Origin of the sequence: Mycetohabitans rhizoxinica HKI 454 (assembly GCF_000198775.1) — a bacterium.
Classification (GTDB): domain Bacteria; phylum Pseudomonadota; class Gammaproteobacteria; order Burkholderiales; family Burkholderiaceae; genus Mycetohabitans; species Mycetohabitans rhizoxinica.
Genome location: NC_014718.1, coordinates 403,366 through 461,036 on the forward strand (window position 1 = coordinate 403,366; position 57,671 = coordinate 461,036).

The following is a 57,671-nucleotide window of genomic DNA, read 5'->3' on the forward strand; positions in this document are numbered from 1 at the left end:
GACGCTCTCCGAAAGTGCCGTGCTGCAGGCCGTGGTCGCGGTCGGCGTGGCCGGCGGCGCGATGCTCGCGGCCACGCGCGTGCCGCTCAAGCGCTCGCTGACGGTGCTGCCCGTCGGCATCGTGATGGGCCTGTTGGTCATGACGATGTCACTCTATACCCGGGAGCTATTTCCATCCGACTGGGCATGGCACATTGGCCACATCCGGGTGCCCGCCTACCTAATATGCGCGTATGCTTTCCTCATAGTGGTCGGCGGCCTGTCGGGCTTTTTCGTCGTTCCGATGAATGCGCTGCTGCAGCACCGTGGGCATGTGCTACTGTCCGCCGGCCATTCAATCGCGGTGCAGAACTTCAATGAGAATCTGTCGGTGCTCGTAATGCTGTGCCTGTACGCTGTGCTTGTCTGGTTCAACGTGCCGATCCAGCTGGTCATCGTGCTGTTCGGCACCTTTGTGTGCCTGACCATGTGGTGCGTGATGCGCCGGCACGCAGCGAATCAGCGCGCATTCGATTCAGTCGCGTTGATCGGCGAGCAACGGCATTGACGCGTGCGGCGATGGCCGCGGCGCGACTTAAATGACTGTTTGAGTGGTTTTTCGTGCGCTTTTTGCCATGGAGCATAAGATTCCGAACGTGCTGACGATTGCCGGGTCCGATCCAAGCGGCGGCGCCGGCATCCAAGCTGACCTCAAGACTTTTTCCGCGCTAGGCGCATACGGCGCCGCGGCGATTACCGCATTGACCGTGCAAAACACGCGGGGCGTCACCGCGGTTCATCCGGTGTCGGCCGACGTCGTCGCTGCGCAACTGGACGCGGTATTGAGCGATCTGCGCATCGACGCGGTCAAGATCGGCATGCTGGCGAACGCGGCGATCGTTCGCGCGGTGGCCACCGCACTAGAGCGGTACCGACCCGCGCACGTGGTGCTCGATACCGTGATGCTGTCGTCCAGCGGCTGTCCGTTGCTCGAGCCCGATGCACTTGGCGCGCTGCGCGAGCGATTGCTGCCACTGGCCAGCATCATCACGCCGAACCTGCATGAAGCGGCGGCGCTGCTCGACCAACCCGTCGCCACCGACGAAGCGCAGATGGCGCGCCAAGGCGATGCGCTACACGCGCTGGGCGCCCGCGCGGTGCTGATCAAGGGCGGTCACTTGCCAGGCGAATTCAGTCCAGACTGGTTGATCGAGGCAAACCACCATACCCGCCTGGCGGGCGCTCGCGTGAACGTGACCGGCACGCACGGCACCGGCTGCACCTTGTCCGCTGCGATTGCCGCGCTACGCCCGCAGCGACTGGACTTGGCCAACGCCGTCAGCGATGCAAAGACCTATCTGACCCAGGCATTGATCCAAAGCACGCGGCTTTCGGTCGGGCAGGGCACCGGACCACTGCATCACTGTCACGCATGGTGGTAACCGTTTTCAGGCAGCATCAGGCGTAGCGACCCGCGCGCGGCACGCTTTGCGCCGCGGGCGATACCGGCGCGTCCGGAACGCCATACGGGGGCGTCGTAGAAGGACATCGCACAGGGACGTCGCGCAGGGCTGCCGCGTGGAGACAGTCGCGATGTCACGAAATCGTCGTGTATGCGGCCGCGCGTTTGGGCCAATCATCCGGCACGATGAATCCGCGCGCCAATTCACACAATTCGTCAGCCGGGTTGCCGACGCCCTGGCTCACGCGCACGTTGTCCAGCGCTGCCACCATTAATGGCTGATCAGGCCGATCGCGCCAGTAGTCGATGCAGCGCACCAGCACAGCGGTCGAGTCACGATACACGCGCGGGTCGTCGGCGGACAGCCGCAGCGGCGCCATCCAGCCCAAGCGGGGCACGATCGTCCAGGCAGGCGCATCGAATACGGGCCACTGCGCGGCGCATGCCCACCAGCCCCGTAAGTGATCCGGCGCGATGGGTCCCGGCGCGACATTGCCGCGCGGCGTGTGGTTCACGCTGACATGGTCCGAATCGCTGACGTCGCTCAGATCCCAGCGACGGAACAGCCAGCCACGCACGATCATGGCCGCCTGCCAATGGCCATCGGCGGCCAACGCCGCGATTTGTGGATGCTGGCTCAGCGTCAGCTGGTGGGTCAGCAGCCGGGTCAGCTTACGATCAAAGCGATCGGCCAAATTCGGCCCCACATAGCGTGCCAGCGAACCGGGCGGACCACCCGCGTCGAGATAGCACTTGACCGTCAGCTCCCAATGCCATGCCCTTGCGCCGTCATCCTCGAACAGAAAGTCGCATTCCCCCAGTGTGTGGCCATCGACCCGCACGGGCCGGTTCGCGGCGATCAACCGCGTGGCAGGGCCATGTTGCAGGAAGAAGCCGAGCAACTGCTCCGCATATAAGCCGAGACGCGACTGCGGCCGGGCATCCAAAGCCACATGCAACGCACGCGGATCGGCGTCGAGCCGCGTCAACCATGCGAGCGTTTGCTGGCGCTGCTGCGACTGCGCCAGCATGTGTGCTAACCGCGGGCCGAAATATCGTGCGTCAAGCAACGAGGGCGACAGCAGCAGCCACGCCAGATCACGCACCGCAACGTCACGATACGCATGTAGCAGATCAACGCAGGGCCTGCTGGCATGCGCAGGCATCCGGTGATCCGCGTGCGCTCGCGCGGCAGCCGCAAATGCAGCCGAGCCCTCCGGCTGCCGCGTGCCGCCGCCCTCGTCGGCAGCCGCGCCGGCGTCGCGATCATGGCGGCTCAATGCGCAACGGTGCGCTTGCGATGAATCGCGCGAGCCAGACATAGGTCGCTCCAAGCCTTGTGCTTGTCGTGCAGGCTGCGTAACAGATACGCCGGGTGATACGTGACGATCACTGGCACGCCTTCATACTCGTGCACACGTCCCCGCAACGAAGCAATGCTCGCATCAGTCTTCAGCAAGCTCTGCGCGGCGAACCGTCCGAGCGCAACGATCACGTTCGGCTTGACCAGCGCCACTTGCCGTTTCAGATAGGGTTCGCAGCGCATCACTTCGTCCGGCTGCGGATTGCGATTGCCCGGCGGCCGGCATTTCAGCACGTTCGCGATATAGACGTTATCGCCGCGCCGCATCTGCAATGCACGCAACATGTTGTCCAACAGCTTGCCGGCCTGGCCGACGAACGGCTCGCCTTGCTTGTCCTCGTTCTCGCCTGGTGCCTCGCCGACCAGCATCCAGTCGGCCGTCTCGTCGCCGACGCCGAACACCGTGTTCGTGCGTCGTTCGCACAGCCGGCACAGCGTACAGCCCGCGACGCGCGCCTTCAATGCTTCCCAGTCCAACATCGGCACCGGTTGCGCGTCTGCCGCGACCCCGAGCGCCGGTGCGGCAGCTTCACCCTGTCCACCCATTGGCTCGGCCTGCAACGAGCGAGCATCGCCCAGTCCAGTCGGTACGGTCTCGGCCGGACTGACCGGCGCGGCCAACGCCCGCCGCGCATTCGGCACTTCTACCACCGCCCCGTCTCCCTCAGGCGCCTCGACTCGTTCAGCCGCCTTAACCCCTTCGACCACCTTGACTCCTTCGAGCGCCTTGACTCCCTCAGCCGCCTTGACTCCGTCACCCGCTGGCCCGGTTGCGGCGCCCTGCGCCTCGGTCGCTTCAACTCGTGACCGCGCGGCCTCAACCGGCGTGTGGCTTGCTTGAGCGGACGCATGCGCTGCCCTCTCTTGCGCGTCGCAAGCTTGCACAGTCACCTGCGTTGCTTGGAGCGCCTGCGACGGCAGCACGATGCCGGCCTCGCGCATGACGTCCCGAGCCGGGGACAGCCCATCGCCCTCGGCGTCACCAAGACGATGAGCATGACCCGCGCCGCGGCGGACCCACAACGGCGCAATGCCAAGTTCTTCCAGAATCGCGTCAAGCTGCGTCATCGGCCTGCTCCCGTTCCGCTTCCAGCGGGGCGCCCACGCGCCGCGCGCCGGGCATCGGCTGTTCGTGTGATGATGGCGCGCCCTGTGGCGAGGCGGCCTGCTGCGGGGCATGCCGCCCCTGTGCGTCGGCGTGTCTCGCAGCAGCGGCTGGTGCGACCGACACCTCGGCGTGCAAGCCGTAACGCATCACGATTGCATCCTCGCGCGTACGGTGCCGCGCGGGGTAGTAATTATTGCGCCGGCCGATCACGATGAAACCAAAGCGCTCGTACAGCCGCATGGCACGCTGATTGGACGGACGCACCTCGAGCAGCACGCTGCCGAGCTGGCGCGCACGCGTGATGCGCACCGCTTCGCGTAGCAACGCCAAGCCAGCGCCGTGGCCTTGCGCGGCGGGCGCCACGCACAAGTTCAATAAGTGCATCTCGTCCACAACCGGCATCAGTATGCAATAGCCGACCAACACGCCGGTGACGTGCCTCAGGCAGACGCCGAAATAACCATTGCGCAACGAGTCCTCGAAATTGCCTCGCGTCCAGGGAAACTCGTACGCGTCGCGCTCGACCGCTGCGACCTCATCGAGATCGCTTTCGGTCATTGGCGTCAGATAGCGCTCGGTCATCAATACGCCGCTCATCGGGCCTCCTTCGCCGGATCTTTCAACGCACGGGCCGCCGCGCGCTCGTCGGTAGTTTGCGCGACCTTGTCGCGCACGTACTCGGGCATGGCCAGGTGCGCAGGCAACGCGCGGCCCGCCATGAACGCACGCCAGCCGGCCAGCGCCAGCGCGTGGGCATGCGGCATCGCGCCCGGGTCAATCACGCGCGCCTGCGTCGCGGCACACAGCGCATCGCCGAACACGGAGGATGCATTGCCAGCTAGCGTAAACGGCTCGTCCGGCACCGGCACGCGGGCGGGCACAGCGAGCGCGGCGGGATGGCACACCCGCCAGTCGGCGAGCGTGTCGTCCCACGCAAAGTCCGCCCAATAGACCTCGCCCATCCGCGCGTCGAGCGCCACGAGCACGCGTCGTGCATCCGGATCCGATGCGCGCGCGCGTTCCGCGCAGGCGAGCAACGTGCCGACCGGCACCACCGGCACACCGAGCCCAAACGCCAGACCCTGCGCCACGCCGGCCGCCGTGCGCAAGCCGGTGAACGAACCGGGTCCCGCGCCAAACGCCACCGCGGCACAATCGGCCAGCGTGAGTGTCGCTTCCTCCAGCACTTCGCGTACCGCGGGCAGCACGCGTGCGCTGGAAGCTGGGCCAGTGTGCTCATGGCGACTGACCACGCGCGGCGAGCCGGCGGCATGTGGCAAGTGGAACACTGCGACCGAGCAGAATTCGGTCGACGTATCGAGGGCAAGCAAGGCATGAGGCGTCATGACCGCTATTGTAATGCCCGCCCACATCAACTCTGCTGTTTGGAGGACTTGCTCCAACGCATAGCGACACGTTCCGACTACACTTAGCAGTTCAGGATGGATGGACAGGATCGAGGAGGTCACGATGCGTGAGATCGATGCGCGGTTCGCACAAGCGCAGGGCGAAGTTAAGCAATTGTCGGAGCGCCCCAGCAACCTAACGTTACTGCGCTTGTACGCGCTATTCAAGCAAGCCACCAAAGGCGACGTGCACGGTGACAAGCCTGGCTTAGCCGATATCGTCGGCAAGTACAAGTACGATGCCTGGGCCGCGCTGAAAGGCACGTCGCAGGACACCGCCAAGCACCAATACGCCGAGTTGGTCGAATCGTTAAAGAACGGCACCGCGTCGTGATGCCGCGCGCCCGCGCCGGCGGGCACAGCGAGATCTTACTCGCAGCAGGTGGCACAGCGCAGCAAATTCAGATAGAATCAATACTTCGCGCGCCGGTGAACTGTATTATTTGGCCTGGTCGCGCGTTTTTACAGCGTTGTGCTCCAATCCCCGTTTAGAAACTGTCCCCTCCCACCTTTGCCCACTTTTGGGTGCGGTTGTAGACCGAGCAAGGTTCGCGTTTCCGCGTTGGGCGGTTCGCACCGTTACAGGTTCTAACATCGGCTCGCATTTCACGAGCCATGCCCGTTTTTCGATCTGATGAACAAATATCGTTCATCGCATCCGACGATCGTGGCTGCCGATTGGCGCCTCTCGCATTTTTCCGGACCGGTTCGCGCCGCAGGCGCGAAACTCATAGGATCGTCATGACCTCGAATTCCCCCTCGTCACTCGGCGCGCTGGCGCGTGAACTTTTCGGCAACGATGCCCCCGTGTCGCACGGCGACGCACCGGCGGTGCCCACGCCGGCTGCTGAAGCCGCCCCTGCCACGACGGTGCACGCAGTAGCCGCCACGCCTGCACCCGATGCGATGGCCACGTCGATAGCCGCACAGCCCGGCTCCACAGCAAGCGCGGCCGTTGACGCTGCACAGCCCGCCGACACGGCGAACAGCGACACCCCTCACGGCGACGGCTTTATCGCGCTCGGCCTATCGCCAGAGATCGTCTCCGCGCTGACTGCTGCCGGCTATCAGGCGCCGACGCCGGTCCAGCAGCGCGCGATACCGGCTGCACTCGCCGGCCGCGATCTGCTGGTCTCGAGCCCGACTGGCTCGGGCAAGACCGCGGCATTCATGCTGCCCGCGATCGAGCGCTTCGCACAGATGCAAAAAGCCGGCACGCTTGGCCAGCGCGCGAACCAGCCCGTGCATCAGGCACAGCGCGGTGACCGGGGCGAGCGCCGTCATCGCCGCGAGCAGCCTGTCGCCAGACCGGCGTTGCTGGTACTGACGCCGACACGCGAACTCGCGATGCAGGTGACCACCGCGGCGACCACCTATGGCAAGCATCTGCGGCGGCTGCGCACAGTCAGCATTCTAGGCGGGGTCGCCTATGGCCAGCAATTGATGCTGCTGGCGAAGAACCCCGAAATCCTGGTGGCCACCCCCGGCCGGCTGATCGATCATCTCGAGCGCGGCCGCATCGACCTGTCTCAGTTGCAGATGCTGGTGCTCGACGAAGCCGACCGGATGCTCGACATGGGGTTCATCGAAGACATCGAAGCCATCATCGACCGCACCCCGGCCACACGGCAAACGCTGCTGTTCTCGGCAACGCTCGACGGCAAAGTGGGATCGCTGGCCCAACGCTTTCTCAGCGACGCCGAACGGATCGAAATTCGTCGTGAGCCAGAATCGCGCGCGAACATTGCGCAGTCCGTCCACTACGTCGACGACCGCGCCCATAAGGATCGGCTGCTGACGCATCTACTGGCTGACGGCGCGCTTGATCAGGCGATTGTGTTCACTGCGACAAAGAACGACGCGGACGTGATCGCCGCCAGGCTGGCCGAAGACGGCTTCGCCTCCGCCGCGTTGCATGGCGATCTGCCGCAAGGCGCGCGCAACCGGACAATCCGCGCCTTGCGTGAACGGCGCGTGCGCGTGTTGGTCGCGACCGATGTCGCCGCGCGTGGCATCGACATACCCGGCATCACGCATGTGTTCAACTACGATTTGCCCAAATTCGCGGAAGACTACGTGCACCGGATCGGCCGGACCGGACGTGCGGGGCGCAGCGGCATCGCCGTCAGCCTCGTACACCATGCTGAAGTCGGCACCCTAAAGCGAATCGAGCGATTCGTGCGCACACCGCTGCCTGTTAACGTGATTGCCGGATTCGAGCCCAAGCGGGCACCGTCCACGCGTGCACCGGCACGTCGCGGCGCGCCGCCGCGTGGCAACGGGCGGGGTGCCGGCGGTTATCAAGGACGAGGAACGGGCAACGGCTACGGCAACGCGCGGCACGGCGCTGGCAGTAGCCGCGAAGGCGGCGGCCGCGATGCCGGCTATCGCGGCGGATTCAGTGATGCCCGCGCCAGCAATGACCGTGGCCGGGGCGGTTTTGCGGATTCACGCGGGCCGGCGCGCCGGCGGGATGACGATCGCCGTACGTCACGCTACGACGACTAACCGTTCTGGCGCGAGCGGGCCAGCGATGGCCCGACGTTCCGAGACGATGGCGCCCTCTGCGGCGCCATTTTTTTGCGTCGTACTTATTGCGTCGTACGGCTGGCATTCGAATCAGCAATATTTCGCAATATGAAATTATTTTTTGTGCCATAAAAATATGTAGTGCATGGCACAAAAATTCTATTGCAGTATAGAAAACGTGTTCTCACACGATGAAATAATATTTCTAACTATTTGATTTTTATGGTTTAAATATATTCAACCAAACCTTTTTCGCTCCTGTCTCGGCCGACGTGGTTGGCCTAATCTCTTATATAAGAATTCACGACGCAACGCTAAACGCGGCGTTAGAAAACTGGAGTCGCCCAGGCTAACCGATACGTCATTCGAGTCAGGAGAACGCTATGTCTCGCCAACAGGAAGCTCAGAAACTGCAGGTCCAGTGGGAAACCAATCCACGCTGGAAGGGCATCAAGCGCGGCTACACCGCAGAAGATGTCATTCGCTTGCGTGGCTCGGTACCGGTCGAGCACACGCTTGCCCGACGCGGCGCCGAGAAGCTGTGGATGCTGATCAACGAAGAGCCGTTCGTCAACGCGCTTGGCGCATTGACTGGCAACCAGGCGATGCAGCAGGTCAAGGCCGGGTTGAAGGCAATCTACTTGTCAGGCTGGCAAGTCGCGGGCGATGCCAACGTCGCCGGCGAAATGTATCCGGACCAATCGCTGTACCCGGCCAACTCGGTACCGCTGGTCGTCAAGCGCATCAACAACACGCTGGCCCGTGCTGACCAGATCCAATGGTCCGAAGGCAAGAATCCGGGTGACGAAAGCTACATCGACTTCTTCGCACCAATTGTTGCGGATGCCGAAGCTGGCTTTGGCGGCGTGCTGAACGCATTCGAGCTAATGAAGGCAATGATCGAAGCGGGTGCGGCCGGGGTACACTTCGAGGATCAACTCGCCTCCGTCAAAAAGTGCGGCCACATGGGCGGCAAGGTGCTGGTGTCGACCCGCGAAGCGGTAGCCAAACTCATTTCGGCGCGGCTCGCGGCCGACGTCAGCGGCACGCCGACGGTATTGGTGGCCCGCACCGACGCGGAAGCCGCTGACCTGATTACCTCCGATATCGACGACAACGACAAGCTGTTCCTTACTGGCGAGCGCACAGTCGAAGGCTTCTTCCGCACCCGCCCGGGCTTGGAGCAAGCGATCTCGCGCGGCCTGGCGTACGCGCCGTATGCCGACCTGATTTGGTGCGAAACCGGCAAGCCGGACCTGGAATACGCGAAAAAGTTTGCTGAGGCAATCCACAAGGCATTCCCAGGCAAGCTGCTGTCGTACAACTGCTCACCGTCGTTCAACTGGAAAAAGAACCTGGACGATGCAACGATCGCAAAGTTCCAAAAGGAGCTTGGCGCGATGGGCTACAAGTTTCAGTTCATCACGCTGGCCGGCTTCCACAGCCTAAACTACTCGATGTTCAACCTTGCCTATGGCTACGCGCGCAACCAGATGAGCGCCTTCGTTGAGTTGCAGCAGGCCGAGTTCGCCGCAGCCGAAAAGGGTTTCACCGCGGTCAAGCACCAACGTGAAGTCGGCACCGGCTACTTCGACGCGGTCACGCAGACGATCGAGCGCGAAGCGTCGACGACCGCACTGCATGGCTCCACCGAAGACGAACAGTTCTTTGACAATAAGAAGGTCGCGTAAACTGTGTCGGCTGACCGCCCCGAAAAAGGCGTCTGCGCGCGACGTACCTTCGATGCAGCGGTGCGTGCACAGCGAAATCAGGCAGGAGAGCGAGCGCCGCAACCTTGGGTCGCCGGCGCTTTTTTTCGCCCCGAACGCCGAGCGCACGGCACGAAATGTGTGCAGTGTATGCGGCGCTCGACGAGGCGGTCCGTCAGATCCAACGACACGGTCACGCCCGGATGCGCGGCCGAGAACGCCGGGATCAGTGGCGCAATATGCTTGCGACCAAAGCCCGCGGGCGCGGACACACGCAAATGCCCGCTAGCCTTGACGCTTCCCGCCGACACGCTTGCTTCGGCGTTTTCAACCGCGCGGGCGCTTCTGCCGAGAGACTCAGCATCGAGCCGGCCGATACCGGATCCGGCATGCAGGGACATGATCACGTTCATCGAACGCGCGTCTCACCTAGCTTATTGGTACCGCTAAATAAATTTGACCGACCAGGAGAAATCATGGCACACCCGACTCCCTCGCTACCCGAAGGCGTGCAGATTCACGCTCCGCTCAAGCCGGGCTTCGAAGCGATCCTCACGCATGACGCACTCGCGTTGGTTGCCCAACTCCACCGTCAATTCGAAGCGCGCCGCCAAACCCTGTTGGCTGCGCGCGTGGAGCGTGCAAAGCGGTTAGATGCCGGCGAACGACCCGACTTCTTGCCCCAAACTCAAGCCATTCGAGAGGGCAGCTGGACTGTCGCACCGCTGCCTGCCGACCTGCAATGCCGTCGTGTCGAGATCACCGGGCCGGTTGAGCGCAAAATGGTCATCAACGCGCTGAACTCCGGCGCGGACTCGTACATGACCGACTTCGAGGACTCAAACGCGCCGAACTGGGACAACCAGATCCAAGGCCAGATCAACCTGAAGGACGCGGTGCGACGCACGATCTCGTTGGAGCAGAACGGCAAGTCATACCGGCTCAACGACAAGATCGCGACGCTGCTGGTGCGCCCCCGCGGCTGGCACCTCGACGAGAAGCATGTGACGGTCGATGGTCAACGCGTGTCTGGTGCTCTGTTCGACTTCGCGTTGTTCCTCTTCCATAACGCCAAGGAGCAACTGTCGCGTGACACCGGCCCGTATTTCTATCTGTCGAAGATGGAAAGCCACCTGGAAGCGCGGCTGTGGAATGATGTGTTCGTCGCCGCGCAACAGGCCATCGGCATCCCGCGCGGCACGATCCGCGCGACCGTGCTGGTCGAGACCATCCTCGCCGCGTTCGAGATGGACGAGATCCTGTACGAGCTGCGTGAACACAGCGCCGGGCTGAACGCCGGGCGCTGGGACTATATTTTCTCGGCAATCAAGAAATTCAAGACCGACAACGACTTCTGCCTCGCCGATCGTGCCCAGGTGACGATGACTGCGCCGTTCATGCGGGCATACGCGTTGCTGCTGGTCAAGACCTGTCACCGGCGCAACGCACCGGCGATCGGTGGCATGAGCGCGCTGATTCCGATCAAAAACGATCCGGCTACCAACGACAAGGCGTTAGCCGGCGTGCGTTCGGACAAGGCCCGAGATGCGGGCGATGGCTACGATGGTGGGTGGGTCGCCCACCCTGGTCTGGTGCCGATCGCGATGGAAGAGTTCGTCAAGGTGCTCGGCGACAAGGCCAACCAGATCAGCAAACAACGCGACGACGTGCAAGTCACCGCCAAGGATCTGCTCGACTTCCGCCCGCAAGCGCCGATTACCGAAGCCGGCTTGCGCAACAACATCAACGTGGGCATCCATTACCTTGGCTCGTGGCTAGCTGGCAACGGCTGCGTGCCGATTCACAACCTGATGAAAGACGCGGCGACCGCTGAAATCTCGCGTTCTCAGGTGTGGCAGTGGATCCGCTCGCCGAAGGGCAAGCTCGATGACGGCCGCAAGGTGAGCGCGGAACTCGTGCGTGCGCTGGGCGTCGAGGAACTCGCCAAGGTCAAGGCCGTCGTGGGCGGCGACACTGCGCCATACGACCGGGCCGCGCAGATCTTCGAGCAGATGTCGACATCGGACACGTTCATCGACTTTCTGACGCTACCGCTGTACGAAGCGATTTGACCATCGAATTGCTGCGCGATCCTGTTCCATCTTTATACTTAATTTTTTCCACCCTAATTCCAGACTCGAGACGGCACTAAACGCCGTTTCCTCAGAGCCGACTACCATCTTGAATCGATAAGCGGGAATGGCTTCATTTGTTACAATTTTTACAGCCGCTGTAGTAACTAGTACTTTCCATCCTATTTAACTGATACTCAACTACTTTCCACATCAAGCAAAGATGCATTACTTACCTCTGCTTTGAACAAGCGGTTGCTTATACGCCAATTCGTATGAGATACGCCTTTAAATTTTACACTTGCATTCATTTACTTAATACATAAACCACTTCACTCGCTTGCATCATTTAACTAATATTTATGATTTTTCGTTCGCTGTAGTGGGCAACGTTGCTTGAGCAGACGTCGGTGCACCATTCATCGTTTGGGTCGTCACATGCGTGTCCGGATCAGTCGCGAAACTGGTAATCACCGCCGCCTGCTTGGTTGCCGTCGACGACGAGCCAAAAAAGAATTCTTTTGCTCCTAGCACCATCGCAATTAGCACCCCCTCAATATTGCCAAGCACGCCAAAGGCGATCGGATTGACGGGTATGCGAGCGAACAACAACCAGAAATGCGCACCAATCACCAAGAATAAGCCAACTGTGTACAGATAGGCCAAGTTACGCGGAGTGTGATCGTGCTCAGTCAAAGCCATTTGCCGGGCATTAGCGCGATCGGCCGCATTCGTCTTCGCAGTTTCCACGTCGGCCGTAATGCGCGTCTTTTCCACATCCGCTGCAATGCGTTGCAGATCAATCTGGCTCTCAACGATCGACTCCTGAAACCGGTAAGCAAGGTCTGGGTTTGCCTGGATCGCGGCCAGTGCCTGTTCCGGAGTGCTCGTGCCCGTGACAGTTTGGGCGATATCGACCACTTTTTGAGCCACTTGCTCGGCTCGACTGCCGCCAATCCAATGCGCGATCTGCGGCGCGAACTGCGCGAGTGCGAGAACAATCGGTAACATGGTCAGGCTCCTGCCACTCTTAAGTTAGTCGCGATGCGTCGCGCCCAGCCGCGGCCAAAGCTCGGCCAAGTTTGCAGTGCGGTCAAGTAGGTCAAGCGCGCGGCAATAAAACGCATAATGAAAAGCTCAGGATCGACGGCCTGCACCGCAGCGATCGTCTTGGGCCCGAGTTTGCCGTCAGCGAATGCGCCACTGGCCTGCTGCATCCAGATAACAACGTGACCACCGTTGTAATTGGCATCAAAAATTTGAAACGCGACCCGTGCGTCATAGCGGTCACAGTGCAATGGATCCCAGTACAGGGCCTTAGCGATCTGTTTCGCTGTCTCACGTGGTAACTCCCGCATCGGGCCAGTATAGCCCCATGCGCGCGCGACGCGTTGGGGTCACGCCCCACATCGTCTCTCCCCCTGGATCCTGAGGATTTATTGGAATAACCGCCTTCATTGCCAATAAGCTTATCGAATGCGTCGTCGAAAACGCTCATACCTTTCTACCCAAAAAGGAATACCTTGGCTTCGCATGCAAAGCAATTCGTGCACCAGCTGATTCAAGCACCGCATCATGCCGACACACGTTAGCATGAGCCGTTCAACAATGAGCAGAAAAATGGATAGGCTTGATCAGTCATCACGCAGCGTTACCGCCGTGCTCGCAAAACGGATAGTAGAGGAAGAGGCTGTGTGTGTATTGCGTAGCTGAGGAGAATGTCGCTGAGTCAAGCCAGTATTCTCTTTCATTATTTTTCCCCAAATATCACTTGCATGGATCAAAGACCGCGGTACTGCACCTGCCTCAGCGAACCATCATGCCTCATTTCGCTGCCTATCCCTCGTTTGGACGATTGAAAATTTCTCACAAGTTCAACAAAACTTCAAGCTTTTTGAACTGCGGCATTTGTCCATCATGTCATCACGCTATTGGCATACCCGCTTACATCGTCCAGGTGCAGTGCACAATTGACCGCCTCCAGAAGATTGACCACCTCCAGAACCTTGAACAACTCGCACCGCCGATGCATCACCAGCTTAACCGGTGCATAGCGCAAACGTGATGACCGCTCGAGTATCCCAGCAACTTACAATCCGAGTGGTTCGTCCGTGCGCAAATTTTTGATGAATCCAATCCTGTTTTACAACATAGTTCTAAATAATAGAGCACATTCCGATGAACTATGGCAACGTATAAATTTGCAGGTACACCTTGTGGGTCTTGCCTTTGCCGGGGCAGCACATCTGCACCAGCGTCTCGCATACGTGTAACGCACCCTGCTGCTGGATTTTGGTAAAGCGTGCCGATCAGCCTCTGTCGTTGCACACCACTGTGCCGATCCCCTCTCATCATTTGCTAACTGATATTCCAAAAAACTCTTAGCGCCACGAACTGTATATTCGAGGTGAGACCCTCAGAATGAACCAGCCAACTTCACTAAATTCAGGGAAGCAGCAGCCTGCATTGGGAACCAAGCGCAAGGGCGGAAAGCGATAAGCGGATGTAATCCCATACAGAAAAAATAGCTTGCTTCGGTTATCTGTCCTGCCCCCAGCAAACAAAACCAGCCAGAGTGGAGTAAAATTATTTTTGGAAGGAGGCGAACATAACGCAAGATGACGCGACCACTCGATGAAGGAGTCCTGCCTGAGCAAAGACCGTGAAATATGAGTTAAACGGATCCAGAGGGAACTAATCATAATCTATTGGCTAATTAGGATTTGCGGCAAATTTGATGCAGTGGAGCGCCGCATAGGAGGCACGGAACACCGCAGAGCGGCAAATGGGTGGGCTGCCCGAACAAGCGAAGTGTCGCAGCCTATCGTCAAACGGATATTGGCCAGATATCGAAGTAATCAATACGCGTTACGAAAGGCCCCGTTACGCGTTGAAGCCGGCGCCCCACCCGCCTACGTGCGACCAATACATTATTCGACTAAAGCATAGCCGCCTCGGGTTATCATTCCATTGGCATCAGCTCGATCCGGCTCGCTAAGTGCATGCGGCATCCTCCTGCAAAGCTGTCTCGGACCGCGAATCGACGTCCGCGGGCGGTGTCGAGAACGAAATAAGCTAGATTAAAACAACGAAGACCCATTGGACATCAAGCCCTGTTGCCCACCTCACGAATCGGGATCTCCGTGTGGCCGCCACAGTGGCGCAGCAAGTCGCGCAACTCATTGATCACTGGGAACACCTCGTGGTTCCAATCCGCACCCTGCCTGTCGTGGGCTTCTTGCTCCTGCTCCACGACCCAGCGGTCCTCCTTGAAGATGCGCTCGGTGAACCAAATTAGCAACGGCCAGGCCAGGTCCAGCGCGAATGGTATTTTCGGCTTACGGATGGAAAGCAGGCCGAACGTGCGGTTGGTACGCTGCGCCGCATCCAGCGGCACATACACGATCCACAAATCCATGACCAGCGTGCCGTCCCCCGACCGGATCTGCAAAGTCTGATATGGATAACAGGTGCGCACCGCCATCACGCTCTTGTCGGCTTGGCCGCCCGCATTTTTGCTGGCGCCAAACACCAGCGCCTCACCCATCGGCTGGCTGCCCGCCATGCGCGCAAATGTGTAGTTCACTTCCGCCCAGTCCTCGCCATGACTTCGGCCCACGCAGCGTGCGCGCATCTGCCCCATCTGCCGCCGGTGCAGAAACTGATGGTTCATGTCCATCAAGTTCTCGTGCATGAATGAGTAGTGACACTTGACCTCGCGGCCAAAGCGACGCGTCTTGTACGCACTGTCGCCCACCGAGGACAGCATGGGCAGTGGCCGCACGTCGGCTAAAGCTGGCTCGCCCGGAAAGACGAAGATCAGGCCGTGCACTTCACGGCATGGATAGGCGCGCACCCCATTGGGCAAGCGCTCCCGCCCAAAATACGGCACGTCGATGCAGTGGCCGCCGCAATCGTAAGCCCAGCCATGATAGCCGCAGCGGATGGACTCGCCTTCGACCACGCCCGCATGCAGCGGCACTTGCCGGTGCGGTTTGCCGGACGCGGTGCGCGCCAGCACGATCGGATCGCCTGCAAACTGTACACCGAGCGCCTTGCTGCGCTTGACCTCGTGAGACCAGGCCAACGGATACCAGTGGTCCGGGTGAATCGGCACACGGCGCAGATCGCGCACCGAGGCACTGGCAGGCAGGTCAATGGCGCCGGTGTCCGGCAAAGGCAGTGCATGCATGCGTGACGCCTCCTTACGTAAAGGTACTTCGAGGGTCGTAGCCAGCAGTCGAGTCGGCGAACGGGCGGATTTGGCACAGTCTACGCGAGTCCGGCCGAAACCGCGCCTTGGCGCTCCTTAGTCGCGGCGTCATCCCGCAGCGCGTGCTGCTCGCGCAGCAGCGTGGCCGCAAGCCCATGGAGCGATGCTGGGCGCACGTTGCACATCGTCCACCGGCATGCTTGCACGAGCGGACCCCACGCGATGTCTGAATAGGACGTTTACGTCGGTGCAACGCACCGGTAGACGAGCGCTAGCCGCTTAAGCTGATCACTGTCATCAGCTCCCCCTTCTGCCGCACAGGCGCTGGCACGCCAGTCTTACACTGAAAATGCGCGACGGCATGCGCGACATCCCGCTGCCTGCCCGGCAAGCAAGCCTCACCTTCGTCATGCAGATGATAGGCGACGCGCCCAATGCTGCAACCGACCACGGAGTACTGGACGCGTTACACCTGATGGTCACGACGCGCGATGCCGCCTCCGTCCCGTGGCTTGACAACGCCATAGCAGCGCGAAGAAACGTTCTGCATGAGGGCCGCTCACCCGCCTTGACGACTTTCCGCTTGACCCTCACGCTACGTCAGGGCTCATCTTTTTGAAACGCTGGAAACGGAGGCAAAGGCAAATGCGCTTGACGGTGGGAGAGTTGGCCAAACGCAGCGGACTGACGGTACGCACGCTGCACCACTACGACGCGATCGGTTTGCTGAAGCCTTCGGCACGCTCCGAAGCGGGATACCGGCTTTATAGCCGCGACGACGTCGCGCGCCTGTACCAGATACATGCGCTGCGTCGCTTTGGCATGTCGCTCGCCGACATCGGAGCTTGCCTGGATCGGCCGGACCATTCGCTGGTAACTATCGTGCAACGCCAGATCGGCACGCTCGATGCACAACTTACGCAAGCGCGTCTGTTGCGCGAGCAGCTTGCGCGCCTGCACGAACAGTTGTTGGTGGGAACCGATCCAGACCAGTCAGACTGGCTAATCACTTTGGAGATGATCACCGTGTATGAAAAGTACTTTTCCGACGACGAACTGAATCGCTTGCCGCTGTACCGCCTCGACGAGGCGCGCGAAAACGAATGGCGCGAAGTGGTTGCGCAGGCGCGTGTGCTGATTACACAGGGCGTGCCACCGCAAAGCGACGACGCGCGAGCGCTAGCCAAGCGGTGGATGGCGATGGTGCAGCGCGACACCGGCGGCGATCCTCGACTACTCGCGAAGCTGAACCGGATGTACGAAGCCGAGCCCACCATGCAGAGCAAGACTGGCATTTCGCCGGACCTACTGCAATATGTGCTGCAGGCGAGTTGGGAAACAAAAATGGCGTTGTACGAGAAATACCTACTGCCTGATGAAGTGCGTTACATGCGCGCACATTACAGTAAGCGCGCGCATGAGTGGCCGGAGCTGATCGGGGCATTGCGCACGCAGATCGAGCAAGGCGCCGAACCGTCCGCCCCTGCGGTACGGCGCCTCGCACAACGCTGGCTTGAGCTGTTCCGTTCCTACGCCGGCGACGATCCTGCCACCCAGGCGCGCTTCAGGCTGGCACACGAGCAGGAACCGGAGCTGCTTGAGGACGCGTGGGCCGACGCGCCGATGCTCGACTTCCTGAAACGCGCGGTCGCCGCGGCCTCCCCCGCGTAACCACCGCGGCCCGATCTCACGCCGGCTGCACGACAGGCTGCCGGCGTGCCGCGACGGCAGCGTATCGCCACCGGTTTCATCGATCGCGCGCCATGCCGCCCGCGAGCGTTGCACGGCGACATCCCGCGGAAACAGCGGTGCAGTCTCGTCGCCGTTGGAGTCCTCGATTGACCAGCAGGTCAGTCACCGCAACAATCTCACGCAGATGCCCGAGCACGACGCCGCGGCAGACTATGTCGCCCATACGAGCGCGCGACCACGCAAAGTCGGAACTAGTCGTTGCGATCGCCCCGAAACCGAGAAGTTGCAGATAGCGGATGCTCCCTACGGCTGATGCATTCGGTAAGACGACGCAGCCGGATTGATGCAGTTGTCGAAAGGCGGCGGTGCGGGACATTTCGTCTCTGTCTGCAAAGGGGTGGCGTAGTCCGGCACACATCGACCCGATGGCACGCCGGGGACCTGCCACGTCGATTAATGACCATTGTACATCCCGAGCCGGCGGCTCGATGTTCGCTTTCGAACCGCCTCCTTCGCGAATCAATCGTGCGCCAATGGCCGCTCCGTCATAGTGAGTGTCGCGGAGAACACCCGCGTACACACCACTAGGGCCTTCTGGCCCCTACTTTGTTGGAGGATAGCAATGAGTGTCAATGCTCCTGGCGCTGTGGCTTCTGGCGCTTTTAATAAGGATGATTTTGATAAGAAATTTGATTCGATGACTGGCAAGCAAAAGGAGGCCTACCAAAAATTGGTTGACGAATTTAACCGAACCGCTTTTCAGGGAGCTGCTCCAAACTTGAAGCCCGCCCTCGACTAACGCTAATACAGACCAGCGACGCGTCCATGAACGACCGCCGCGTCGCTGGAAAACGCCTTTACGGTTGCGCGCTGTGTGGACCGTAAAGCACCTCTACAAAAGCCGCCCTGCATCGTTGAAACAGGTTACGTATCGACATAAGTAAAGTATCGACAAGGCATCCTCCGACGCAGTGGGTCGAGATCCTTGCATTTCTATCACGAAACACCGCCGTCAAGCTTGCTGTACCGGACCACAGCATTGACCGCACCGGTTGTGGACTTTGGAAAGTCATGGCACGCGGCAAGCAGCGCCAGGATTCGATCGGTTACAGCCACGAAACGGGCCTCTTCCAACACTTGGGCGTCGTCGGGCAGCGGCAATTCGCTGCCCAGAAGCAACACCAGCAGCTGCTGATGCGCTTCACCCGGAATGCCACGCCGTCCATTAGCGTCCGTTCATGGACAGCACCGCTGTGCAGCCCCAACGCGAGCAGCCCTGCGTGCGCTCTGACCAAGCGTCGCCATGCTCGAGCCTGCATAGCGTGCGGCTCCGGCGTTTGCCGCGATACCGGTGGGGCTTACCGCCAAGTTGAGGAAGCTAATGATGTAGCGCATTCATTAGTGATACAAAATTTTAATGCAGCGCGACCGACAAGCGCAGCCATACACCAATGAGCTGCTTGCCGAAGTTGTGCACAAGGACACCGGCATTCGCACCGAGCGTTGACTAAGTCATGTCTTCATGATGGACGTGCCGGTCAATCCGGAGTCGCTGTTCATCACCGACGCGGTGGTCAATATCTTCCGACCTCGAACGCTTTCCGAGCTTGAGTAGAAAGCAGACATCGTGCGCAACGCGATTGAGCTTATGCAGACGCCGCGGATCGACCGGCTCAACATGGCGATCTTTTCCGCCATGAAAACCGTGACGTCGAAGATCCCCTCGACGATCAATGCAGCCGCATTGTGCCGTATCTTGGCACACCGACCGGTCAAAGACAACAGGGCAGCGCCGTCCCCTGCGTCGGTGTTGGCAGGCATGCTTAGCCGGACACGATGAAACGCAATACAGGCCATCGCGCCTGCTAGCACACTCACGCCAGCTGCCAAACATGCGAACGGCCAACCCCAGTGCAACGCAACATACGGCAGCAGCGCCACCGACAACGTGCCGCCCTCGGTAAATAGCGAGGCACACCAAACTGTAATAAAGTGTTGGTGTTATCATGGTACAAAAAACTACCATGGTAAATGGCGAGTCTACCCATAGGCTGCCCTTCACAACAAGCCAGCGGCTGTTGCGCTTACCATGCTTTATCCGCCGAAAGCATAACCGCCTCCGCTGACCCCATCAATACTGCTCGCGCTTTCGCATAATCTGCTCACAGTGGCGCTTGACTAGTTGCCCTTGTTCCATCCGGACTTGCCGATGCGTGCAACGTGCAATGCCGGTCACCCGGCGAAGGCTCCGCATGATCTCCCGAGCGGTGTTCGACTTGACCAACTTGCTGGCGCTCGCAGCACTTTGGAGTACGTCGTTTCTTTTCGTGCGCATCGGCGTTGCGGAGTTCGGCGTCGTGCCGATGGTGGCGTTGCGTGTGTCGATCGGCGCCACTTTCTTAATCGCGCTATTGATCGTGCGGAAAGGCGTGAAGGGAAAATGGCGTGATTCGCAACGCAAGCTTTGGCCGTTGTTCGTGCTCGGCGTGCTGAATGCTGCGATGCCATTCTGCCTGTTTGCGTATGCCGTGCCCGCTCTGTCGGTGGGTCTGGCCTGCGTGATCAACGCGACCGCACCGCTGTGGGGCGCGCTGGTCGCGTTCCTTTGGCTCGGGGACCGGCCCAGCATCATGCGAATCGCCGGCATCGTGCTCTGTTTCGCCGGTGTGACGCTAATGGTCGGGAGTCAGATCAGTGCAACGGGCAGCTTCGCAGGTGCAGCGCCATGCGCGCGGACCACTGCACTAGCCGCCGGCGCGGGACTCACCGCCACGGCGCTGCTGGGTATCGCGGCCAACTATACGAAGCGCTATTTGTCCGACATCGACCCCTTGATGATCGCGGCCGGCAGTCTCGTCGGCGCATCGATCGTACTGCTGCCGCTCGCCGCATGGGCATGGCCAGCGACACCGGTTTCGATGCGGGCGTGGCTCGCGGCGCTGGCACTCGGCGTGGCGTGCACCGGCGTTGCCTATGTGCTGTATTTTCGCCTGCTCAATGCCGGCGGGCCGGCTCAGGCGATGACCGCCACATTCGTAATCCCGGTGTTCGGCATCCTTTGGGATTCACTATTTCTTTCGTTATCCATATCAATATGGATGATAGAATGCTGCGCCATTGTGCTGGTCGGTACCGTCTTGGCCACGGGCTTGATCGAGCGACTGCGTCCACAGCTATCATAGCGACAGGCAACGCGTTGACAGCATGGATGGCGACGATAGTCCCACATACACGCGCCATGTTTCTTGCCATCGCTTCGCCGACACGGGCAAGCGGATAGCGGATACACGAGATCAAAATTAATTCTTAGTTATCCTATCTAATAAAGCAACGCGAGTGTGGACAACCAAGCGCCGTTGGAGCGTGCGGCGAAATGCTTGCCGATCGCGTCGACACGTTGGCCGCGCTTCGTATCCGGCAAGCTAACCGTTGAGACCAACACACCGCCACGCCTGAGCACGAACCATGAAGCAGCATCGGCGGGTGGCCTCGCACCGCCGATGCTGCCGGCCAAGCGAACACCGCCGGCATCGATATCCAGCGTGCGCAAGCCTGGAAAGAACGGTGGCGTCGCGTCAGGCTCGGCACTATCGGCTGCGGAAAGATTGGCAGGATTGTGCTATTGATCCAGGTTCACGGCGATCTTCTCAGCCCTGGTTGGCTGCTGTCACGAACCCCGCAAGTTCTTGTCCATAACGCACTGGCTCCTCGTAAAAGGGGCTATGTCCGCTCTCGAAGAAAAGCGACAGACGGCTGTTCGCGTGAATCGACTTGATCCGTTCCGACATCGCCAGGCGCACGAGCCGGTCATGAAGGCCGTGGGTTAACAAGATTGGTCCAGAATAGGCTTTAAAGACGGGCTCGAAATCGGGCGTCTGCGTCTTGATAAAGCCCTCGTTCACGGCCCGTGCCGTCATGCCGTTGACGACCAGCATGCGCTGCATCTCCACTTCGGTCGGCGGCCGGTGGAAGCAGGCGGCGAGGAACTCGGCCGTGGCCGCGGTCCGTACGGCGAAATCGTGAGAGGTGGTGGTGCTGGTGAATGCAGCCGCCTCCGCGGTGAGAAGATCCGGCGACAGGTTGGTGACGGCGTCGACCAGATTGACGCCGGCAATGGCGGCGCCGCCATATTTGCGCAGATACGCGCCGGCCACGAAGCCGCCGAGCGACCAGCCCACCAGCACCGGTCGGCGAAGCTTGGCGCCGGCGATAACGGCGGCGACATCGTCCGCCCATCGATCAGCCTCGGAATAGGCTTCGAGCGAAACCGGCTTGTCGGAATCACCATGGCCGCGCAGATCGAAGCCGACCATGCGAAAGTGCCTGAGCGCAGGATCGGCGAACTGCTTCTCCCAACTCAGGCGGCTCTGACGCAAGCCGTGAATGAACAGGATCTCGGGCGCTTGGCTGTCGCCCTGTGCCTCGCCCGCCAGCATCACGCCATCCGCAGAGCGCACGACGAACGGCTCGCGCGACGGTACAGCCATATCCGAAAAGGCGCCCGGTTTGTCGACGGATGCGGTAGCCCCTCGAGGTGCCGCATAGGCGACTGAGGCGGCCAGGGCGGCCGCGCCGGCGAGGAAGGTACGTCTTGAGTGGCTCATGAGTGTCGCTCCATGTTGTTTAGTGATCGATATTTAACTAGGCTTGACTTTTCGTGTCAAGGGCTGTTTAGTGTCGCTATGGAACGAGACTCAAAATCGCGGGGCGGGCGGCCTTGGAGCTTCGACCGGGAAAAGGCGGTGGACACTGCGATGCGGCTGTTTTGGAGGCACGGCTATGAGGGGGTGTCGATCGGCGATCTCACGAAGGAGATCGGGATAGCGCCTCCAAGCCTCTATGCTGCCTTCGGCAGCAAGGCGCAGCTCTATCGGGAAGCGGTGAGCCGCTATGAGGCGACGCTCGGACGCCTCGATGTGGCGTCCATCAACTCGGCAGCGTCGCTGGCGCAGGCGGTGCGGGTATTGCTTGAGGGAGCCGTGAGCGCCGTCACCCACCCTCAACTTGAACGAGGCTGCTTGATCTCAAGCGGCATGATCGCATGTCACCCGGAGCATGCCTTGCTCGCCCGCGACGCGGCCGCGCGGCGTGAGGCCATGCGTGAACGGATTGCGCAAGCGCTCCAGCCCTTTGCGGGGGTGCACGAGGTTCAACGTTTGGCGCGCTATCTGGCTGCCGTCATGCAAGGCATGTCGGTCCAGGCACGGGACGGTAGCACACCGACGCAGCTGCAGGAGATCGTTGAAGAGGTGGTAGCGGGCGTTGCAGCACGGCTTTCCGAGGAGAGTTCGTGATGCGCCGCTTCTTCCGCCAGGCCACCGATATCATCGGCACCGATCATCCCGTACTGGCTGAAAAGTTGCGTTGCCCCAGCCCTGCCCGGATACGCCATACCCAAGGCACACATGCGCTCGCTCGCGACGCGGAGCTGACAACCATGCGGGATAGCCTGCGCCACGCCTCGATCGCAACCATTTCGATCGATCTTCGGAGCGACGAGGTCAAACGCTCCCGGCACACGGATGGACCGTTCGCTGCACCATAGCCCATGCTCATTCCGACAACGCGTTGCCGGTTAAACGTACTTTATTTTTCGTTTTCTAAAGCGATCTTAGATAGCGAGCGCCGTCGCCAGCCAATCGTCGATTGGATCAAGACACGGCCGCACCGGCAATGAAATAACGTCAATCTCAGCGAGACGAAGGGGTAAGGCTGCCCAACCTTACTGGACGACTCGCCTATTAATGATCCCCAGCATTGCGCAAGAGTATCATGCCTTAGACAAATCTTCGAATATCTTTTTGATCATTTTCAGCCCAGATGGAATCTTCGACTCAATACCGTCAAGTTTTTAGGTCATCACATTGATTTTTAGATCCTGTTTTTGGCAAAGAACTATTTCTTTGGTAAGGATTCACTTGCATAATCTTTTGAATTCTTTATTGTGTCCGCGGGCACCCCCTCCCATGCGGCCTCTACGTAAAGATTGTGTAATAAATTTTCTCTACCTTTACCGACGACCCGCGCGCAATAGACAAACTTCGTGCTTTCCAAGCTACGGGTGTACGATGAGGCCTGAGATGGTGAAGTGTCACTCAACTTGCACCATCACTTATTCGATCCGCACGTTGTTTCGGCTGCGTGCTGGTTACCATTGCCAGCTTCGCCCAAGCTTCTTTAAAATTGTGAGTTGCCAACAGAGGATGTAACAGCTTCCGCATATCGGCATTGCACTATCCACCAAGAGCATGGCGTTCACAGTTCATCGCTGTGCTCAGCTTCCCGTTTTCGGCTAGCCTGCTGTGTGGCCTCGCTTCGTATTGCGCCGTTTTTTTATCGATTGCCGAACTTACCGATGGATTTTGATCTGCATGCCGCTTTGAACGACTACCCAGCCTACGTTTGTGCGTTGGAGTCGTGTCCGCAGCCTGCCGCATCGGCCTCTCCGCCGACATTGAAACCAGCAAGCGGTGGGCTGGTGAACCCGTCGGCTAGCCGGCCCACGACATATCATAACCTGCCGTCCGAACTCATCCAGCAGATCGGTGACTACGTGCCCGTCCAAGACGTGGGAAATTTTTCAGCAGTCGATCGTCGTACGTATCATGCGATGCACAGTCGGCGCGTAGTCTACCGCTACTGGCAACGAGCCAACCAAGTCGTCAGTCTCGCGTCAGTCAACCAGCTGCTCAATGAGATGGATGGCACGCTCGCCCATCCGGCGCAGCACATCGAGCCGCTTGAGGCGTTGCGCCAACATTTGGACGCGTTGCCGTATCACGAGCAAGGCGAAGCCTTCAAGCGCATATACGCGGCGGCGCAGCGCATTCCGAAGGATGGCGTGCAGATACAAAAAGCGCTGTTATTGTACTCATTGCCCGGTTTTAATTGGAACCATCGGGATGAATTATTCGACTTCGCTTACGCGATGGCGCAGCGGCGTGCACCCCAGGAGGATAATGTCTGGACGGAACTGGCTAACTGTTTGATATTTTTGTTGGCTGGCTCAGCTGAGTTTGTCGAGCGTTATCAGGCGCTCGTGGCTCGGCTTGGGTCCTTGAGGGTGTCCGAGCAAGCGGAGCTGATCCCGGTATTGTGTAGACAAATGCTTGGCTTTGGTAGAAGAGACGACCGCCTCCCTGGGCTGTATGCAGTGTTACGCGAACACGCGTTGCAGCTGCCGCGCTCTGTTCAAGGCGCATCGATTGGCATGCTAGCCAGTGCCATATGGGTTTTGCCGCACGCGGAGCGGCTCGCACAGTACACGCAGCTGCGTGATGTGGCGCTGTCGCTGCCTGACGAGCAGTTGGAAATTGCGCTATGCTTTCTTTCAAAGGGGTGGGCAGAGTTACCGCGCGAGCATCACGCATATGGACTCCAGTTACTGGAGCCGGCATTGCTGCGCCTACTGCCAGCACAGCGCGCGCAGTCCGTACTCAGCCAATTAGAGGATGTTATGAAATTGTATGAATAAGGTTAGTGCCTAGTATCGGGCAAAATCATGCCATAGCTTCAGTAGTAGGCGAGTGAAAAGGGAATGTGGATTTCCGCTCCTGCCGCCGCCCTGCCGACACGGGTGATCATCGCGGTCACAATATCGAGCGCAAGCGCGGCAGCCATCCGGCTAAAACAGGCCGGACTGCCGCATTTGCGCGAAAAAAGCTTGCACGGCGGCCGAATAGCGACGGCCGCGCCGCACGAATAGCTGAGCCTTGGCGCGCTCGAGCACGGCGTTGGTCGTGCGCCGTGCAACGAGCACACCAGCGGCCAGCTCGCGCTCCACCGGATAGACTGACAGGAATGTCACGCCCAGCCCCGCGCCAACGTAGTGCATCAACGCATCGATCGAATTCGCCGAAAATACGGCATTGAGCCGGATCCCATCTGCCACCTCGGCTTGATGCGTCAGCGCGCGCAGGCCGGTGCCCGCTGGCGCAAGCGCCAGCGGGTATTGCGCCACGGCAGCCAACGACACCCGCGCAGCTGGCCCCGCCAAAGGATGCGCCGCCGCCATGATCGCGCACAGCGGCTGCGGCCGTTCGTGCACGATGCGCACCGCCGGATGGGCGGGCGGACACAGCGTCCAGCCAAGATGCGCCCGGTCCTCGACCACGTGTGCAACCGCCTCTTCCGCCCGGACCGTCTCCATCTGCACGTTGATTCCTGGATACCGGGCGCAGAATGCCGCCATCACCTTGGACATCAATTCGCGCACAAAGCCCTCGCCGGTCACGATCGTCAGCTCACCTCGCTCCAACCCACGTAGTTCGTCCAGGCGCAGCCGCAGTGTTTCCTCCACCAGGCGCCGCTCCTCGTAGGCCTGCAGCACTAGGCGCCCCGCATCGGTCGGCGCGACGCCGCGCCCACGCCGCTCGATCAGCGTGACATTCAACTCTTTCTCGAGCAATTGGATCTGCCGGCTGATTACCGATGCCTCCACGCCAAGCCGTTCGGCAGCGGCGCGCATCGAGCCGGCCGTGAGCGCCGCATGAAAGTAGTGGAGCCGCCGCTCGCTCAGACTCACCATTGGCCTCGGCATTGACATTTGCTCAACGCGATTCTACGCAGACAGGCGTTGCTTGCAACATTGTGTAGGCAAACGCTGCGCGGGCAGGCAGCGAGTGCGCGCCTGCCCGCCACCGCTGCCAGCAAACCGTCCATTGCGCGGAGGACTTCATGCATCTAGCCTCTCAGCCGGCGTCAACCGGCACACCGGCTTGCGCCGACAGCCCGCGGGCAACGCCGCTACGCCGATTTGCAGCACGCTGCAATTTGACGGCCGAGCGCCACTACGTCCAGTGGCTTTTGCAGCACGGGAACATCGTTGAGCAATGGGTCGACATCCGCGCATTGCCCGTACCCTGACATCAGGAACACATGGACATGCGGCTGGGTACGCCGCAGCGCTAATGCAAGCTGATCGCCAGCCATGCCGGGCAACGTGAGATCGCTCAGCAAGACATCATAGCGCTGCGCCGCGGCCCGCGTCAGCGCTTCCTCCGCGCTGCCGGCCGCACAACACCGCAGCCCCATCACCTCAATCAGGTCGCGCATCGCCTCACGCGATGGTGCGTCGTCTTCTACCAGGAGCACATGATATGGCAGTTGCCCTTCTTCGTCGCACGGCCCGAGGGCGGCGGACTGTGTCGCCGCAAGTGATGGCAATGGGGAAGGCGATGCCGACTCAGCGGGTAAGATTGACGGCGATGGCGACTCGTTTTCGCCGGGCGGCAGTGCCGACTGAGGCGTCATGCGTCCCCTAAACTGCCCTTCGAGCGCGCTGCGCAGCTTATGCGCCAACTCATCACGCCGATACGGCTTGGCCAGCAGCGTCACGCCCGGATCGAGCCGGCCATGATGAAAGATCTCGTCACGCGTGTAGCCCGACGTGAACACCACGGGCACCGGCGGCACCCGTTGCGCAGCAAGACGAGCAAGCTCGGGGCTCTTCACGTCCCCCGGCATCACGACATCGGTGAACAGCAGGTCGATGCGCGCGTCGTCGAGCAATATCGCCTTGGCCTCGTCTCCAGTCGACGCAGTCAACACCTGGTAGCCAAGCTGCGCAATCATATCGACGGCGGTCAGGCGCACATCCGCATCGTCCTCAACGATGAGCACCGTCTCGTTACCGCGCGGCACGCCGCCCGGCGTCACGGGCGAGTCTATGCACGGCGTCTCGAGCGAGCGCGGAAAAAACAACTCGACCGTTGTGCCGCGCCCAACCACGCTATCAATTTCCATGTGACCGCCGCTTTGCTTGACAAAGCCGAATACCATGCTCAAGCCCAGCCCGGTTCCATGGCCTTCCGGCTTAGTCGTGTAGAACGGCTCGAAGGCATGCTCGAGCACCTCGGCAGACATGCCCACACCGGTATCCGAGACCGAAAAGCAAACGTACTCGCCCGGCCTGACCTCAGTGTCACCGCCACCGCCGTGCCCATTGTCCGGCTTGCCGTCCAGCACCACGTTGCGTGCGGCGATCGTCAACGTGCCCTCGCCACGCATCGCGTCGCGGCCGTTGATGGCCAGATTCAGCAGCGCGTTCTCCAGCTGATTGCGATCGACCAGCACATTCCACAAGTCATCCGGCACGATCGTATCGATATTGACCGTCTCGCCAAGCGAACGATGAATCATCTCGTCCATGCCTTCAAGCAACTGCCGCGGACAAACCACCGATGGCGACAAAGGCTGGCGTCGCGCGAACGCGAGCAGGTGCGATGCGAGCCGGGCACCGCGCCGCACTGCCTCCGCCGCGGTTGCGATCCGACGTTGCGCGACCGGGTGGTTGGCCAGTTCCGCCGACAACATTTGCAGGTTGCCGTTGATCACTTGCAAGACATTATTGAAGTCATGGGCAACGCCGCCGGTGAGGCTGCCCAGCGCCTCCATTTTTTGCGCCTGCCGCAGTTGCGCCTCCACCGCCGCCCGTGCAGAAACCGCGTCCTTGACCCGCTGCTCCAGGGTGGCCGTCAATTGCACCAATGCCGCTTCCGCGACCTTGCGCTCATGAATGTCGATTAGCACACCGGGTAGCCGGCGCGGCCCTCCGTGCGCATCCAGCTCCCACTGTCCGCTTGATTGCACCCAAAGGAATTCGCCGTTCGCGCGTGTGATCCGGTATTCGGCGCGAAACGGCGTTCGCGAGCACAGCGACGCAAGCATCTGCGCCTGCACTTGGGCGACGTCATCAGGATCGACCTGCTGAATGGACAATAGATCGCCAATGCCGCGGACTTGTCGTTGTGAAACGTCGCCGAAGGTGCGAGTAAAGCGTTCGTCGCCGCTGACCGTGCCGAAGCCAACGTCCCAGACCCACGTGCCAAGTACCGCGCCGGTATTGAGCGCAAGTTGCAACCGCTCGTTGGCCAACCGCAGCGCGACCTCTGCGCGTTGCCGCGATTGCTCGGTCTGCACGCGCTCGGTTGTCTCCACGACTACCGCGATGACGCCCGCAGGCACGTCATCGTCGCCGGCGACTGGACTGTAGTACAAGTCCATCCAAACGTCCTCCGGCTTGCCGTCGCGCAGCAGCACAAGCTCCTTGTCGCGATACGTCAGCGTGCCGCCGGCAAGGCAAGTCTCCAGCACGCGGCGATTGAACGCAGCCACTTCCGGCCAGCCTTGCTCGACCGGACAGCCGAGCAAATACGGATGCCGGCCGCCGGCGAATATCGCATACGCATCGTTGTACAGCATGTAGCCATCGGCGCCCCACAGCACCACCATCGGCACTGGAGAGGCCAGCACCACTTGCATCACCGACACCAAGCTCTGCGGCCAGCGCTCGATCGAGCCCAATTCGGTCACGGACCAGTCGAACGCCCGGATCCGCTGCGCCATTTCACCGTCGCCGCCCACATGGCGCCGAGATTCGTCGAGCACGGACATGGCTCCCCCTGCAAATATCGCGCGCAACCCTGCACCCGGCCAATGCCACCGCGACGGACCACAACCATCACGCAGACCGGTAAAACATAGCGAACGCTAAACTAAACGCAAACCGCGCGGCACTTCAAGCGCTCCGCGCGCCAGCATCCTCGCAAACAACGTCGTCAGGCCATCACTGATGGGACTGGGATCGGCGTGCTCACCCATGCGCGCGGCTTGCCGTTCCAGTCGCCATCTGACATCGCCTCCCTCGCAACTTGCGTCTGCTCGCGGATATGAGTCGAAAATCGCTCCCGCCATGCGTCAACGAGTTCATTCCTCGACTTAAAATAATGATAGAACGTGCTCTTCAAATTGACTGCCTCGATGACGATGTCGTCAGTCGTCGCCTTGTCGATGCCGTTCCGCACAAATAGCCTGGCGCCGACATTCATGAGTTCCTTGCGCCGCATATCTGCGGGGTGGATCGTATGCCACCCTTTCGACGGGGCGCTGTTTTTCATCGACATCGCTGTCAAATCAGTTATCGTAGACTATAGGAAAAACTGAATTCTACCGCCCCGGCTCGCATCCTCGCTCTGGCAACCGTGGCGATGCACAGTTGAACGGCACCGATGCGCAGCCCGCGCCGCTTCACAGCAAACAAGCCGCGCCGCTCCTACTGATGAAGCAGGCCATTAAGTTCATAGGTTTATGAATATTTTGAGCGGATTTATCCGATTTCCGCTCCTGACAGCCTCGGGTGGCCAGACTGGGGGGCACCGGCCGCCGGCCTCGCGTGGAGGATGATTCGGAGATTTGCATGCGTTGGATAGTGCTTTTCTGGTTTGTGGCCAGTGCGTTCCACGTGTCGATACGCGGGCGTATGCGGTTTGGCTTCTGACGCCAGCGGTCCGACCATTCGACGTTCATGGCACCGATCCATTGCCTGTGCTACCTGTTCTCGAGCGTGAGGCGCGGGACCCATCTCGACAGCCACACCTTTCCAGAACTTGCGCCGCTGCGCGACAATTGGCGCGCAATCCGCGGCGAGCCGCTAGCGGTCGATGCCACGCAGAAAATCGCCGCGGCGCCACTTCTACCTGAAATGGTACGATACGCTGCATCCGTCGGTCTAATGCAATGTGGATGCGGCACGATAAGCCCTGCCGAGCACATCCAGCACCGCCGAGCGTCCGACTACCGCGACCGCGACCGCGTCACGGCGAGATCAAACCGCCGCCACGGACACCGCCTTGGTGACTAGATAAGCCTCCATCGCCTCCGGCCCACCCTCGGACCCATACCCCGAATCCTTGACGCCGCCAAACGGCATTTCAGGCCACGGCGTCGCAGGCTGATTAATCCAAAGCATGCCAACCTCGAGCTGATGAGACAGCAGGTGCACATTGCGCACGGAACGCGTAAACGCATAGCCGGCAAGACCATACGGCAACCGATTCGCCTCGGCGATCGCGTCCTCGAGCCGGTCGAAGCCGCGGACCGCGGCAACAGGCCCAAATGGTTCCTGGTTGAACACATCTGCGTCCCGGGGCACATTCGTCAATACCGTCGGCGCAAAGAAATTACCTGCGGAGCCGACCCGCTCGCCGCCGGTAGCCACCGTCGCGCCGGTGGCGCGCGCATTCTCGACGATCCGTGTCATTGCCGTAAGACGACGCGCGTTTGCCAGCGGACCGAGCGTGGTGCCTTGCGCAAGCCCGTCACCGAGTTTCAAACCCTGTGCGTGCTTGACCAGTGCCGCCTCGAATGCCTCGCGAATGCTGTTGTGTACCAGAAAACGCGTCGGCGAAATACACACCTGCCCCGCGTTTCGGAACTTTGCCCCACCGGCCGCCTTGATCGCCAGTGCGATGTCGGCGTCCTCGGCGACGATCACCGGCGCGTGGCCACCCAGCTCCATCGTCGCACGCTTCATATGCGCGCCGGCCAACGCCGCGAGCTGCTTGCCGACCGGCGTCGATCCGGTAAACGTCACCTTGCGGATCACCGGGTGCGCAATGAGGTAGCTCGAGATTGCCGCGGGATCGCCAAACACGAGTCCAATGGTGCCGGCCGGCACGCCGGCGTCGACGAATGCCTGCAGCAGCCCCGCCGGCGACGCCGGCGTTTCCTCCGGTGCCTTCACAAGGAACGAGCATCCGCATGCGAGCGCCGCGCTGAGCTTGCGCACGACCTGGTTGACCGGAAAATTCCAAGGCGTAAAGGCAGCAACCGGCCCGATCGGCTCCTTCAGCACCGACTGCTGCACCGCAAGATTGCGCGACGGCACGATGCGGCCATATACGCGCCGCCCTTCATCCGCGAACCATTCGATGATATCGGCTGCTGACAACACCTCGATGCGCGCTTCTGCAAACGGCTTGCCCTGCTCCTGTGTCATCAACCGCGCGATCCCTTCGGCGCGCTCGCGCACCAGCGTCGCGGCCTTGCGCATCGTCGCCGCGCGCTCGTGAACTGGTACCTTGCGCCAGGTATCAAAGCCGCGCTGCGCGGCCGCCAACGCACGGTCCAAATCCGCGATGCCGGCGTGTGCGACACGGCCAATGACTTGGCCGGTCGCCGGATTGACCACGTCGAGCGTCTTGCCACTCGCCGCATCGCACCACTGGCCGTCAATGAGAAGTCGGGTATCCGTATAGCTCGACGTAACCATGCTGCCTCATCCCTGAAAATTAGAGTACGGTGCTGCTCGCCTTGCGATGGATGCGGCGCAGCGAGGCGTTACTGGCCCGCGTCGTCGCCGCGCCGGCCTTCGCCTTGCTCCAGTTGCGGCAGCGAGATCCCGCCTTGGGCGCCGAGCACGCCAGTCTTCGCGTAGAGCTGCAGCTTGTCGCGAGTATCGGCGATATCGAGATTGCGCATCGTCAACTGGCCGATGCGGTCCAACGGCGAGAACGTCGACTCACCTTTTTCCATTGTCAGCCGCTCGGGCTGGTAGGTCAGGTGCGGCGACTGGGTGTTGACGATCGAATAATCGTTACCGCGACGCAACTCGATCGTCACCTCGCCGGTGATCGCACGCGCAACCCAGCGCTGCGACGCCTCACGCAGCATGATCGCCTGCGGATCAAACCAGCGGCCCTGGTACAACAGTCGTCCAAGGCGGCGACCGTTGTCACGATACTGGTCGATCGTATCCTCATTGTGGATACCCGTGACCAGGCGCTCATAGGCGATATACAGCAACGCCAGTCCCGGCGCTTCATAGATGCCGCGGCTCTTCGCCTCGATGATCCGGTTCTCGATTTGGTCGCTCACGCCCAATCCATGCCGTCCGCCAATGCGGTTCGCCTCGAGCAGTAGCTCAACGCCGCTATCAAATTCGACGCCGTTGATCGCCACCGGAAGACCCTGCTCAAACCGCACGGTCACGTCCTCGCGGGCAATCTGCACGTCGTCGCGCCACGACGCGACACCCATGATCGGCGCGACGATCCGCACGCTGCTGTCCAACTGCTCCAGATCCTTGGCCTCATGTGTGGCGCCGAGAATGTTCGAATCGGTCGAATACGCTTTGTCAGCCGACATCCGGTAATCAAAGCCTGCCTGGCGCATGAACTCGGACATCTCGGCCCGGCCGCCGAGCTCGTCGATGAACGCCTGATCCAGCCATGGCTTGTAAATGCGCAGGCCCGGATTGACGAGCAGCCCATAACGGTAGAAGCGCTCGATGTCATTACCTTTGAACGTGCTGCCGTCGCCCCAAATGTTGACACCATCCTCCTTCATTGCCGCCACCAGCATCGTGCCGGTCACTGCTCGGCCCAACGGCGTCGTGTTGAAGTAGGTGACGCCGGCGGTACTGATGTGGAACGCGCCGCACTGCAGCGCGGCAAAGCCCTCTGCGACAAGCTGCGCGCGACAATCAATCAGCCTTGCGTTTTCTGCTCCATACTGCTTCGCGCGACGCGGGATGTCATCGTAGTCGGTCTCGTCCGGCTGGCCCAGATTGGCCGTGTATGCATACGGGATCGCCCCCTTGATGCGCATCCAGTGCAGCGCTGCGCTGGTGTCCAGGCCGCCTGAGAACGCGATGCCGACCTTTTGGCCGCGCGGAAGTTGTTGCAGGATAGTTGCCATAGCTGATGTGCGGAAATGTCGGATGAAAACGCTTACAGAAGGGCTTCGCGCCCACAGGGCATCAATTGTATTACCAAACGCAATGCAAACGGGGCGTTCGGGCCAAACGCTCCGTCTCTTGCCAATAGTTTACACGCCATGCGCAGCCCGCGCGCCATACAGGTACTTACCGCACGCTTTCATGTATCGCAGCGCGCGCGGTGAATGTCTCACGCCAATGCGTCAACTTTTGATTAACCCGCCATGATGCTGTTTAAAAACACGTCGGACATTATGAATCAGACCAAAAATTAATGGATACTGCTTAGCCTATGTACTTGGTAACGTTTTTTCATTAGCTTTCATTTTGCACCTCGGTGCTTTTAATTTTTCCCATTGTGGTAAATTGCACGACTAGTGCATTGAACGCCCAGGCACCGCGATGCATTCACAGTGCAACGACAAGTGTCTGTACCCATGACACCATCCGCATGCCTATTCAAACATAAACCTAATAAAATGACCCATGGACTTTGATCCTAACCTTGCATCTATCAACGCTCAAGTGGCTATGTGCGCAATGCAGAGCCAGCAAAACCAACATGCTACTGCAGCCGCACCGCCTGGCTCATTACGCCAGATGGCGCCCGAGAACACATGTACGTTGAAAGAGCCGATGATCTGTGCAACGGAAAATCAAGCCAAAGAACCAGTAAATGGCTCGACAATAGTTCGTAAAAACCGTCCGACAACCTACCGAGATCTGCCGCTCGAAATCATCCAGCAGGTGGCCGACTGCCTACCCTTTGATCTTATCGGTGATCTATCGACCGTGGACAGGCGCACATACCACGTGCTGCGAGAACGGCGGCTACGCTATCTTTGCTATGCACGCGCCCTGCACCTAAAAGAGAGTAATTTTGATTTAGCATCAGCACTTCAATTATTAGCCGAGATTGAACGGATCCGCGCACACTCTGCGTTGCGCGCTGAGCCACTCAGAAGGCTGGCGTGGCTCATATTAGACTTGCCCGGTGCGCAAAAGTCGACGGCATTCGCACTTATTTTTGAGGCTGCAGACCGCATGCATTGGATTATAATATTAATCGACAACCGTCACCAGTGCCGAGCAAAAATGCGATCATCGATTTCACTTGCTCTTATTATGATGGGCCAACTGCAATTATGAGCCAGCTGCGGTTAAGCGATCCTTTGCAGCTCATGCACCGCTTAATCAGCCCACAATTCAAGCGTTAGCGCTGTTATGCGCACCGACATCATTATCCAATACATCCATTAAATTTTTGTCACCCCTAATTCTCTCAACAAATTCTTTTATAACACTTCTAAATCTCCAATCGACCTCCTCATCGACAACATATTGATCCATCAGCGCATCAACTTGCCCTCTGCTGTGGATACCGGTTAAGACATCCGCCAAGCAAATATATAACCCTTTTCCACTTAGCCAACGAGAAAAAATTTTTAACGACTTAATCTTGTCTTCGTTATACCCAAGGCCAATTCCATTAGCCTTACAATAATTATAAATATTATCAGAAGTTTTTTTGTCTTTTTCAGATAAAAATCTATCGTAGTTCTTCGCTATTGAAGACCTCTTTTTTCCACGCAAAATATCAATTGACGGCTTAAAGTCCTTTTTATAAGTCGGCTTCATACTTCCATCAGCCTTAAAAAGCGTTTCCAGTGCATCGGTAAATTCTCTATCAATTTCTGATTTTATAATACTTAACGACTCATCAACTCCAAATTCTTTCTCAATAAAAAATTTTATTCTCAACAACGTATCGCAATGTCTTGAGTTCCTCAACGCATGAAGAATATCAGCATCTTTTTCTTTGGGCTGCGACATTTTCAAGCGGAGACTAACTATATTGCGCGCGTCACTAGCCAAGTCAGACGCCGCAGAATTTTCCACAAAAAGACTATCATAACCCGTTATTTGCGACAACTGCCTTCCCTTCTCCCATTCAAGCAAATATTTAAGTTTATTAACAGCCCTATCAATTTTAGACCTATAACCACTGCTCAGCTTAAAACTATCATCATTTTTAAATAGCGAAAATACATTAGTTGGATTATAAATATTTGAAGGATCCGTAACCGGTTGACTTCTCAAATAAGCAACAAGACTGCCTTCATGCTTTACATTTAGCCATCCAGCAAAGTAAATCAAAATGCGGACTAAATTTCCTTCTTCGGATTTTTTATACCTAAATTTTGGACAAGCCTCCCCTAAAGCGGCAAAGCGTCTATCTATATTGAATAAAAGTTGCTTATCTTCTTGTGACAAAATAAAATTTGGGCGAATGCTAGCACCAGCAGGTGCGCTTGAGTTGAGCGCAGCAAGGTATGGCTGGATTGTCGTGCCACTAGCATCTACGCTGGTTCCGGCATGCTGCTCTGTTAACAGTTGCTGCTGAGTAGACGCTGAAGGCGATCGAAGACGCCGGAACACATTGCTAAGCCATGGAACATTGACGGGTGGACGCGGTAAAGACCGCTCTTCAACCATATCCGGTTCATCACGTCGTGTTGGCCTCGTTTGGCTTCGAATGGGTGAGCCGCTGCGAGTTCGCCCCCGTGTCCATACATTCGTATCATCCAAACGGGTATGGTTTTCAGAAGCGAACGGACGCCGAATGTCATCATCCAACGCATCATCCAATTCCGCAAAGTCGACCGGCTTAATTACAGAGAACTGCTGGCCCCCATCTTGCCGAAGCTGGCTACTATTTGCCAGGGTCATCCTTGCCGGGTCCGATGACCACGTCATCATTGCCTCTTGAGGAGCCCGACGTGACGAACGGACGCGTGGCTGTACTTGACGCGATGTGGCGTCGGCGCCTGTTTGCGCTACATCGTCCGGTTGTTGAAAGTTTCTAGTACTGGAGGAATTTGCTAGGGTCCTTATTGACGGGTCCGACGACCAGGTCATGATCGCCCCCTGAAGGGCCCGAGATGACGAATGGACGCGTGGCTGTACTTGACGCGATGTGGCGTCGACGCCTGTTTGCGTTACACCGTCCGGTTGTTGAAAATTCGCAGCGGGGGAAGAATGAGCGTGAGAAAAAACGTTGAAGGGATTCATTAAAAAGCAAACAGCGTTGCGGCTGCTTTCTCCAGTGGACAAACCAGAGCATATTTTGCTAAACAACGCCCTTACGAGTACGTGTTACTACGAAACGGGCTCATGGCTAACGCACTATCTACTGTCGCCGCCCTTAACAAAATAATTTAGTCATGTAAATCATATAGGCATTTATATAATAATATGGATGCCTATATGATGACAGCAAGCTTACGCATACCTTGCATGTTTACCTTTATAAGCTAAACATGCTGACTATGCCGTTACGTATCACGATGCAGGTGTGTTCGGACACGGCAGCTAAACAACAAGACTGCGTGATATGGTCAGCGCCAAACGCTCGTGCACGTCATGATGCGCATCGCTGCTGCACTGGCGCAGCAGCTAGAATCTCCCCGGCCTCACTCCAAATTTGTCTTCGGGTCCTGGGCCGTTCGATGCGCTTGGGCCGACTGAGGGTCCCGGCATTCCATCTGCTGCGCGTCCACCGATGCGTGTGCCGATGGCTGCTGCGCCGGCTGCGGCGACGTCTTTGCTATCCGCGCTTCGTTTGACAAGCATGCCGTGCCGGTCTTCGCCTCGGCGCGTTGCCGTTTGACACCGCCATGCGGATGCGAGCGCCGCGACGCCAGCCAGCGTGCGCGCGCTGCCTGCGGCGCCGAAACCTCACCCACAGGATTGCCTTGCAAATCGACACGCGCAGCATGTTCGACAAGGCAATTCCAGTAACGACTACCCTGACACCACGTCGCGATCGCATCCTTGATCTGCGCTTCGGTCAGTCCAAGCTTCTTCGCGTGCTGCATCGCATCGATATGAATACCGAGTTTGAGCGGCAGCTTCGGTTCGGGTTTTTTAGGAAAAGACTTTGGAAAATGCTTCTGCAAGCGCCAGATCGCTTCCACTACCGGATCGACCGGTTTGTGGCTCTGCGCAACGGGCCGCTGCTGGCCGCCCTGCCCGGTTCGTGCCCGCTTTGCATGATAAGCCGCAGAGTGTTGCTTGCCCTGCTGCTTGCCTTGTTCGGCATGCTGCGGCTCGCCTTGTTCCGTACGCTGCTTCACCTGCTCAGCCCGTTGCTGTCTAGCCTGTGCAGCGAGTTGCTGCTTCAGCGCGGCAAGTTGCTCAAAACCCATGTTGCTTGTTATTTAAAAGGAGTCTGCCCATTGTAGCAGTTCGTCCTTGGGCGCAAGAGACTGTCGTCGGTCACGAAGCCGCATGCGGCGGCTGCAGCGTACCCGAATTGGCGCTCAATAAGTCCTCGCTGCGCTCAATCACATAACGCTCCAGCATCGAGACCACCGCGTCGTCGCGCAGTTCATTCCATGGTATTTGCCGCAAGCGGCACGATGCGCAGCGGCGCGCGTGGCTGCGCGTTATCGAGCACGCGACCGCAGTAGTAGGCCTAGGCGCCGGCGCATGCTTCGCCGCGTGGCTCGAACACCGCAAACAAGAAAACCACGGCCAACCCTGCAGCCACGGTGCATGATGGGTCAGCCGAGGTCAACCGGTATAAAGATTTGTGCGTTGTCGCGCTGCACCAGCAACGCAACACTGCTACCGGCCCGCGAGAGGCTTGATGCAAGTTGGGCGGGCGTCGTGACCGGCTGGCCGTTCACCGCCAGGATGACATCGCCAGGCTGCACGCCGGCAGCCGCTGCCGGGCCTGCAACATCCTGCACCAGCAGGCCTTGGGCCTGCACTGCGCGTCGCTCCTGCGGCGTCAATACGCGCACCGCGACACCGAGCCGGCCCTGCGTCGCGCCTTGCGCATCGTTGGACTCGAGCTTACCGTTTGTGAACGCGCCCAGTGTCACATTCACGTCCTTTGTGCTCCTGTCACGCCACACCTGCAGTTTTGCAGTCGTGCCCGGTTGCATCGCGGCGATCTGCGCGGGCAGTTCCGACGAGCTTAGCACCGGCGCGCCATTGACCTGTAATATCACGTCGCCTGCCTTCAGCCCAGCCTTTGCGGCCGGCCCACCGGGCTCGACCGAACTGATCAGCGCACCCTGCGGCTGCTTTAGGCCAAACGAGTTTGCCAGCGCCTGGTTCACGCCCTGCACCGACACGCCCAACCGCCCCCGACTGACGTGACCGGTCTTCACTAGCTGATCCTTCACACGGATCGCCTCATCAATCGGGATCGCGAATGACAGGCCCTGGAAACCACCGGTCTGAGAGTAAATCATCGAGTTGATCCCGATTACATCACCCTGCAGATTGAACAACGGCCCACCTGAATTGCCAGGATTCACCGGCACATCGGTTTGGATAAACTGCGTATAGTTTTCGTCTGGCAGCGCACGCGACTTCGCGCTGATGATGCCCGACGTCACAGTGTTGTCAAAACCATACGGCGAGCCGATCGCGACAACCCACTGACCGACCTTGCTTTGCTTGGGATCGCCGATCTTCACCACCGGCAGGTTGCTCGCGTCAATCTTGAGCACCGCCACATCGGACTGCTTATCGCTGCCCACCACCTTCGCGCGGAACTCGCGCTTGTCGGTCAATCGCACGCTCACCACGTTCGCGCCGTCGATCACGTGCGCATTCGTCAGGATATATCCGTCCTTGCTGATGATGAAGCCCGAACCCAGACTGCTGCTCGGTACCTCCTGCTGCGGGCCGAAATTGCCGCCGAACCCGTAGAAGCGGCGGAAGAATTGGAAGAACGGATCACTCGGGTCGAGTGGCAACGGCAGGCCGCGCTGTGCGGCTTGTCGCACGATATGCTTCGCGCTGATGTTGACGACTGCCGGGCCGTACGTTTCAACCAACCCGGAGAAATCAGGTACGCCGGTCTTCGCGGCGGCCTCGGCCGGCATCATCGGAACGGCATGGGCCGACTGCACAGGCTCAATGTCCTTGTGTCCAGCGAAGTACCCGGCCGATAACGCGGCCGCCACCGCGACGGCAACGGCGCTACGCGACAGGATTTTGGTTTTCATCGATTGCGCTCCTCGTCGGCATGACTGCTACAATGCCTGCCAGAATAGGAGCGGTCGCTTAAATCTGTCTTAAAACCGAGATCGTCAGGGTCGCTACACAATGCCACGTATCCTGTCCGAAGGCGCCCGGGTGACATCGCCTTGTCTAATACGGAGATTCCATGTCATACAGGCTGCTCATCGTCGGACCCACGGAATAGCGAAGTTAGCGCGGCCTCGAGGCGGGGGATGCGCAGTGTACAAACGGATGATGCGTTTTTAAGACGACTTGAAAGCATGCAGGCTATTGGTCATAGTGCAGTCGCTCGCCCCCGTCCCTGGCCGTGTGCGCGTGCAGACGCGTGACGGCTGGCACCGGCTGGTCCCTGTTATGAGTGACAAGCGGTGCTGGCCGCGAACCAAGCGGCCACAGCGCTACTTGCCAAGCCGCGCGCGCAACGCCCGCGCCGTTTCCAGCAACCCCTCGTAGCCCGACCGCGCGTGATCCGGTAGGTCCGGATCACCGACCAGCGCCCCCAGTGTCTCGATCAAGCTGTACAGGATACCCTTGGCTGCGCCGGCTGCGATATGGCCTGACGAAAGCTGTGTGTCCACGTGGTTGAGCGCGGCATCCAGATGGTCGACATCCGGCCGCTCGCCACGCGCGCCCGGCGACGACGGTCGCCCACCGTGACTCGATTCTTCACCCATTCCGTTCCCCTGTTCAAGAATCCGATCATCCATCCCGCTTATCTTCCGCTTTTGGGGAGACGTTGGCGCGACGTCGGAACTCCGGACTGATGCTTACGTCACCACCTTTATTTACATGATTATATTGGCTCAATACGCGGAATGCGGCAATGAGTCATCGTGTCAGGGTAGCAGTCATCATCGCCCCCTTAAAGATTCGTCAATATTACTTCTTTTTGCGCAGTGCAATATTGAGCGGAATGTCGCAGGCTGCGCGGCACCTTACGCACATGGTCGGTCCAGCTGCCTGCCACAGTGGGCTATCGAGCGACGTCCGACGCGGGCATGGCCCCCGAGCCCAGTGCCTCGGACAAAAAATCGATGAAAGTACGCACTTTCGGCGTCATGTACTTGCGGCTCGTGTAGACGACGTACACGCGCGGCGAGAACAACACATAGTCTGGCAGCAGCTTGAGCAGTGCACCGTCGCGCACCTCAGTCGTGACAATCCACTCCGGCAGGTACGCCAAGCCCAGCCCCGCCTTAACACATTGCAGCGCCATCGACGTGTCGTTGGTCTTGAGCACCGCGCGGTTCCTGACTGTGAACCGCCCACGCGGCCCTGACAGCTCAACCCTGTCCAGATTTGTATAGTTTGGCAGCACAATCCGATGCGCCTCGATGTCGAGCGGCTCGCGCGGCATGCGATGCCGGGCCAGGTAATCGGGTGCGCCCACTAGCAGAAACGGCACTTCGCACAATGGCCGCACGATCAGCGACGGCGACGGCTCAGAGGTGGCGCGCAGCACCATATCATAGCCTTCTTGCGTCAGGTCGACAAAGCGATTTTCCAGCCGCAGGTCGATCAACACGTGGGGAAACCTGTGCTGGTAAGCCGCGACCAGATCCGCGAATCGCCGCGTCGCGAACCAGCCCGGCGCCGAGACTTTCAGCACACCCTGCGGCTGGCTGTTCTGTGCGCCGAGCGCCGCTTCAGCGGCCTGCAAAATGTCCAGTGCCTCGCAGCATTGTTCGTAATACACGCTGCCTGCCTCAGTCAGGCTCATCTGACGCGTGGTGCGGTTCAGCAACCGGACATGGAGTTCACGCTCGAGGCTGGCGATATGCTTGCTCGTCATCGCAGTCGAGATATTTAAGCGCTCGGCCGCCTTCACGAAGCTGCCCGCTTCGGCGACTTCACGAAACACCCGAATGCTGGTGAATTTATCCACGCTGCCCTTCCTGTTGATAAGACCGACGCGCGGATGATAGCGGGTTCCGCGCGGCACCGTCGCCGGCTAGCCGAATGGGGCACCTGCCACGAGATCACCGGCGCCGGTGTGCAGGACGATTCCCCGGCTTTCACCGATGCCGCATCGAACAGTATGGAGCACGGTGCATTGAACGCACAGCTTACGGCTTACAGAGAAGGCTGATGATTGTTAATGTTCGATGACGATTGCGCTGACGCGCACGACAATCCGGCGGCCGCCAGCGCCCGACGCCTCGGGAAAGCTTTGATTATCGGGCTCAGGCAGCCATCTACTGGGCGACATGCAATGACGCTGCCAGGCGCGTCAGCCTCAGCGGCTCTGCCGCCCCTTCATGCCCGTTCGGCCCGCGACGATAGGGCAAGACACCTGCCAGCGCGTTCCAAATCCTGGCATACGCGTGAAGCGCACGGCATCACGGACATGAGCGCTTATGAAACGAATGCTTGCGAACGCCGGAAGACATGCTGTCAGCAGCACGCTAAAAATGGCTTTTCCACACTTTGTGTGAAGTTTGTGCCGTGGGCTAGCATCAGTTCGACACGCGATTTAGCATGGCCATGTGAATCACCACGCGAAATGCCTTCGGCATAGGCGCCGGCGCGACCGCGCGACACAAACTGAACTGCGCAATGACGACTTAGCCAGTTCGCCGCCGTCGTTGCACCGCGCGGCGGCAGCAGATCCAGTAGCCGGCGTTTCTGGAGATCGGTCAATAGAGTAGCGTAGCAAGAGCCACGTTTGAATAGCCCGTCAACGATGCCCATGATGGGCGGCTGCGGTGTCGCTGCGCATGGCTCATCACCGTGGCCTTTGAGCAAACGAAGCATCGTTTGGACCCGACCGTTCCCCTCCAAAAACATCCATGCGGGGAGTGGGCAACAGGCGTTGAAGGAAAAATCCACGCCGGTGTCCGAGTGATGAGATATCGTGTTTGACCGTCATCCTCACTAGCCAGGAAGTGGGAAAACCACATTACGTCCGACGTTGACACCAGCTCATCTGGTGTTTCCGATGGAACCCGCAAACCAAGCGTCGCAGATGCACTTAAAAATTTATTTTTTCAGGCGGATAAATTTTATAGATGCAAACAACATGATTATTACATCATTTGTCTTATACTGCCATCTCCAGTTATCGGCACACACTGCTTACGTGCTTTTCTATACTGATTCTGGCGTTTTTTGAAAAGAAAAATTGCTTGGATGGTTCCCAATTTAGTTCTATAGTGACTTCACCTCATTGGAAACCTATGCACTTGGGAACGGGACTTCATTCCCGTACGCGGTGTGGATTATCAGAAGAATGGGGTGATTCGTCGGCAGCCGCGACTGCCGTTTTATACAGGCGATGTCTGGAGTAAACGCAATGACGAAGTACTCTGAGTTAGTCCAAGCCACGTTGTCCTTACGCGGTACATCCGTTTTTCCTATCTCTCTTGTCTCGAACCACTGTGCAAACTGTGACGCAATGGTGCTTTAGTTAGATATACATCCAGACAATGGCTTTCATGAGCGGGAACATCGTTAAAATCCCCCTCATTTCAGTCGCAATCTGAAACATTGCAGCATCCTACCAAAAGCACAATGTCTTATCGAATTTAAATGATTCGATAAGCAAGCAATATTTGCAAATTTTAAAAGGGCCAACCAACAGCAAAACATAAAATTAGATAATCATTAAATAAATCGCAATGACGCCGTATTCAATTAACGCAATCAATGTTATTCTCAGTGAGTTAAACGACGATGTGAAGCGATTTTTATATCTGCGCAGGCAGTGCCGCGCTTAGCAGATGATAGCCTGCCAGTCTTAAATGGCACCCATACCGAGCTGGTTGTATTTCCAATGTGCTAGAGGCTAGGCATTCGTATCGGATGCGCGTGCGCCACAATAGCGCAGCGCAAACTGGATGCTAAGTGGTAAAGCCATTCCCTTATATTGAACGAGTGCAAAATTAATATGAATAATCAAATTGCTAAGCTTGAAACCTCTGGCCCAACTGAAGTAGTGCATTCTTCTTCACTCGGAGCACAAAGCCCTGCGCTACAGACTAAAGAGCATTCTGCTCCATCGCGCCGGTGTGCAATTGTGGGCGGCACTACATTGGCTGTACACTGTGCGCAGCAACTTGTTGCCTCAGGGTATGTCGTCCAAGTGGTATTGGCAACCGACGCAGTGTTAAAAGCATGGGCAAATCATGAGGGGATACTTTGTGTCGATACGGTTGATTCGTTAAACAACAACATCAGACAGCATCCGGTAGATTGGTTATTTTCGGTCGTTAATCCGTTCATCCTGCCAGCGTCACTGATTGAGAACATCCGCAATGGCGCGTTCAATTACCATGACGCGCCATTGCCCCGTTACGCAGGCACTCATGCCACTTCTTGGGCGTTGTTGGCTCATGAATCTCATTACGCGATTACCTGGCATTACCTTACCGCAGCGGTGGATGCCGGGCATATTGCAGTCCAACGTCCTATTGTAATTGATGCAGACGAGACCGCACTAACATTAAATCTAAAATGTTATCAGGCAGCGCGAGAAAGTTTTAATGAATTGTTATCTGGTTTAAGCCAATGCTCATTAGTCGTACGCTCGCAAGACCCGACCCAGCGCAGTTTCTATGCCAAACACCGTCGCCCTCCGGCTGGCGCCTATTTGCGCTGGATAAGTCCAGCTCGGGATTTATCTGCATTGGTGCGTGCGCTGACGTTTGGCGAGCTTTATTTCAATCCGTTGGGCTGTCCGAAGTTGTTGCTTCAACAAGGTACGGTACAGGTGGCACGTGTTACGAGACTGGACCAGCGTTCCAGCGCTGTAGCTGGTACGGTGATCAGCATCAAGCCTCACGCCTGGCAAATTTCGACGGGTAGCGAAGATGTGTTAGTTAGCGGCTTTTCCACTCTTGAGGGCGAGCCTTTGCCCGCCCAGGATTTAGCAATACAGTCAGGCATTAGTCAAGGCGATAGACTACCCGAGCTGACCCAAAAACAAGCCGATTCGATCACTGAGATTCATGAAAGGCTAGCGCCCCACGAAGCTTTCTGGCAACAACGCTTGGCATGCCTACAGCCTTTACAGTTGCCTTTTGGACAACGTGAGCATAGCACCGAACCTGAATGGGTAGCGAGCGCATGGTGCCCGCCCTTGCAAGAGAAAGATGCATCAAATCAGACAGCGACAGCGCTACTTACTGTATTTTCGATCTATCTGGCCCGTCTGACGGCGCAAACGAAATTTCAGATTGGCTGGCACGTCAATGAAGCCTACAACTCGTTAAATACCCTCGCCTGCTTGGCTTCAGTGGTGCCCATGGACATCGTGGCAGAGTTGAATGAACCTTTTGCAAGGAATTTGGCCAACATTCAGGCAGAGTACGCTCGCCTTGAGAAACATCGCACATTTGTGCGCGACCTAGCCTCCCGTTCCCCAGTACTTCGTGATTTGCCCGCCTTGCGTGCAAAACATCCTTGGCCAGTGGCAGTGTCGGTATTACCTAATGAAACGCAGTCTTATCTGATTTCTAGCACGGACGCAGTTGGTACGCTGATAACGCTTCAAATTAATTCACTTGGAGCATTTCGCTGGGTATATGATGCCAACCGTTTGGATGCTGTTCAGGTCCAGCGCATCAGCGAACATATACGCGAGTTGGGACATGCGTCACTGAATGCCGATCATGCTGACAAGCCAGCTAAAACATTAAACTTGCTGCCATCAGCCGAGCGAGAACTACTACTCAATACATGGAACGCAACACAACGGGATTACCCAGCGCATTCGTGTGTCCATCAGTTGTTCGAGGCGCAGGTAGCTCGCCTACCCGAGGCTACGGCACTCGTGCATGAAGGCCAGAAGCTCAGCTATATTGAACTTAATGCTCAGGCAAATCGCTTGGCACATCAGCTAATCGAGTTGGGCGTGAAGCCCGATGCGCGGGTGGCGATTTGCGTGGAACGGAGTCCTGCGATAGTAGTGGGATTGCTGGCGATTTTGAAGGCTGGGGGCGCCTATGTGCCGCTAGATCCGGCGTATCCGAGGGAGCGGCTCGCGCACATTCTGCAAGATGCGGTACCGCAGATCGTGCTGGCCGATACATCGGGGCGCGCCGCACTGGGTGATGCGGCTCTGGCCAACCGTATCGTGCTGGATCCGAACACAGTGTTGGACCAACCTGACACAAATCCGCGGGTGCCAGGCCTAAGTCCAAGTCACTTGGCATATGTGATCTATACGTCCGGTTCGACTGGTACGCCTAAAGGTGTGATGGCACACCATCAAGGCGTGGTCCGACTGATCCAAGAAACTGATTACGTACAGGTTGAGCCGGAAGCGGTCTTTGCATTCGCATCGAACGTGGCATTCGATGCAGCAACTTTCGAAATTTGGGCACCCCTATTAAACGGCGCTCGCATCGAGATTATCGATCGAGAAAGCCTACTTTCTCCGTCTGCCTTGGCTCGTAAGCTCAAACAGCGTGGGGTGACCGTGCTCTTTTTAACAACGGCGCTTTTTAACCAAATCGCTAAAGAACAGGCTGATGCCTTTAGTGATCTACATTATCTGTTATTCGGAGGAGAAGCGGCAGATCCCCAATGCGTGTCTCGCGTTTTGCAGGAAGCAAAGCCGCGGCACTTGCTGCATGTGTATGGACCAACGGAAACGGTGACCTATGCGAGTTGGTATGAAGTGCGCAGCGTCACTCCGAGTCGGAGCATCCCGATTGGCCGACCGATTGCGAACACGAGCATTTACTTGCTCGATACCTACGGTCAGCCGGTGCCGCTAGGTGCGGTCGGCGAATTGTATATCGGCGGCGCGGGTGTCTCTCGCGGCTACCTGAACCGGCCGGATCTCACTGCTGAACGCTTTGTGCCTGATCGGTTCTCGGCTACCCCGAATGCCCGCATGTACAAGACGGGCGATTTAGCACGTTATTTGCCCGATGGCAATTTAGAGTTTATAGGTCGCAACGACCATCAGGTCAAGATTCGTGGCTTCCGGATTGAATTGGGCGAGATCGAGGCTTGCTTGGCCCAACACGCGCAAGTACGCGAGGCGGTAGTGCTGGCACTGGGTGATGACAGCAAAAAGCGTCTGGTGGCGTATGTAGTGGCGGAGGCCAATGATGCGCTGTCCGGCACCTTGCGCGCCCATGTTTCTGCGAGTTTGCCTGAATACATGGTGCCCAGTGCATTCGTGCGGCTTAATACGTTGCCGCTGACGCCGAACGGCAAGTTGGACCGGCGCGCACTGCCGGCGCCGGATGCGGAGGCATTCGCGCATCAAGCGTATGAGGCGCCACAGGGCAAGCTCGAAACCACGCTGGCTCAAATTTGGTCCGAGTTGCTCGGTGTCGAACGCGTGGGTCGTCACGACAGCTTCTTCGCGCTCGGCGGGCATTCATTGCTCGCCGTGCAGATGATTGAACGTCTCAGACGCCTCGACCTTACCGTGTCGGTACGCACACTATTCAACACGCCCACACTCAGCAAGCTGGCCCAATCGTTAGGCCAACACTGTGAAGTGGCCGTGCCGCCCAATCTCATTACACTCGAGACTACAACGCTGACCCCCCAGTTGCTGCCATTGGTCAACCTTAACCAGGCTGACATTGACCGAATTGTCGAACAGGTCCCCGGTGGCGTCGCAAATATTCAAGACATTTATGCGTTGTCGCCGATGCAGGACGGTATTTTATTTCACCATCTGCTGTCGACCGATGGTGATCCGTATTTGCTGATCGCCCAAATGGCGTTTGATGACAGAGCGATGCTCGACCGTTACTTGAATGCGGTCCAACAAGTTATCAACCGACACGATATTCTGCGTACCGCGTTTTTCTGGGAAGGTCTATCCACCCCTGCGCAGGTCGTTTGGCGTCACGCCCCGCTGTCAATCACCGAGCTCGCTCTCGATCCGGAAGAGGGACAGATCACTGAGCAATTGGCCCAACGCTTTGATCCCCGGCAACACTGCCTCGATTTGACTCAAGCTCCGTTGTTGCGGTTTGTGATTACGCAGAACAATGACGGTCGTTGGCTGCTGGTTCAACTATTGCATCATCTCGTTCACGATCACTCGACGCTGGAAGTCATGCATGCGGAAGTCAAGGCCTTTATCGAAGGTCGGGATGATACGCTGCCACCCGCGCAGCCGTTTCGCAACTTGGTTGCGCAAGCGTACTTAGGCATATCGCAAGTCGAGCACGAGCGTTTCTTTACCGAGATGCTTGCCGACGTGGAAGAACCGACGCTACCGTTCGGACTGGCCGACGTGCATCACGACGGCACACAAATTACCGAGGCACATCAAAGGCTACCGCAAGCTTTAAATGATCGGCTACGTGCTCAAGCCAAACGGTTAGACGTAAGTTTAGCCAGTTTGTGTCATCTGGCCTGGGCGCAGGTGCTCGCTCGTGCAAGCGGCCAGCAGCGTGTGGTATTTGGTACAGTGTTGTTTGGACGGATGCACGCAGGCGACGGCGCAGACAGTGCAATGGGGCTATTTGTCAATACACTGCCGTTGCGTGTGGATTTGGACAGTGACAACGTGGCAGATAGTGTGCGAAACACGCAAGCGCGGCTAGCTGCGCTGCTCGAGCATGAGCATGCGTCGCTGACGCTTGCACAACGCTGCAGTAGCGTACTAGCGGGTACACCACTTTTTAGTGCGCTGTTGAACTACCGACACAATGCAATACAGACGGTTGAGAGCGAAACGTCTCCCGGCATTGAATTCCTAAGTTTTGAGGAGCGTACCAATTATCCTCTTATACTGTCGGTGGACGATTTTGGCACTGCACTGGGATTGACAGCTCAAATTGCACAGCCGTTCGACCCTGCCCACGTATGCAGTTATATGCAACAGGCGCTGGAGAGCTTAGTCGAAGGGCTCGAATACACGCCCGATATGCCAGTTTGTCAACTAGAAATATTATCCAGCGAGGAAAGAAAACATTTGCTCAAAACGTGGAATGCGACTACAAAACCGTATCCAAAGCACATGTGCATCCACCAGTTGTTCGAAGCCCAGGTTGAGCACACGCCGCAAGCCACTGCGCTGGTATGCGAAAATCAAACACTCAACTATGCACAATTGAATGCTCAGGCCAACCACCTTGCACATCGTTTGATCGAACTGGGCGTTCAACCGGACGTACGTGTCGCAATTTGTGTAGAACGCAGTCTTGCAATGGTCGTGGGGTTGCTCGCAATCCTAAAGGCGGGTGGTGCTTATGTACCGCTTGACCCAGGGCATCCATCTGAGCGCCTCGCCTATTGCCTTAAAGATGCAGCACCAGCCATTCTGCTAGCCGATGCGGCTGGCCGTGCCGCATTGGGGGAAACAATTCTCCATTCGCTGACCGTGCTCGATCCGGCTGTATTGCCAGAATCCTCCAGCATCAACCCCAATGTTTCCGAGCTTACCCCTAGTCATCTCGCGTATGTGATTTATACATCCGGCTCGACCGGTGCTCCAAAGGGTGTGATGATCGAGCATGCACAAATTGTGCGTCTGTTTGAAACTGAACCATCTACAGAAAATCAAGCACTGAAAAGCACTCAACTGGCGTATAGCTTAACGCCTACTGATCGCGTCTTGCAAAAAACGCCTTTTAGTTTTGACGTTTCTCTCTGGGAAATTTTTTGGACTCTAATGAACGGCGCTACCCTTGTGGTAGCGCCGCCGGACGCGCACAAAGATCCCTTTGCATTAGTGGACTTGATTATACGGCAGCGTGTCACCACCGTTCACTTTGTGCCGTCCATGCTTCGTATTTTTCTCAATAGTGGAAGTATCCAGCACTGTACATCTTTAAAGCAATTAATTTGCAGTGGAGAGGCGTTATCCAGTGCAGATATTCAAATTTGCCGAGCACTGCTTCCTCAGGTGCAACTGCATAATTTGTATGGCCCCACCGAAACCTCTATTGGTACAACAGTCTGGACCTGCCCAGTAAAATGGACAGCAAAAAATGTTTTGATTGGCCGACCGATCGCAAATACGAGAGTTTACCTGCTTGACGCTCGTGGCCAGCCAGTGCCACTAGGCGCAGTGGGCGAATTGTATATTGGCGGAGAAGGAGTGGCACGCGGTTACCTGAACCGTCCGCAGCTCACTGCTGAATGCTTTGTACACGACCCATTCTCGGATCAACCCGATGCGCGCATGTATAAGACAGGAGACTTGGCACGCTACTTGCCAGACGGCAACTTGGAGTTTTTGGGCCGCAACGACCATCAGGTCAAAATTCGTGGCTTCCGAATTGAATTAGGTGAGATCGAGGCATGCTTGGCTCGGCATGCGCAGGTGCGTGATGCGGTGGTACTAGCGACAGGCGAGGATCAGGATAAACGCTTAGTAGCCTATGTAATAGCGGATGCAGACGAACAACTGGCCAACACGCTCCGCATACATCTAGCAGCTAGCCTGCCTGAATACATGGTCCCCAGTGCATTCGTACAGCTCAATGCTTTTCCGCTCACGCCGAGCGGCAAGCTAGATCGCCGCGCGTTGCCGGTACCTGACACGGGTGCACTTGCACTTCAAAAATATGAAGCGCCGCAGGGCCAACTCGAGACTACGCTTGCTGACGTCTGGGGCGAATTGCTGGGCGTGGAGCGAGTAGGGCGTCAGGACAGCTTCTTCGCGCTTGGAGGGCATTCACTGCTCGCTATTCGGATGATTGAACGCATCCGCATTACATTGGGTATCGAGATTACTATCCTTTCGCTATTCGAAACTCCCACCATCGCGGGACTGGTACAGCGCTTAGTTCAAAAAACAGGTATTCGCGATGACGCCTTCGCTGTTTTGCTTCCTATTCAACCCACTGGTACCCGGCCACCTCTTTTTTGCGTTCACCCCGTCAGTGGCTTAAGCTGGCTCTATAGGAATTTGATAAATTACTTAGATACTGATCAACCCGTTTATGGCTTACAAGCCCGAGGACTCAATGGCGCTTCACCACTTGCGGAAACAATCGATGAAATGGCGGCGGACTACATCAAGCAAATTCGCCGCATTCAGCCTAACGGGCCCTATCATCTGCTAGGGTGGTCTTTCGGCGGCAATGTAGTCCATAGTATGGCGTCGCAACTAGAACAACAAGGTGAAAGCGTGTCGTTACTGGCTTTGCTAGACAGCTATCCAGATTATGCTCAGCGAGTTGATGATCCAGATAAAATTCAAAAGGAATTTTATATTGAGCTGCTGTCCCGGTATGGGGATGACAGCATCCCAAATGTAGGAGATTATTTATGGGGAAAAACTCGGGATGTTATCAAAAATAATCATCGTCTTTTAAAAGAAGCTTCAATACCTATCTATTGTGGCGACGCACTGTTTTTTTATGCCACGATAGCGGATGATGAATCAATTCCGCTAGCCTCTCCTGATCTTTGGAAACCTTATATTCTTAAAAATATTGAAATATGCAATATACATTGCAAACATAGGGACATGGGAGGGCCTGGACCGGCCACTGAAATTGGTCAGATTCTAGCCCAAAGGTTAAGTAGTCTATATGTAAGCGCGAATTCCAGCGCACCTGGCGTGAGCGGGTGAGAAACCTTACGATTGCGTCCTCAACCACGAACTTGCGGACGCAATCCATGACAAGGTCCTTCGCCGCCTCCATGCCATTCACGGAGTCGATCAGCACGTTCGAATCAAACAAGGCTTTCCCATTCGCGGCATAGTTCCTCTTGATACATATGAAAGGCCCCCGACGTGATGATCCTTCCACATACCGAACACATCGATGCTAAGAGCGCGCGTGCGTTGAAGGACATACACGTTGCCTGCGTCGCGGATCATTGGGACGCTGGGTGAAGCCGAGACTGGCTAACCATACAACCCTTTATCAATCAAAGTTAGCACCAATCAAGCGAACACCCCAGCGAGCCTCAACCCGCACGAAGATCACCGTAGGAAGCATCGTGCCCCGGCACCCGTTCACGCGCGAGCACTGATGCAAGCGCCGCGCCGGTATGGCTATGCCGGACCTTGACGAGCCCTTCGGGCGCCGCGGCGGCCACCACCGTCCCGCCGCCGGCGCCGCCTTCCGGACCCAGGTCGATGATCCAATCCGCCTCGGCGATCACATCCAGGTCGTGCTCGATCACGACGACGCTGTGCCCGGCATCGACGAGCCGGTGCAGCACATGGATTAGTTTCGCGACATCGGCCATGTGCAGGCCGACCGTCGGCTCATCAAGCACATATAACGTATGCGGAGCGCGCTGGCCGCGTCGCGCGACGTCATCACGGACCTTGCTCAATTCGGTGATGAGCTTAATGCGCTGTGCCTCGCCCCCAGACAACGTCGGCGACGGCTGCCCCAGCGTCAAGTAGCCCAGCCCCACGTCCTTCATCAACTGCAACGGATGTGCGATCGATGAGATCGCGCCAAAAAACTCGACTGCCTCATCAATCTCCATGGTCAGCACGTCACCGATGCTGCGGCCGCGCCACGTGACAGCCAGCGTCTCCGGATTGAACCGTTGCCCGTGACAAACATCACACGGCACCTTGACGTCCGGCAGGAAGCTCATGCCGATCGTGCGCACGCCCTGTCCTTCGCACGCTGGACAGCGGCCGTCGCCGGTGTTGTACGAAAAGCGCGATACCTGGTAGCCGCGCGCCCGCGCCTCCAGCGTCTGCGCAAACAGCTTGCGGATCGCATCCCAGATGCCAATGTACGTGGCCGGACAGGAGCGCGGCGTCTTGCCAATTGGCGTCTGGTCCACTTCCAGCACCCGATCGATGCCGTCCCAGCCGGTAATCGACTCACAACCGCGCCACAGATGACGGACACTGACACGCGGGCGAGCGTCGGTGCGCGCCAGCACGCTGGCGCGTCGAGCGCGTGCCGACACGTTGTCGGCGTCACCCTGTGCCGCTTTGCGCGCGCGACGCTGTGCCGGCGATGACAGCACCGAGCGCCCGACCGCATCGAGCAGGTTCGCCATCAGGACATCGCGCGCGAGCGTCGACTTGCCGGAACCCGATACGCCCGTGATCGCAACCAGCCGCGCCAGCGGAATATCGACCGTCACATCGCGCAGGTTGTGCAGCGACGCGCGCTGCACGGTCAGCCAACGCGACGGCGCCATGCGGCTGGCCGCATCGACAGCGCGCCTCGGCTGCAACGGGTGCACGATCGGTTGTGCGAGATAGCGGCCCGTCAACGACCGCGGGTCCGCCGCGATGTCGGCGACACGGCCGGATGCGACGAGCGTACCGCCGCGCTTGCCCGCGCCGGGCCCGATGTCGATGATATGGTCCGCGCGCCGGATCGTGTCCTCGTCGTGCTCGACAACGACCAGCGTGTTGCCCTTGTCGCCGAGCTTGCGCAGTGCGTCCAGCAAAATCCGGTTGTCGCGCGGATGCAGTCCGATCGTCGGTTCGTCCAGCACATAGCACACCCCTTGTAGGTTGCTGCCAAGCTGCGCGGCAAGGCGGATGCGTTGAGCTTCGCCACCGGACAAACTTGGCGCCGCACGATCCAAGCTCAGGTAGCCCAACCCGACCTCTTCGAGAAATTCGAGCCGGCTTTGTATCTCGCTGACGACGTCGCGCGCAATCTCCGCCTCGCGCCCGCCCATCTGCAATTGACTGATCCAGTGTCGCGTATCCGATACTGTCCACTGCGCAACCGCGACGATGGGCTGACCGGCAAACGTGATCGCCCGCGACACGTCGTTCAACCGCGTGCCGCCACAATCCGGGCAAGGTGTGTCGCCGACGCCTTCAGGCTCTTGCTCTTCGGAGGGCAGCGTTTGCTCACGACCCCGCTCATCACCGCCGACGACCGTATCGTCGAACGCAGCGCGTTGCTCACGCGTCAGTTTCAAACCGGTACCCACGCATGTCGTGCACCAGCCATGCTTGCTGTTGTACGAGAACATACGCGGATCCAACTCCGGGTAGCTAGTGCCGCACACCGGGCACGCACGCTTGGTCGAAAACACCTTGATCGCGCCGATATTGGCGCCTGAGCCGCCGCGCGTCATGCCGTCGAGCAGGCCGTCCAGCGGCGCGAGCACGTGCATCACGCCCTTGCCGACCTCGAGCGTGTCCGCCAGCAGGCGGCGCAACTCGCCTTCGTGATCTGCCGACACGACCAGATCGGCGACCGGCAATTCGATCGTATGCTCGCGGAAGCGGTCCAGCTTCGGCCACGGATCGACACCGACGAACGCGCCATCGACACGCAGGTGCGTATTGCCCCGTGCCTTTGCCCACTTAGCCAGGTCCGTGTAGACGCCCTTGCGGTTCACGACGAGTGGAGCGAGCAGGCCGATATGCTGCCCCTTGTAGTCACGCAGCAACTGTGCGGCGATCGACTCAATGCTCTGCGACGTGACCGGCGTGCCGTCATGCACGCAATGCTGCACACCCAGCTTCACATACAGCAGACGCAGAAAGTGCCACACTTCGGATGTCGTCGCGACCGTGCTCTTGCGGCCGCCGCGCGACAACCGTTGCTCGATGGCGACGGTCGGTGGAATACCATACACCGCGTCAACTTCCGGCCGACCAGCGGGCTGCACAATCGAGCGAGCATACGCGTTCAGCGACTCGAGATAGCGGCGCTGTCCCTCATGGAACAGAATGTCGAACGCGAGCGTCGACTTGCCCGAGCCCGACACCCCAGTGACCACATTGAACTTACCGTGGGGGATATCGACGTCAAGCGATTTCAGATTGTGCTCGCGCGCGTTGACGATCCGCACCGCATGCTCGGGGCTCGCGTGCCGCACGCGCCCCGCCGTCAACGCCGTTTGCAGCGCAACGCCGGCGGCAGCGGCCTCGCCAGCCAGGTACGGCACCAACGGCTCGTTCACGCCATGCGCACCGGGCAATGTCGCCCTGACGTCACCTGCTTGCAATGCCCGATCGTATTGCAACAGCGCCTGACCTGTGTGCGACTGCGCGCAGCGCTTCACCTCTTCCGGCGTGCCACTGCACACGAGCTTGCCGCCCGCATCACCACCGTCGGGGCCGAGATCGATCAACCAATCCGCCGCGCGGATCACATCGAGGTTATGCTCAATCACAATCAGTGAATGACCACGCTCGAGCAGCTTGCCGAATGCGCGCATTAGCTTCGCGATGTCGTCGAAGTGCAAACCAGTGGTCGGCTCGTCGAACATGAACAACCGTGTCGGCACGGTGCCCGCACCCCGGCCCGGCGTGGTCTCGGCAAGAAAACCGGCGAGCTTGAGCCGCTGCGCTTCACCGCCGGACAGCGTCGGCACCGGCTGCCCGAGTTTCACATATTCGAGTCCGACGTCGACGATCGGCTGCAACACGCGCAGCACTTCCCCATCGCTGGCGAACAGCGCCGTCGCCTCGCTGACCGTCAACTCCAGTACGTCGGTGATTGCCAGGCGCCGCGTCGCGCCGCCTGGCGCCGTGCGCTCGATCGTCACGTCCAAGACTTCCGCACGATAACGCTTGCCGTCGCAATCTGGGCAGCGCAGGTACACGTCGCTGAGGAACTGCATCTCGACGTGCTCGAACCCCGAGCCACCACATGTCGGACAGCGCCCGTCCCCGGCATTGAAACTGAATGTGCCGGCCGTGTAGCCACGCTGCAGCGCGAGCGGCGCCTTGGCGAACAGCTTGCGGATTTCGTCAAACGCGCCGACATAGCTGGCCGGGTTCGACCGCGCCGTCTTGCCGATCGGTGATTGGTCCACGAACACGACCTCGCCCAATGCGTCGGCGCCGCGCAGCGCGCGATAGGCGCCCGGCGCGTCGGTCGGCTTGCCAAAGTGGCGCGCCAGGGCCGGGTACAGCACGTCCTGCAGCAACGTTGATTTACCGGAGCCGGACACGCCTGTCACGCACACCAGTCGCTGCAGCGGAATCTCGACGGTGACGTCGCGCAGGTTGTGCTCGGTCGCCCCTTCGAGCACCAGTCTTCGCGTTTGCGCATCGACGGGGCGACGCAGCCACTCGGATGCATCGGCGACACGCTTGCGGCCGCCCAGATATGCGCCGGTCAGCGTCGCCGCGTCGCGTACGTCAACTGGCGTGCCGTCGTAGACGATCGTGCCGCCACGCTCCCCTGGACCGGGGCCCATGTCAATCAGGCGGTCGGCCGCAAGCATCACAAGCGGATCATGCTCGACGACCACCAGTGTGTTGCCGGCGTCGCGCAATCGCTGCATCGCCTCGATAATCCGGCCGAGGTCGCGCGGGTGCAAGCCAATACTGGGCTCGTCCAACACAAACAACGTATTGACCAGCGACGTGCCCAACGCGGTCGTCAGGTTGATCCGCTGCACCTCACCGCCGGACAGCGTGCGACTCTGTCTGTCCAGCGTCAGGTAGCCAAGACCGACGTCGCACAAGTAGCGCAAGCGGGTGCGCACTTCGGCCAACAACAGCTTCAGTGCATCGTCGAGCAACAGACTCGGCAGCGTTAGCTCGTCAAAAAACCGGCAGATGCGCTCGATCGGCATCAGCATCAAATCATGGATCGTCAAGCCAGGCAACGCTTCGAGCTGCGCACGCGTCCAGTCCACGCCGCGCGGCATGAACCGCTGCTCACGCGGTAACACCACGTCCGCGTTGGCTTGTGTGCCGAGCCGCCACAGCAGCGCATCGGTCTTGAGCCGTGCACCGCCGCACGTATCGCAGGGCGTATAGCTGCGATACTTCGACAGCAGCACGCGGATATGCATCTTGTACGCCTTCGATTCCAAATAATCGAAGAAACGCCGTACGCCATACCACTGCCGCTGCCAATCGCCGTCCCAATCCGGCGAGCCGTTGATTACCCAATCGCGATGCTGCGCGAACAACTGCGCCCACGGCGTGTCGCGCGGGATGCCCGCGCGCGCCGCATAACGTATTAGGTCGTCCTGGCATTCCTTCCACGCAGGGGTCTGCATCGGCTTGACCGCACCATCGCGCAGCGACTTGCGCTCGTCCGGGATCACCAGCCCAAGATCGACGCCGATCACGCGGCCAAAACCGCGACACTTGTCGCACGCGCCATAGGGCGAATTGAACGAGAACAAGGCCGGCTGCGGCTGCGCGTAGCGCAAATCACTGTCCGGGCAATGCAGGCCGGTCGAGAAGCGCCAGGTCTGCGCGGGTACGTCACCGTGCTCGGGCACCTGCACATCGACGCGGCCGCCGCCGCGCTTGAGCGCCGTCTCGATCGCCTCTACGACCCGCGCCTTGTCAGCGCCGTGCACGCGGAAACGATCCGCGACGACGTCCAGCAGCTTGCGGGAACCGGACGCGGCAGCAACCACGCGCTGCGCGTGCACGCGCGTATAACCGCTTGCCGATAGCCACTGCTCGACTTCCGCCTCCGTTGCGGTGTCCGGCAGCTCAATTGGGAACGTCACGATCACCCGCGGATCGCGCTCGCGTGTGCGTTCGACAAGCTCCGCGTAGATCGTCTCGGGCGTATCGTGGCGCACTCGCTGCGCGGTCTGCCGGTCAAATAGCTCCGCGGCACGCGCATAGAGCAGCTTCAGATGGTCGTTCAACTCGGTCATCGTGCCGACGGTCGAACGTGAACTGCGCACCGGATTCGTCTGGTCGATCGCGATGGCCGGCGGCACGCCATCGACCCGATCTACCTGTGGGCGGTCCATACGGTCCAAAAACTGACGCGCATACGCGCTGAAAGTCTCGACATAGCGACGCTGCCCTTCCGCATAGAGCGTGTCGAACACGAGGCTCGACTTGCCGGAGCCCGACGGTCCGGTCACCACCGTCATCTCGCCCGGATACAAGTCGAGGTCGAGGTTCTTCAGGTTATGCTGGCGCGCGCCACGGATACGGATTGAGTTCGAGGAAGACAATTTATCCGACCATTTTTGAATACCTCCCGATACTGTACACGCATACAGTATTTTTGTCTTCTAGGATCGGATCAGCGGCACGCCTCACCGCTTGGTTATTATTCTCACGTCACAGGTCCCTGCTGCGCCGCGTCGCCCGCCGCCAAAAAATTCCGGCGCGCGTGCATGTAAAAAACGCCAAGAGAGCGTGCGCGTCCGACACCCGACCGTGTCCCGACGCCGACTCACTGCTGCAGTTGACCGACATTGGGCTGTGGATGTCGTTTTACGGCAACCAATCAAATATTTACACACCGTTTTTTTGGCGAGTGGACAATGCAAGATTCCCGCTTGGAGAACGTCGTGTCTGATCTGTCCGTCTTGAAGTATTCGATCCGCCATGGCGGCGGAAAAGGCCGCAAAAGGCAGCAAACACTTCACCGCCGTCTGCGCGTGCGCCGATGGCTGGATGCGCTGGCGTTGACCGGCGTTGTCATCGCAACGGCAACGATCGTCGCAGGCCATCCGACGCTCGGACTGGGCTTCTATCTCGCTTCGACGCTGCCCCTTGTATTCCATGGGAGGTGATGCGCCAACAATGCGAGCGAAGATGAACCATGCGCTGGATAGGCGCTGCCACGCTTATGCAGCCCGGGCCAACGTGCGCCGCGCCGGCATCAATCGCCGGTCCCACTGGCCGAGCATACGTGCCGCAACCGGCGGTTTGCTCAGAATAGCGCTGTCATAGCGTTTGTCAGCAAATCGCATCACGTCAACGAGGCGAAATCCCTGTGAACGATAGAATGCGATCAGGTGCGACGCCGGATACGGGGTATCGAGCGCGAGCGCCGC

Annotated in this window: 40 protein-coding genes and 4 pseudogenes (2 of these 44 only partly in view); 18 read left to right on the forward strand and 26 right to left on the reverse strand. The window is 58.8% G+C overall.

Translation table 11 applies throughout. From position 1 onward, the window contains the following. A protein-coding gene (gene lplT / locus RBRH_RS13665) for a lysophospholipid transporter LplT (RefSeq protein ID WP_013428671.1) crosses the window boundary here: on the forward strand, positions 1–547 show its final stretch. 758 nt of this gene lie to the left of the window's left edge; only the last 547 of its 1,305 coding nucleotides appear in the window; the start codon falls outside the window, past its left edge; the stop codon is at positions 545–547. A 67-nt stretch (positions 548–614) separates the two neighbouring features. Further along, on the forward strand, positions 615–1,421 hold the full coding sequence (thiD, locus tag RBRH_RS13670) for a bifunctional hydroxymethylpyrimidine kinase/phosphomethylpyrimidine kinase (protein ID WP_041754760.1): 807 nt from the start codon (positions 615–617) through the stop codon (positions 1,419–1,421). Positions 1,422–1,575: 154 nt separating this feature from the next. On the opposite strand, the gene RBRH_RS13675 is transcribed toward thiD, so the two are convergent. The 4 genes and pseudogenes from RBRH_RS13675 to tsaB form a co-directional block, all read right to left on the reverse strand. Further along, positions 1,576–2,763, reverse strand: coding sequence for a DUF1853 family protein (locus tag RBRH_RS13675; RefSeq protein ID WP_232509407.1), 1,188 nt, complete (start codon positions 2,761–2,763; stop codon positions 1,576–1,578). Further along, positions 2,718–3,872, reverse strand: a complete 1,155-nt coding sequence (locus RBRH_RS13680) for a uracil-DNA glycosylase (RefSeq protein WP_013428674.1) — start codon at positions 3,870–3,872, stop codon at positions 2,718–2,720. The genes RBRH_RS13675 and RBRH_RS13680 overlap by 46 nt, the downstream gene beginning before the upstream one ends. Positions 3,873–4,035: 163 nt before the next feature. Next, positions 4,036–4,509: pseudogene (gene rimI / locus RBRH_RS13685) on the reverse strand (ribosomal protein S18-alanine N-acetyltransferase); the annotation flags it as partial. Then, positions 4,506–5,258, reverse strand: a complete 753-nt coding sequence (gene tsaB, locus RBRH_RS19310) for a tRNA (adenosine(37)-N6)-threonylcarbamoyltransferase complex dimerization subunit type 1 TsaB (protein WP_157864619.1) — start codon at positions 5,256–5,258, stop codon at positions 4,506–4,508. The gene tsaB and the pseudogene rimI, both read right to left, overlap by 4 nt. A gap of 124 nt (positions 5,259–5,382) precedes the next feature. Here tsaB and RBRH_RS19315 point away from each other — a divergent pair, with 124 nt between their 5' ends. From RBRH_RS19315 to aceA, 3 genes are all read left to right on the forward strand, one after another. Continuing rightward, positions 5,383–5,652 (forward strand): acyl-CoA-binding protein, encoded by a 270-nt coding sequence (locus RBRH_RS19315; protein WP_041755013.1) that lies wholly within the window; start codon positions 5,383–5,385, stop codon positions 5,650–5,652. A 572-nt stretch (positions 5,653–6,224) separates the two neighbouring features. Further along, positions 6,225–7,826 carry a DEAD/DEAH box helicase gene (locus tag RBRH_RS13700; RefSeq protein WP_157864622.1) on the forward strand — a complete coding sequence of 534 codons (1,602 nt, stop codon included), beginning with the start codon at positions 6,225–6,227 and terminating at the stop codon, positions 7,824–7,826. Positions 7,827–8,230: 404 nt separating this feature from the next. Then, positions 8,231–9,538 (forward strand): isocitrate lyase, encoded by a 1,308-nt coding sequence (gene aceA / locus RBRH_RS13705; RefSeq protein ID WP_013428678.1) that lies wholly within the window; start codon positions 8,231–8,233, stop codon positions 9,536–9,538. Between the two features lie 176 nt (positions 9,539–9,714). On the opposite strand, the pseudogene RBRH_RS20580 reads toward aceA, so the two are convergent. Next, positions 9,715–9,885: pseudogene (locus RBRH_RS20580) on the reverse strand (LysR substrate-binding domain-containing protein); the annotation flags it as partial. 147 nt (positions 9,886–10,032) lie between these two features. Here RBRH_RS20580 and aceB point away from each other — a divergent pair. Continuing rightward, a complete protein-coding gene (aceB, locus tag RBRH_RS13715; protein WP_013428680.1) occupies positions 10,033–11,628 on the forward strand; it encodes a malate synthase A in 1,596 nt (531 codons plus the stop codon). 360 nt (positions 11,629–11,988) lie between these two features. Here the strand turns inward: aceB and RBRH_RS13720 are convergent, their stop codons facing one another. The 3 genes and pseudogenes from RBRH_RS13720 to RBRH_RS13730 form a co-directional block, all read right to left on the reverse strand. After that, a complete protein-coding gene (locus RBRH_RS13720; protein WP_013428681.1) occupies positions 11,989–12,639 on the reverse strand; it encodes a hypothetical protein in 651 nt (216 codons plus the stop codon). A 2-nt stretch (positions 12,640–12,641) separates the two neighbouring features. Continuing rightward, positions 12,642–13,126, reverse strand: a pseudogene (locus RBRH_RS13725) (glycoside hydrolase family 108 protein). Between the two features lie 1,608 nt (positions 13,127–14,734). Then, the gene (locus RBRH_RS13730) at positions 14,735–15,820 is read right to left on the reverse strand and encodes an aromatic ring-hydroxylating oxygenase subunit alpha (RefSeq protein ID WP_013428684.1); all 1,086 of its coding nucleotides are present in this window, start codon (positions 15,818–15,820) and stop codon (positions 14,735–14,737) included. A 382-nt stretch (positions 15,821–16,202) separates the two neighbouring features. Between RBRH_RS13730 and RBRH_RS19320 the strand changes: the two genes are divergently transcribed. Together RBRH_RS19320 and RBRH_RS13740 are read left to right on the forward strand one after the other, a co-directional pair. Beyond that, positions 16,203–16,460: a hypothetical protein gene (locus RBRH_RS19320; RefSeq protein ID WP_041754764.1), complete on the forward strand. Its 258-nt coding sequence runs from the start codon at positions 16,203–16,205 to the stop codon at positions 16,458–16,460. A gap of 26 nt (positions 16,461–16,486) precedes the next feature. Continuing rightward, a complete protein-coding gene (locus RBRH_RS13740; protein WP_041754766.1) occupies positions 16,487–17,512 on the forward strand; it encodes a MerR family transcriptional regulator in 1,026 nt (341 codons plus the stop codon). Positions 17,513–17,588: 76 nt separating this feature from the next. On the opposite strand, the gene RBRH_RS19325 is transcribed toward RBRH_RS13740, so the two are convergent. After that, the gene (locus RBRH_RS19325; protein WP_415878042.1) at positions 17,589–17,951 is read right to left on the reverse strand and encodes an isocitrate lyase/phosphoenolpyruvate mutase family protein; all 363 of its coding nucleotides are present in this window, start codon (positions 17,949–17,951) and stop codon (positions 17,589–17,591) included. Positions 17,952–18,155: 204 nt separating this feature from the next. On the opposite strand from RBRH_RS19325, the gene RBRH_RS19330 reads away from it, so the two are divergent. After that, on the forward strand, positions 18,156–18,332 hold the full coding sequence (locus RBRH_RS19330) for a hypothetical protein (RefSeq protein WP_157864538.1): 177 nt from the start codon (positions 18,156–18,158) through the stop codon (positions 18,330–18,332). Positions 18,333–18,529: 197 nt separating this feature from the next. On the opposite strand, the gene RBRH_RS13745 is transcribed toward RBRH_RS19330, so the two are convergent. After that, the gene (locus tag RBRH_RS13745) at positions 18,530–18,715 is read right to left on the reverse strand and encodes a hypothetical protein (RefSeq protein ID WP_013428689.1); all 186 of its coding nucleotides are present in this window, start codon (positions 18,713–18,715) and stop codon (positions 18,530–18,532) included. A 330-nt stretch (positions 18,716–19,045) separates the two neighbouring features. Continuing rightward, the gene (locus RBRH_RS13750) at positions 19,046–19,354 is read right to left on the reverse strand and encodes a hypothetical protein (protein ID WP_232509381.1); all 309 of its coding nucleotides are present in this window, start codon (positions 19,352–19,354) and stop codon (positions 19,046–19,048) included. A 431-nt stretch (positions 19,355–19,785) separates the two neighbouring features. Here RBRH_RS13750 and RBRH_RS13755 point away from each other — a divergent pair, with 431 nt between their 5' ends. Next, on the forward strand, positions 19,786–20,715 hold the full coding sequence (locus tag RBRH_RS13755) for a DMT family transporter (RefSeq protein ID WP_041754773.1): 930 nt from the start codon (positions 19,786–19,788) through the stop codon (positions 20,713–20,715). Between the two features lie 156 nt (positions 20,716–20,871). Beyond that, positions 20,872–21,159, forward strand: a complete 288-nt coding sequence (locus tag RBRH_RS17920) for a hypothetical protein (RefSeq protein WP_013428692.1) — start codon at positions 20,872–20,874, stop codon at positions 21,157–21,159. Between the two features lie 21 nt (positions 21,160–21,180). On the opposite strand, the gene RBRH_RS13765 is transcribed toward RBRH_RS17920, so the two are convergent. Beyond that, positions 21,181–22,137, reverse strand: a complete 957-nt coding sequence (locus tag RBRH_RS13765) for an alpha/beta fold hydrolase (protein ID WP_013428693.1) — start codon at positions 22,135–22,137, stop codon at positions 21,181–21,183. Between the two features lie 78 nt (positions 22,138–22,215). On the opposite strand from RBRH_RS13765, the gene RBRH_RS13770 reads away from it, so the two are divergent. The 3 genes from RBRH_RS13770 (at position 22,216) to RBRH_RS20585 (ending at position 25,007) form a co-directional block, all read left to right on the forward strand. Continuing rightward, a complete protein-coding gene (locus tag RBRH_RS13770; protein WP_041754779.1) occupies positions 22,216–22,827 on the forward strand; it encodes a TetR/AcrR family transcriptional regulator in 612 nt (203 codons plus the stop codon). Then, a complete protein-coding gene (locus tag RBRH_RS13775; protein WP_049786538.1) occupies positions 22,827–23,078 on the forward strand; it encodes a site-specific integrase in 252 nt (83 codons plus the stop codon). Before RBRH_RS13770 ends, RBRH_RS13775 begins: the two co-directional genes overlap by 1 nt. An 810-nt stretch (positions 23,079–23,888) precedes the next feature. Further along, positions 23,889–25,007: a hypothetical protein gene (locus tag RBRH_RS20585; RefSeq protein WP_041754782.1), complete on the forward strand. Its 1,119-nt coding sequence runs from the start codon at positions 23,889–23,891 to the stop codon at positions 25,005–25,007. A 150-nt stretch (positions 25,008–25,157) separates the two neighbouring features. On the opposite strand, the gene RBRH_RS13785 is transcribed toward RBRH_RS20585, so the two are convergent. From RBRH_RS13785 to argG, 5 genes are all read right to left on the reverse strand, one after another. Next, entirely contained in the window at positions 25,158–26,060 is a 903-nt protein-coding gene (locus RBRH_RS13785) for a LysR family transcriptional regulator (protein ID WP_041754784.1), read from the reverse strand. A gap of 218 nt (positions 26,061–26,278) precedes the next feature. Then, positions 26,279–28,927 (reverse strand): hybrid sensor histidine kinase/response regulator, encoded by a 2,649-nt coding sequence (locus RBRH_RS13790; protein WP_049786539.1) that lies wholly within the window; start codon positions 28,925–28,927, stop codon positions 26,279–26,281. Positions 28,928–29,091: 164 nt separating this feature from the next. Then, a complete protein-coding gene (locus RBRH_RS13795) occupies positions 29,092–29,430 on the reverse strand; it encodes a TetR/AcrR family transcriptional regulator (RefSeq protein ID WP_013428701.1) in 339 nt (112 codons plus the stop codon). A gap of 707 nt (positions 29,431–30,137) precedes the next feature. After that, positions 30,138–31,583, reverse strand: coding sequence for an NAD-dependent succinate-semialdehyde dehydrogenase (locus tag RBRH_RS13805; protein WP_013428703.1), 1,446 nt, complete (start codon positions 31,581–31,583; stop codon positions 30,138–30,140). Between the two features lie 68 nt (positions 31,584–31,651). Further along, the gene (gene argG, locus RBRH_RS13810; protein WP_013428704.1) at positions 31,652–33,010 is read right to left on the reverse strand and encodes an argininosuccinate synthase; all 1,359 of its coding nucleotides are present in this window, start codon (positions 33,008–33,010) and stop codon (positions 31,652–31,654) included. A 505-nt stretch (positions 33,011–33,515) separates the two neighbouring features. Between argG and RBRH_RS13815 the strand changes: the two genes are divergently transcribed. Continuing rightward, positions 33,516–34,178, forward strand: coding sequence for a hypothetical protein (locus RBRH_RS13815; protein WP_013428706.1), 663 nt, complete (start codon positions 33,516–33,518; stop codon positions 34,176–34,178). Positions 34,179–34,235: 57 nt separating this feature from the next. Here the strand turns inward: RBRH_RS13815 and RBRH_RS17935 are convergent, their stop codons facing one another. The 6 genes from RBRH_RS17935 to RBRH_RS13850 form a co-directional block, all read right to left on the reverse strand. Further along, entirely contained in the window at positions 34,236–35,759 is a 1,524-nt protein-coding gene (locus RBRH_RS17935) for a hypothetical protein (protein ID WP_157864541.1), read from the reverse strand. A 743-nt stretch (positions 35,760–36,502) separates the two neighbouring features. Beyond that, on the reverse strand, positions 36,503–37,237 hold the full coding sequence (locus RBRH_RS13835; RefSeq protein ID WP_013428708.1) for a ProQ/FinO family protein: 735 nt from the start codon (positions 37,235–37,237) through the stop codon (positions 36,503–36,505). Positions 37,238–37,307: 70 nt separating this feature from the next. Continuing rightward, positions 37,308–37,442 (reverse strand): hypothetical protein, encoded by a 135-nt coding sequence (locus RBRH_RS21460; RefSeq protein WP_370645100.1) that lies wholly within the window; start codon positions 37,440–37,442, stop codon positions 37,308–37,310. Between the two features lie 152 nt (positions 37,443–37,594). Then, the gene (locus RBRH_RS13840) at positions 37,595–39,055 is read right to left on the reverse strand and encodes a DegQ family serine endoprotease (protein ID WP_013428710.1); all 1,461 of its coding nucleotides are present in this window, start codon (positions 39,053–39,055) and stop codon (positions 37,595–37,597) included. A gap of 414 nt (positions 39,056–39,469) precedes the next feature. Beyond that, positions 39,470–39,745, reverse strand: a complete 276-nt coding sequence (locus RBRH_RS13845; RefSeq protein WP_041755018.1) for a hypothetical protein — start codon at positions 39,743–39,745, stop codon at positions 39,470–39,472. Between the two features lie 299 nt (positions 39,746–40,044). Further along, positions 40,045–40,956, reverse strand: a complete 912-nt coding sequence (locus RBRH_RS13850) for a LysR family transcriptional regulator (protein WP_041755019.1) — start codon at positions 40,954–40,956, stop codon at positions 40,045–40,047. Between the two features lie 33 nt (positions 40,957–40,989). Here RBRH_RS13850 and RBRH_RS19335 point away from each other — a divergent pair, with 33 nt between their 5' ends. Next, positions 40,990–41,160 (forward strand): hypothetical protein, encoded by a 171-nt coding sequence (locus RBRH_RS19335; protein WP_013428713.1) that lies wholly within the window; start codon positions 40,990–40,992, stop codon positions 41,158–41,160. 305 nt (positions 41,161–41,465) lie between these two features. Here the strand turns inward: RBRH_RS19335 and RBRH_RS13855 are convergent, their stop codons facing one another. After that, on the reverse strand, positions 41,466–41,900 hold the full coding sequence (locus tag RBRH_RS13855) for a transposase (protein WP_013428715.1): 435 nt from the start codon (positions 41,898–41,900) through the stop codon (positions 41,466–41,468). 1,057 nt (positions 41,901–42,957) lie between these two features. On the opposite strand from RBRH_RS13855, the gene RBRH_RS13860 reads away from it, so the two are divergent. Next, the gene (locus RBRH_RS13860; protein WP_013428717.1) at positions 42,958–50,571 is read left to right on the forward strand and encodes a non-ribosomal peptide synthetase; all 7,614 of its coding nucleotides are present in this window, start codon (positions 42,958–42,960) and stop codon (positions 50,569–50,571) included. Between the two features lie 341 nt (positions 50,572–50,912). Here the strand turns inward: RBRH_RS13860 and uvrA are convergent, their stop codons facing one another. Further along, the gene (gene uvrA / locus RBRH_RS13865) at positions 50,913–56,840 is read right to left on the reverse strand and encodes an excinuclease ABC subunit UvrA (RefSeq protein WP_013428718.1); all 5,928 of its coding nucleotides are present in this window, start codon (positions 56,838–56,840) and stop codon (positions 50,913–50,915) included. A gap of 315 nt (positions 56,841–57,155) precedes the next feature. Between uvrA and RBRH_RS13870 the strand changes: the two genes are divergently transcribed. Beyond that, entirely contained in the window at positions 57,156–57,407 is a 252-nt protein-coding gene (locus tag RBRH_RS13870; RefSeq protein ID WP_041754795.1) for a hypothetical protein, read from the forward strand. 54 nt (positions 57,408–57,461) lie between these two features. Here RBRH_RS13870 and RBRH_RS13875 read toward each other — a convergent pair. Beyond that, a pseudogene (locus RBRH_RS13875) lies at positions 57,462–57,671 on the reverse strand (GNAT family N-acetyltransferase); it runs 415 nt beyond the window's last position.

Excerpts from the sequence above, each read along its gene's own strand:
- thiD (WP_041754760.1), top strand. The coding sequence starts at position 615 with ATGGAGCATAAGATTCCGAACGTGCTGACGATTGCCGGGTCCGATCCA.
- RBRH_RS13675 (WP_232509407.1), bottom strand. The coding sequence starts at position 2,763 with ATGTCTGGCTCGCGCGATTCATCGCAAGCGCACCGTTGCGCATTGAGC.
- RBRH_RS13680 (WP_013428674.1), bottom strand. The coding sequence starts at position 3,872 with ATGACGCAGCTTGACGCGATTCTGGAAGAACTTGGCATTGCGCCGTTG.
- tsaB (WP_157864619.1), bottom strand. The coding sequence starts at position 5,258 with ATGACGCCTCATGCCTTGCTTGCCCTCGATACGTCGACCGAATTCTGC.
- RBRH_RS19315 (WP_041755013.1), top strand. The coding sequence starts at position 5,383 with ATGCGTGAGATCGATGCGCGGTTCGCACAAGCGCAGGGCGAAGTTAAG.
- RBRH_RS13700 (WP_157864622.1), top strand. The coding sequence starts at position 6,225 with ATGGCCACGTCGATAGCCGCACAGCCCGGCTCCACAGCAAGCGCGGCC.
- aceA (WP_013428678.1), top strand. The coding sequence starts at position 8,231 with ATGTCTCGCCAACAGGAAGCTCAGAAACTGCAGGTCCAGTGGGAAACC.
- aceB (WP_013428680.1), top strand. The coding sequence starts at position 10,033 with ATGGCACACCCGACTCCCTCGCTACCCGAAGGCGTGCAGATTCACGCT.
- RBRH_RS13720 (WP_013428681.1), bottom strand. The coding sequence starts at position 12,639 with ATGTTACCGATTGTTCTCGCACTCGCGCAGTTCGCGCCGCAGATCGCG.
- RBRH_RS13730 (WP_013428684.1), bottom strand. The coding sequence starts at position 15,820 with ATGCATGCACTGCCTTTGCCGGACACCGGCGCCATTGACCTGCCTGCC.
- RBRH_RS19320 (WP_041754764.1), top strand. The coding sequence starts at position 16,203 with ATGCGCGACATCCCGCTGCCTGCCCGGCAAGCAAGCCTCACCTTCGTC.
- RBRH_RS13740 (WP_041754766.1), top strand. The coding sequence starts at position 16,487 with ATGCGCTTGACGGTGGGAGAGTTGGCCAAACGCAGCGGACTGACGGTA.
- RBRH_RS19325 (WP_415878042.1), bottom strand. The coding sequence starts at position 17,951 with ATGTGTGCCGGACTACGCCACCCCTTTGCAGACAGAGACGAAATGTCC.
- RBRH_RS19330 (WP_157864538.1), top strand. The coding sequence starts at position 18,156 with ATGAGTGTCAATGCTCCTGGCGCTGTGGCTTCTGGCGCTTTTAATAAG.
- RBRH_RS13750 (WP_232509381.1), bottom strand. The coding sequence starts at position 19,354 with ATGCCTGCCAACACCGACGCAGGGGACGGCGCTGCCCTGTTGTCTTTG.
- RBRH_RS13755 (WP_041754773.1), top strand. The coding sequence starts at position 19,786 with ATGATCTCCCGAGCGGTGTTCGACTTGACCAACTTGCTGGCGCTCGCA.
- RBRH_RS13765 (WP_013428693.1), bottom strand. The coding sequence starts at position 22,137 with ATGAGCCACTCAAGACGTACCTTCCTCGCCGGCGCGGCCGCCCTGGCC.
- RBRH_RS13770 (WP_041754779.1), top strand. The coding sequence starts at position 22,216 with ATGGAACGAGACTCAAAATCGCGGGGCGGGCGGCCTTGGAGCTTCGAC.
- RBRH_RS13775 (WP_049786538.1), top strand. The coding sequence starts at position 22,827 with ATGCGCCGCTTCTTCCGCCAGGCCACCGATATCATCGGCACCGATCAT.
- RBRH_RS20585 (WP_041754782.1), top strand. The coding sequence starts at position 23,889 with ATGGATTTTGATCTGCATGCCGCTTTGAACGACTACCCAGCCTACGTT.
- RBRH_RS13785 (WP_041754784.1), bottom strand. The coding sequence starts at position 26,060 with ATGGTGAGTCTGAGCGAGCGGCGGCTCCACTACTTTCATGCGGCGCTC.
- RBRH_RS13790 (WP_049786539.1), bottom strand. The coding sequence starts at position 28,927 with ATGTCCGTGCTCGACGAATCTCGGCGCCATGTGGGCGGCGACGGTGAA.
- RBRH_RS13795 (WP_013428701.1), bottom strand. The coding sequence starts at position 29,430 with ATGAAAAACAGCGCCCCGTCGAAAGGGTGGCATACGATCCACCCCGCA.
- RBRH_RS13805 (WP_013428703.1), bottom strand. The coding sequence starts at position 31,583 with ATGGTTACGTCGAGCTATACGGATACCCGACTTCTCATTGACGGCCAG.
- argG (WP_013428704.1), bottom strand. The coding sequence starts at position 33,010 with ATGGCAACTATCCTGCAACAACTTCCGCGCGGCCAAAAGGTCGGCATC.
- RBRH_RS13815 (WP_013428706.1), top strand. The coding sequence starts at position 33,516 with ATGGACTTTGATCCTAACCTTGCATCTATCAACGCTCAAGTGGCTATG.
- RBRH_RS17935 (WP_157864541.1), bottom strand. The coding sequence starts at position 35,759 with ATGACCCTGGCAAATAGTAGCCAGCTTCGGCAAGATGGGGGCCAGCAG.
- RBRH_RS13835 (WP_013428708.1), bottom strand. The coding sequence starts at position 37,237 with ATGGGTTTTGAGCAACTTGCCGCGCTGAAGCAGCAACTCGCTGCACAG.
- RBRH_RS13840 (WP_013428710.1), bottom strand. The coding sequence starts at position 39,055 with ATGAAAACCAAAATCCTGTCGCGTAGCGCCGTTGCCGTCGCGGTGGCG.
- RBRH_RS13845 (WP_041755018.1), bottom strand. The coding sequence starts at position 39,745 with ATGGGTGAAGAATCGAGTCACGGTGGGCGACCGTCGTCGCCGGGCGCG.
- RBRH_RS19335 (WP_013428713.1), top strand. The coding sequence starts at position 40,990 with ATGATAGCGGGTTCCGCGCGGCACCGTCGCCGGCTAGCCGAATGGGGC.
- RBRH_RS13860 (WP_013428717.1), top strand. The coding sequence starts at position 42,958 with ATGAATAATCAAATTGCTAAGCTTGAAACCTCTGGCCCAACTGAAGTA.
- RBRH_RS13870 (WP_041754795.1), top strand. The coding sequence starts at position 57,156 with ATGCAAGATTCCCGCTTGGAGAACGTCGTGTCTGATCTGTCCGTCTTG.